Genomic DNA, 46,365 nt, shown 5'->3' with positions numbered 1-46,365 from the left:
TGCGCAGCCTGATCCGGCGAGCATGGATGACTCACCGCTGGGACGAACGCCCGAACCGCCGACCATGACCGCACCCCTTTCCGCGCCACCTCTTAAGCGGCCCAAGGCCGTCGCGAAGATCACCAACGATGCCGAGGAACTGCTGGCGTTCTACGACTTTCCGGCCGAGCACTGGGTTCACCTGCGGACCACGAATCCCATTGAGTCGACGTTCTCGACAGTCAAGTTGCGAACCAAGGTCACCCGCGGGGCCGACAGTCCGGCTGCAGCCCTGGCCATGGTGTTCAAGCTGGTTGGGTCCGCCCAGGCCCGTCGGCGTGCGATCACGGGAGCCCACCTGGTGCCATTGGTCCGTGCGGGAGCCCGGGTTCGAGAACGGCGTCCTGGTCGAGCGCCAGGAGCAGGCCGCATGAACCTCGACGACATCCGGCGCGAGCCGGACGAGCACGTCCGCTTGGCTGCCTACCTCGACGTTCTGCGGCAGGTCTCCGACGCGGACGAGACCGCGGTGGTCAGTCGCATCCTCACCAATCCGGACCAGCCGATGGCCGAATTCGCCGTGCTGTGGCGCCCGGACCGTGACCCGCCATCCCCTCCTGGCCCGACGCGTGCAGGAGTGGTCGCTCCACCGCGCCATCATGCTCCAGCTGCCCTGGCACCCGGACGACCTACTCGCGGCGTCCAGCTGGCTCCAGCTTAGAGACAGCGCAGATTGGCGGCTGGTCATGGTCGGCGGCGAGGTCGTGTACCCCAGCGGTGGGTGGTCCAGGCTCGGCGGATCAGGCTACGGACGGTGATGATTATGTCGGCGAGGTCGAAGAAGGCTTCGATGACGCTGATCCGCCGTTCGTAGCAGCGCGCCAGCCGCTGGAAGGCGTTCTGCCAGGCATGGGTGCGCTCGACATGCCACCGCTGAGTGGCCTGGACCGGTGCCTTGGTTCCCTTGTGGGCGATGCGGCTACGCAGGCCCCGCTCCCCGAGCACGGCGCGCGATTTGGTCGAGTCGTAGCCCGCGTCGAGGTGCACGGTGATCTCGTCGGGAAGTGGCCCAAGTCCAGCCAGAACGTCGAGAGTTGGTGCAAGAAGTGGTGAGTCGTGGCAGTTGGCGCCGCTCAGTACGCGGCCAAGCGGGATGCCGTATCCGTCGGTGATGCCTGAGCGTTTCATGCCCTGCTTGCCCCGGTCGACGGGCGAGCGTCCGGCTGCTTCACCCCCGCCGGGGGCCTTGGTGATAGCGCCGTCCACGGCGATCTGGTCAAGGACGAGGCCGACGATGCGGTCGTAGGCGTCGAGGGTGATCTGCTTCAGCTGGGTGAACAGCCCGAGCTGTATCCACTCGTCGCGGCGGTTGCGGATCGTGCTGGCCGAGCAGGTGGCGTCCGCGATCGCTTCGTACGAGCAGCCGAACCGAAGGACTTGCAGCAACTTGTCGAAGACGATCCGGTCACCAATCCGGCGCCGGTGGCAGCCCAGCGGGTGGGCGGGATCGAACTTGGGCCGCTGCGGCAGCAGGGCGGCGAATTGGTCCCAGAGCGGTTCGGTCAGCCATGATGGCAGTACAGGCACAGGTCTCCCCAGTGATCACAGAGCGTCGCAACTCCATGATCACCCGACCTGTGCCTGTACCGTCTGCCAACTACGCCCTGTCCGGTCGATCTTGTCGGATCGGCGCGCGGCGTCGGGCGCCCGGCAAGGTCGGCCGGATAGGGCCTACGCGTCAGGAGCCGTGTTCGGCAAGGTGATCGTCAGCCATGAGGTGTGACGCTCACGGGGCGAAGGTCGCGGACAGGATCCGGGTGACCAGGGCGAGGTCGTTGCCGCCGCCGGTGGTGGGGTTGAAGGAGTACACCAGGCGGCGGCGCAGGTCGCGGGTGGTGAACATGCCGTTGGTGTAGCCGAAGGTGGTGCCGGTCTTGCCCCACACCGTCATGCCGTTGGGCATGGTCACGTGCATCAGGCTGGCGGCGTAGTAGGCGTTGCCCTGTCCCGGGTCGTCGTCGGTGCCGCCGAGGTAGGGGACGTAGGGGACGTCGAACAGTTCCGCCTGCTCGGTCGGGGGCAGCAGCCGTCCCTGGAAGAGTGCGGTCAGGAAGCGGTCGAGGTCGGCGGTGGTGGAGATCATGCCGCCGGCGCCGGGATTCTGTTCGGTGATGTCGACCAGTTGCGATCCGCCGTCCGGCCGAGGTACGGCGATGTAGCCGTGGGAGTGGGGGCCGGGGATCGTGGTGTCGGTCTGCGGGGCGGTGGTGTCGCGCAGGTGCAGCGGTTGCAGGATCCGGGTGGTGATCTCCTGCTGGTAGGTGTGTCCGGTGAGGTTCTCGACGAGCATGGCGGCGACGTAGTAGCCGGTGGCCCCGTAGACCTGCATGCGACCGGGCTCGGAGAAGGGGCGTTCGTGTCGGACGGCCTTGGCGACGAGCTCGGAGAGCGGGTGGTTGTCGAAGCGGTGCTCGACGATGCCGTCCGGGGTGGTGGGCAGGTCGTCCGGGGTCAGTTCGGGAAGGCTGCTGGTGAAGTTGAGCAGGGTGCGGACGGGGATCGGCGGATAGCTGTCGGGCAGGACGTCCGGCAGGTACCGCTGGACGGGCTGGTCGAGGTCGACGCGGTCCTCGGCGGCCAGTTGCAGCATCACGGTGGCGATAAAGGTCTTGGTGACGCTGCCGAGACGGAACCGGCCGTCCACCGGCACGGGCGCGCCGGTCATGATGTCGGCGGTGCCGTACGTTCCGGTCCAGTGGCCGTCCGGCCCGCTCACGCGTGCCAGCACGCCCGTGACGCGGTCGGGCGCGCTCGACAGGGCATGCTGCAACGCCTGCGGATCCAGATCCGGCAACCGGTCGCCGGTGGTGTCGGCCGCGGCGGCAGGCCGCGCGGCGGGCGCCGCGACCGCCGGGACGGCCGTGCCCAGCGCCACCGCGCCGAGCACCACGCAGGCGAGCGCCGCCATCGGCACCCGCCTGCGTCGGCCCGCTGTCGTCGCGGTCCCGGCGTTGGGGGAAGGAGGCTTGAAAGTCATGCCCACGACCGTGCCGCACAGCCGTGGTGCGACGAATCAGGGATCGCCCCCGACAGCACCCTGATGGATCCCTGATGCCGTCTCAGCTTCCGCGGGCGGCTGGAGTTTAGATCAGCCCGCCGCCTATCTGCGCGGGCTCTTAAGACCGCCGCCGGGTCGAACACCGCGGCCATCGGTACCCTCGCCGGTGGCGGCCGTAACAAGCGAATCCGCAACACCGCCACAGCCAGCCTCAAGCGGCAGAGAAAACGCTGAACTCAACTCACCCACAACTCTTGACTATTGCTCGCACGACCTCGATGGTGCTCTCCGGGCCGCCCGTGAAGAGCGCAACAGCGACGGGGCGAGTCTCGTCGGTGGCGAGCAGCTCCGTGATCGCCCCGGCGATCAAGAAAAGCCCGACAGCGGTCCGCGGAAGCGCATCGAACCAGCAGAAGATCTTCTGAGTCATCGCCAATCCGTTCCCTTCTCGGTCGTGGCGGCGATCGCGAGTACCTCGCGCTCCCGGTAGTCGTCGTAGAGGGTCCGGACGGAGCCGTCGACCAGATAGAGGAGGAGGACCTCGTTGACCGTGACCATCTCGCTGGCCACCAGCGCGAGCCGCGCCTTGAGCCGCCCGGCGTCCTCCTCGGCCAGCAATAGTCGGTGCATCGCGTCGACGTTCACCGGGAGGGCAGAAGAGCGCTGCCCGCGCGGCGCCGTGCTCCGCGAGCAGAGCCTGCATCTCGGCGACCGTCCGGGCCGCCGAGACCTTCGTCGTGCAGTTGACCGGGGCGGCCATCATGCAGCCCCCTTCTCCTTCTTCTTGGTCCCGGTCTGCGCGGCGCTGGCCTGCTGCTCGACGTGGCGCGCCGCGATATACAGGCCCTCGCGGTTCAGGTGCCGCGAGTAGCTCGAGTCGAGATAGAGCACCGGCACGTCGCCCGCGGCCTTCAGTAGCGCCGGGTGCAGCAGGTGCTTGATCGGGCCCGAGCCGCCGCCGTAGACGTAGACGACCTCGGTCGTCGCACCGGCCTGCGAGAGGACGTCACCAAAGGAGGAGACGATCTCGTCGACCAGGTAGCTGGCCTCGTCCTCGACGAAGCCCGACGCGCGCTGGTGGCGGTTCTTCTGCAGCACGGACGGCACCGCGTGGAGGAAGTCCGCCAGCTGCTTGCGAGAGGAGAACTGCAGCGAGGCGTCCGACTCGCTCATGCGCTCCATGGCGTTCATGAGCGCGGTGCCGTAGCCCTCGTCGAGCGTGGCGGCCGCCTCGGGGTTGAACCGCCCGTCGGTGAAGACCGGGAAGTTCACGGTGCCTTCGCCGACGTCGACGCCGATGGTGTGCTGGACCGCCACAAGATCAGAGGCGGCGACGCCCTCCACGATGGACGCGTCGCGGGCGCGCAGGTCGTCCAGGAGTGCCTGGGCGAGCGGCTCACCCTTGTCGGTGATGGCGAACTGCGCTGATGCACCCTCGGCCATGACCTGGACGTCGACGAACTCCAGGCGCACCGACACGGGGGTGCTGAAGTTCTTGACCGTCACCAGGTGCACCACGGGGTCCGTGCCGCCCAGCAGGCCGACGAACTCGGCCGCATAGGCGTGGCGGCGAGCGACGAACTCGGAGATCGGCAGCGCCAGGCCGCCGCGTACCTGGACGCGCAGCTCGCGATCGGGCAGCACGTCGTACTCGCGGACGTAGTCGCGCAGCGCCTTGGCGGCGAAGACGCCCAGAACGAGCACCTTGGACAGCTCCTGATCGGCCTTGGAGTGCTTGCCGATGACCTCGAACTCGGTGAACTTCGAGCCACGCACGGACAGCGCCGCACGGCCGAAGATCCGGCGGTCGGACGCGGCCACCAGGGGAGTGGTGAGCGAGCAGTCGATCTGGTTGTAGAAGTCGCCGGCGAGCACCGAGGGCGCGTCGCCGTCGGGAAGCGGCACCTTCGGCGAGGTGCGAGACGTCGAGACGACCGCGCTGGGCAGATCGATCTCGTCGAAGATGCCCATCTTCGTGTTCTGGATGACGCCCTTGACGTATCCGTTGCCGACGTCGATACCGCCGGTGAGAGTGATGATGTCGTTGATGCTCGTGCTCATGAATTCGACCCCTCGGTGTCGTTCGCGGTCTGTGTTCCTGTGCTGTCTGCCTGGAAAGTGAGAATCACCGCGTCACTCAGCGCCGAGTGCTCGCCATGATTTCGTCGATGGATGCCTGCTTCGGCGGCCGCGGCGCTGCGCTCGCTTCGGGCTCTTCGGCTTTCTCGGCCGGCGCGGAAGCAGATTCCGGCTTGGCAGTCGAGCGATGCGCTTCCGGCTCCGATGCCGTGTATTCGATGTCGGAGTCGGCGTTGTCGGTAACTACAGCTCGCGGCTGCACCGACTTGGCGGTCGGACGGCGATTGACTACAGACTCCTCGTCCTCGCTCTGCTCGGTGATCTCCAGCGGTGGCCGGCCGCGACGCGGCAGCTGATCGACGGGCTTGTAGAAGACGTCGATGTACCCGTCGCGCTGGATGGACTCCCGGATGAGCAGACGCAGCGAATGCGAGATGTCTTTCTGCGCGTCGAGCCACTCGATCACCGAGGTGTCGACGGAGGGCACCGTCCAGCGAAGCTTACGGGGCTCACCGTACTGCTTCGGCATTGCGCTCACCTCGCCATGCGACTCGCTCCCGAACGTCATCTGGTCGTATGTCGGATGCCTTTCGCTCTGCCATGTGGACTCACCTTCCTTCGCTGGTTCCTCTCGCGTGTGAATCGTCGCGAGTCCACTTTAAGGTCCCTATTGAGTCCCATGCAAGTCTCATTCGATACGCGATAGGCGCGCTACTTGTGTCTCTGTTGGTCATCCTCGGGACACGTGGGAGACGCCGTCGCGCCCTCGCGCAGGGCGGCAACACGTGGACTGCCAGTGTCATGCGCCGCGGTGCTTCAAGGGCGACGCAACAAGGGCTCGCGCGAGACGCGTGCCAGAGATCCGCTGTAGCAGGATTGGACCAGAGGAGCCACATCGAAGTCTTGGTGGTGTCCCATCAGCGTCCCGACCGCGCCGGGCAGAAGGCATCATCGAGCATCCTGTACAGATGGGCCCTCCTGGGGCTCCGCGAGCGACATCAGCACGACACCATTGGGGAGCGTGCGGGACACAGTGAGGACGCGCGCAGAACTCCGAGAAGTCCACAGAGAGCAGTCGGCGTCTTATGCGCGTCCAAGTCGCGTCTCCTTCGCGTCCCGATGAGTCACCTCTCCGACACGGAGGCGACGCTGCTCTGCCTCTGTTTCCCGAGAGCGAGAAGCTTGTCGGCATCCCTTGCCAGAGCCCGTCGGCGGGCACGTCGATAAAGCCGCGGACCGCCGGCGGAGCAATAGTCGGAAACAATGTCTGCACGAGATCAGAACAACCGTCGATGAGCCATCGGCGCGGTGCTGTTGCGACGTCGGTGCAGAAGCGTCATCGGGCCGTCGTGGTCGCACAGGAGAGAGCAGAGGGAGAGAGTCCAGAAGGGCCCCCGCACACAGCGAGCGTGCACAGCACGACTGCTTGGCAGCAAAGCCCCGAAGGACAGAAGGAAGAGCAGATGGCTTTGCTGCGTAAGCAGTCCCTGGAGAGCGACGGCAACGACCCGATGACGCTGGAGCTGAGCTGCTCGCCCTGCTTGATGAAACAGATGATCGCCGCGGCGAAGGCTCTCCCCTTCTGATGCGTCCACGGGGGAGCCCCCCAGGCTCGCTGCGTGTGCGCGAGACAGAGCGCAGCCCGGGGGTCGGAACGACGTCGAAACAGTGCAGAGCGCACGCCTCGGACGCGATTCGATAGGCGCTGTCACGCTGGTGCAGCACCGGAGCAGCAGCCGAAGCGAGGTCATCCACGTCGGTGCAGCCAGCACGGCGTGATGGGCGAGGCCGGCTGGCCGCCTGCAGCGAGCGTTGGAGCGGAGAATTATCCACAGCCGGAGCGACGGTATCGCGGAGATCGGATCCGCTTCGCGGCGAAGGCTGCGACGTCGGCGACAGCAGTGCAATGGACCGGTGCTGCGCTCCGTCGGGAGCAGACCCGCACCCCCACCTCGCTCGTGCCTCACGAGGACGAACCAGCGTGGGGGTGCGGCCGTATCACGGACGTCAAAGCAGAGATACACCCAAAAGGTGCGATGACCAGGAGAAACAGCCAGACCTGTACCCCCGCTGCGCGGGAAAGGGGGAGGGGTACGGGTCCAAGGGGTACGGGCTGTTTCCCCTGATACACGAGCGCATCGGTCCTCCGCTAAAGCTCCGGACGCGATGCACCGAGGGAAGAAGCAAAGGGCATAAGGGAACCTGATAACACGTGTCCTGCGGACCCTCGCTCCGCTCGGCCTCTCCGCTGCGCTCCGAGAACGTGTTAGTCGGCATGGCCGACGGGTTCCACCGCTCGCAAGCTCGCTGGTCCGTCGGTCGCTGGCGCTCCCTCCGGCTATGCCCAGCGCTGCGCTTGAGAGAGGAATCCCCACCGCTGCCCCTCTGCAGTTGCCCGCAGGCGTGGCCGCAGCAGAGGGTGCAGCAGTGATGGATCGCCGGGCGCTGCGTGCCTGGCTCAGGCGAGAAGTGACGACCCGTGCGACGGCTTGCTGCGCGATCCATCCAGGGGCAGATCACGGTGGCCAAGATCTTCCGGGTCGTCAGCCAGCGGAGCTGGCACGGGCGCTCTGTCGAACATCGAGATCACACGGACCCCATGGGTGTCCGCACTCGATGCTCGCCACCCGCACCCGAGACCACGAAGAGGCATCGTCATGACGCAGCCCCAGCCTGAACTCTCGCCCTACGACCGGAGCCCGGTGCGAGCCGAAGTTGTGGCAACCGAACAACGAAGCCGTCGCCGAGGTGATGCGCTCCGGCGAAGCCGAGGACATCGGCAACGTCGACTTCACCAACGACGAGGACGGCACAGTCGTCACCGTGCATGTCTCCCGCAGCAACGACGGGCTGTACACCGTCCCATGCCGATGTGCAGCGACGATGAGATCCGAGTCGAGTTCCACGGCGAGAAGGGTCCGGTCATGATCGAGCCCGGTACCGGCCGGCCCGCATGAGCCGGCTGCATGCAGGTCGCTACACCTGCCCCGACATCATGGCCATAGCTTTCGACTCCAGCTGTGGAGACCGCCGAGTCACAAGGAGAGGAGACTCGAATGATTGCTGAAATGATTCCAGACTCGTTCTCGCATGTTGTCCTCGTCACCGGTTCCCGCAGCTGGAACGACGAGCGGAGCATGCGTGATGCGTTCAACGACGCCTGGCGCAGCTGGGGAGCCGAGCGCGTCACCCGGCCGGTTCTCCTCTCGGGGCACTGCCGCGAGGGTGCCGACGTCATGGCCGAGCGGCTGTGGCAGGCCGCCGACTTCGAGGTCATCGCCTTCCCCGCCGACTGGTCGACTCACGGCAGAGCGGCCGACTTCCAGCGCAACCATGAGATGGTCGACGCGGCCCAGGTGTTCCGCGACGCCGGGGCTCAGGTGCTGTGCGCGCGGCCTTCCTCGACCTCTGTCAGAAGCCCGGATGCACGCAGCGGGGCCGGGTGCAGCTCATGCCGAATACACCGGGGCACTTCTCGCACGGCGCCGTCCACTGCAGATCTCGCGCGCGAGCTGCGGGGATCGAGACAGTCAGCGTGATCCATCCGTCGCTGCCGCCGTCCTGAGACGCACGAAGAGCCCTGCAACATGCGGCAGGGCTCTTCAGGGACGGATGGGAGAAGTTGGCCAGGGGGCGAACAGAGGCTCAGTGCCGCTTGCTTCGGTCGATGGAGTGCGCCTCGTCAAAGGCCTTCTGGACCGTCTTCGGGATGCGTCCCCGCTCCGCGAGCTCGAGGCCCTCCTCCCTAGCCCACTCACGGATCTTCTCGCGCTCCTCAGCAGTCGTCTCGGGTACGACTCGCTTCTTGGCGGGCTTCCTTTCGGCTTTCCGGCCGACCTTCAGGTACGACTTCAGTGCATCCTCAAGGTCTTTCTGCTCCTTAGCTGTGAGATCGATTTCGTACCAGGTGTCACCCAGGCCGAACGTGACGGTAGTCGCGTCGGGCTTTCCACTGAGATCTGACTCGACAATGCTTCGAATAGCCATACCAGCGAGGGTAGCCGATACGCAAGGGCCTTGAAAAGGCCTTGGAAAGGCTGCCATGGCCAGTCGTGACAAGTGTGTCGCGTAGAACCTGAATGCGACTGGAGATGCTGCTAAATGAGCAGAACGCGAAAGTCGTGCTGCTAAAATCGCACTATTGGCTAGGGGTGTCTCGTACCCCGTTCTCCACCGACCAGCGACCTAGATCGAGAGGCCTCCACCATGTCCACGCTCCATACCGTCGACGGCCATTCGCTCACCGACGAAGACATCGACCTCTTCGCGTTGCTGTGCCGACGCCGGGGGTGGTCGGATCAGTACCTGATGGAGATCGAGTCCACCGAGCACAACGAGCTCCTGGACCTGGCCGAGATGGTCGAGGCCCTCGAGGACGCCCGGGCTGCGGGCAAAAGGATCACCATCGCTCCCGATTTCGATATGGACGGCATCTCCTCCGGGGTCCTCGGCTACGCCGGTCTGTCCGAGCTCGGCTTCAACGTCGAGCTGCACCTGCCCGACTACCGCCGCGGCCACGAGCTCACCCCCGAGGACATCGCCGAGATCCACGCGAAGTGGCCCGACACCCGAGTCCTGCTCACCTGCGACGGGGGAGTGAACTCCCACCGCGGCATCGCCGCCGCACGCGCCCTGGGCTGGACGACGCTGGTGACTGATCACCACGAAGAGCTGGCTCCGGGCTCGACCGCGGACATCACCGTCGACCCGTGCCGGATCGACGAGACCTACGCGCACACCGGGATCTGCGGTGCCCACGTGCTCTACCAGGTGATCGAGGCCTACGCCCGCGTGCGCCGGCCCGAGAAGCTCTGGGAGATCCGCCTGCTGCGCCTGTTCGCCGGCCTGGGCACCGTCTCCGACGTCATGCCCGTGCTGCACGAGAACCGTCAGCTGGTGCGTGATGCGATCTCGATTGCGCGTCTGCTGCGCGTCGCCGCGCCGAAGACGATCCCCAATCCCTGGGGTGGGTTCGACGCTGACCCGGATGCCATCGACGTCCAGCAGTCGATCCTGATGCAGCTGCTGCGTACCGAGCCGCATCACCCGGTCTTCCTCCGGGCCTTCGAGGGCTTCGCGATCGTGCTCAAGGCCTTCGCGCAGATCGGCAAGATCCGAGACGTCGACGACCTCGACGAGGGCTTCTTCGGCTTCTACCTCGCCCCGGCGATGAACAGCCCGCGCCGCACGGAGGCCTCGCTTGAGCCGTGCTTCGCGGTGTTCACGGCCGCCGGTGCTGACGTCAAGCTCAAGGCCGCCCACCAGGTGATCGAGAGCAACGAGCTGCGCAAGCAGCTGGTCATCGAGCACATGGAAGAACTCACCACCGGGGACCAGCCGTTGGCCCCGTGGGTGTACTTCTCGGACGCCTACCCGGGCATGTACGGGCTGCTGGCCAACCGGATGATGGAGCTCAACGGCCACCCGGTCGTCGTCGTCAACCGGCCCGCCGGCCCAGACGATTTCGTCAGTGGCTCCGGTCGCGCGCCGGGGTGGTTCGACATCATCACCAGCCTGGAGCCGCACGACGGTCTCAGCGCCATCGGGCACCAGCAGGCCTGCGGCGTCCGCGTCGCGAAGGCCGAGAAGCTCGGCGACCTCGTCGCCGTGCTGCAGGAGGCCACCCAGGTCGCCCTGCTCGCCGTCAGCACCGACGGACCGAACGGTGATCTCGTGCTCGGCCCGGACGCCGACTGCGACGCCGGCCTGGAGGACCTGCAGCCGTTGTTCGAGCTGGTGCGCCGGACCGAGGGGCTCAAGCCCTTCGGGCACGGTTTCACCGCTCCGGTCGTCGAGATCGCGATCGAGCCCCTGGGGCTGCGCGTGGACCGGATCGGATCCGAATCGCAGCACCTGCGTCTGGTCACCCGGTCCGGCCTGTCCTGCCTGTGGTGGAACGTCGCCGAGGAGAAGTTCGACGTGCTCCGGGGCTTCGTGCAGCGCGCCAGCCGCACCGAGCTCGGGACGCTGCGCTTCACGGCGACGCTGCAGCTGAACACCTTCCGCGGCGACACCCGCGTCCAGGCCGTCATCAACGAGCAGATCACCACGGCTGCTTGAGCCCCGTAGAGGAGGAGACCTTGACGACTTCACCGATCACCTCGCGTCTGCTCGGCATCGGGTGGTGCGTCCTCGTGCCGTTCGCCGCCGTCGCGGTCTACCTCGGCCTCGGCACCTTCGCAGTCCGCCTCATCGGAGAGCCGATCGTTGCGACCGCCGTCCTGGGCACGCTCGTTGTCGTCCTGGTCGGTTCGGTGAGGATCCAGCGGCCCCGGTGGCTCGCGCATGCGCCGGGGCCGCGGCCGAGGCCGGAGATCCCACGCTTCGGATTGACGGTCCTCGGCTGCGCGGTCCTGGCCTTCCTCGCCGGCCAGTCGCTGGCCTTGTGGATCTACGTCACGGCCGGATCCGCCGGCTTCGACGCGTCGAACCAGACGCGGCACGCGGCCGGGGCTGTGGCGACCCTGTTGCTCACCCTGGTCGCGGCTCCCGTGGGGGAGGAGGCCCTGTACCGAGGGCTGATCTACCCGTTGCTGCGTAAGCGGGTGAGCATCCTCGTCTCAACGCTGGTCACCGCCGTGGTGTTCGGCCTGGTGCACGGCAACGCCGTGCAGTTCGCCTCGACCCTGCCGCTGGCGGTGCTCCTGGCCCTGGTCTACGAACGCACGCGCGTGCTGTGGCCCTGCGTGCTCCTGCACCAGGGCTTCAACCTCGCCGCGGCTCTCGTTCCGGCGCAGGCGCTCGGCGCTCTGGCGACCCCCGTCTCCGCGGTGTTCCTGTGCCTGGCCTTTGCCGGTTGTGCCTTGGGGCTCTACCGGCGGGTCGCCGGCGGGACTGCGCCTGGCGCAGTCCAGGGCGCGGGAGGCGAGTCCGCGATGCAGTGATCGAGGTACTCAGCCTCTTCTGAAAAGCGATGGTGCCCTCCGCACGATGGACCTGGCGGCCTTTCAGCCGCCGGCCCCTCGTGCGGAGGGCATGCTCGTGGTGACCAGGGTGATCCGGTCACCGCGGGGGTGTGACTGAAAGTATCTATTCAGTCATACTCATCAGGAGAGGAGAGGATCTCATCATGGCTATCGTCAGCACCTGCACGTGCGACTCACGAGGAAAGCTCGTCCGTCCCGACGCGCTCGACATCAGCCGTGCGAAGATCCGTCTGGACCTCGACACTGGTGAGAAGCCCACCTTCGATCGCGGTCACACGCATGTCTTCGTCGTCTCCGAGATGGGCGTCACGGCCGAGCAGGCCTGTGAGCGCGTGAACTCGAGGCTGCGCCGGTTCTTCGATCGCGCTGAGGCCGTTCGCGGCTTCCGTAAGATCACGATGAAGAAGAGCCAGAGCAAGAACCGGCTCAACCTCAACACCACGACTTCCTACGAGATCCTCTACGTCGTCGAAGCAGACGAGCGATCCCGTAGCCGCAGTTCCGAGTCCCTCAATGCGGGATACCAGCGAGGCTGAAGGCTGGTCACCCCTGGATGATTCGCGCCATCCACGCCTCGCACTCATCAGCACATGCAAAGAGGCCGGAGAGCTCCCTTCCCACGGGGATGCTCTCCGGCCTCTCTGTTTCCACGTTCCAGTGCAACATCGATCACCTGGCGTCAACGATAGCAGCTGTCGTGTATCACTCGCAATGAGCAGTGAATGTCAGTCAAATGCCCTCCTGTTTCCAGTGGAGTCTCATAGGTGAACGACTCGGACAGAGTTCTGACTCGCGCTCGGAGGACGCGTCAGGAGCCTTCTGCGAGCCTCAGGACGCAGAGGATGTTTCACGCGGCTTTCGGTCCCGCTGAGGCTCGGCCGCGCTGCCTGGGAGCCGCGCGGCGGCTTCGTGTGGAAGTCCGCCTCGACTTGGTCGCCAGGGGGCTGGGTGCATCGAGCTGCCAGATGTACCACGAGACGTGGTACACCCCTGGAAATCGCGTCTGAACTGGGCAAATACCTGTACCGCGAGGCTCTTTCCCGCATCGGGTGTACCACGTGGGATTGCCGACGTGGTACGGCGTTTCGCCTGGTCAACCAGTGTTTCCCGCCCATGTGCCACGAGTACCAGGTCTTTTTGGCCGTTTACATAGGGGCGCGTTCGGGAGCGATCCAGGCGGCTCCAGCCCCAGCTCGCCAGTCTGCACTCTTATCCCCCTGCGCGTGTATCTAGTCTCTATTTCCTGGTACAAGTGGTACGGGGGTATGTAAACCCCGCCTGACCTGGGCGAACACCTGTACCACGTAGAAAATGCCACGTGGTACAGCCTGGTCTTGAGCTCCCGAAATTCCTGCTCTGACCTGGGGAAACAGGTGTACCGCGTCAAGTGGTACACGCTACGGATACGCGTAGAGGGTATGTGACTTCTCGGGATCCTCCTGGGGAGCGTCCAGTCGATTCTGCCGGTGGCAGCTGGCTCGACCGGTCAGAAGAACTCCTCCGAACCTCGACCGCAGGCCGGGCGGCTCACGCCGCCCGCGGGTGCATGGTCGAGCACGAGAAGCCAGTGACTCCGTGGGGCGTGTGCCCGACGGAGTCACTGGCTCTCACGTCCCGCCCAGGCTCGCGACGTGTGTGGCATGGCCGTGGCGGTCGCGCGCTCTCTCCAGTCCCTGTCGGTGGCCCTTTTGGTCTTCCATTGATTCCATCCACTGCACCAGTAGACTCTCTTGTGGACTGATGGCTCAATCGTTGCAAAAGAACACTTGGATGACGTAGGGTCGAGATCGCGTTCCATTCGATTACGAGTCCAATCGGCTTCCCACTCATCGCCGGCAGGAACTCGATCATGATCGAGAAAGCAGCAACATGACGCCTCCTGATGCCCTCATGTCCGTACCTGCCGCCGGTTCCAACGCCGGACCACGCACCAACCCCGTCGCCGACGTCCTGGCCAGCGTCATGGGGTATTTCTCGAACCGCGACGACATGGCTCCGCAGAACGAGATCGTCACCTACGTCACCGCCGCCTACCTCGACCAGATCGACCCGACCGATCCTCCGACGCCTCGCGTGCTGGAGAAGGAACTGCTGGCGATCGTGGGCGGCGTCATCAAGGCCGAGAATTTCAAAGCGGCTGCGGCCGCCGAGAAGTACCCCTTGCCGAGATATCTGACGTACTGGCAGGTCGCGCAGATCCTTCTGCGTCTGCACCACGTCATCCGGATCGCGCCCAACGCCAAGGACACCGACCGCGAGTACGACCTGCTGGCGATGTACCAGGCCGCGGGCCGCGCGCGTGGGACGTACACCACCAGCGAGGACGACATCCGCACCACGGCGCGCATGTACAACACCCAGCTGACCCTCAAGGAGTTCGCCGAGGTCCTGGCCGTTTTGCGCGAGGACAGCCCGCGCCGGCACCAGACCACGAACCGCGACTTCATCGCCGCGCGTAACGGCATCGTCTTCTACGGTACCGAGCCGCTGGACGTCACGATCTTCGGCAAGGACTTCCACTTCGAGCCCAAGCAGGTCCACCCCTTCAACCCCGCCATCGTGCTGCTGACCAAGAACGACGTCGACTACGTGGACGACGCCTCGCAGCAGGTCATCACGCACCCTGAGGATGGAGATTGGGAAGTCGTCGCCTGGATCGAAGAGCTCTTCGACCAGGCCGGTGACGAGGGCCTCGCCGACCTGATCTGGGAGATCATCGGCGCGATCATCCGGCCGCACGTGCGCTGGGGCAAGACCGCCTGGTTCTACTCCGAGCAGGGCAACAACGGTAAGGGCACGCTCTGCGCGCTCATGCGCAACCTCGTCGGCAGCGGCGCGCACACCTCGATTCCGCTCTCGGACTTCGGCAAGGATTTCGCGCTCGAACCGCTGGTGCGCGCCAACGCGATCATCGTCGACGAGAACGATGTCGGCATCTTCATCGACAAGGCGGCCAATCTGAAGGCGATCGTGACCAACGACGTCATCCAGATCAACCGCAAGTACCGGATGCCGATCGCCTACCAGTTCTTCGGCTTCATGGTCCAGTGCCTGAACGAGTTCCCGCGCGTGAAGGACAAGTCCGAGTCGTTCTACCGCCGGCAGCTCTTCGTGCCCTTCACCAAGAGCTTCACCGGAGCCGAGAAGAAGTACATCAAGGACGACTACCTCCAGCGCCGCGAGGTCCTGGAGTACGTCTTCTGGTACGCGATCAACCGCGCTGGCGCGTCATCTCCAGGTGACTACTTCCAGCTCTCAGAGCCGGTGGCCACCAAGGAAGTCCTGGCCGAGTACAAGGAGGCCAACGACCCCGTGCGCGCCTTCTGGGAAGAGTTCCGCGGGCGGCTGGTCTGGGACCTGGCACCGTTCACGTTCCTCTATGACCTGTACAAGGCCTGGTTCGCCGATGTCTCGCCGTCGGGCTCCCCGGTGAGCAACAAGCAGTTCATCACTGACCTCGTGGCGATCGTCCGGCCGGATGCCCTGTGGCACTGCCCGGACAAAAACCGCAAGATCCGGCCCGGCCAGATGATGAGCAACCCCGAGGTGCTCATCGCCGAGTACGAGCTGAAGAAGTGGACGCACCCGAGCTACACCGGCAGCGACCCGAAGAAGAAATCCCAGCCGACGCTGCAGGTCAGCTACCGCGGACTGCTCCGGCAGACGGGTGCATCCGCCCCGACCGACGAGACCACTGACGAACAGGACTGATGCACCCATGGTTATAACTGCTGGCGCACTCGGCGAACTCATCATGACCACACAGCGAACACCCGTCACGGCCTCGAAGGCGCGCTTCACCTTCTACGACATCGAGTCGTTGCCGGACGTCTTCACCCTGTGCGCCTACACCCCGCGGCCCGACAGAGCCGTCGACGACCTGGAGATCTTCTTCCTCGCCGACGACCAGCAGCTCTCCGACGCCGTGGACCCGCAGGCACTCTATGAAGCCATGGTGCGCTCCAACCCGGGCCTGCCCGCGGTGAGCGTCCAGCTGTGGAACCTGCGCGGCGAGCGGGGCAACCACCGCCTCGCCGAGTTGATGGGCCTCTCGAACGCGGACCAGGTCAACGACCGCAGCGAGGTCTCGTCCTATCCGGCGAGCCTGCGCCCGGTCTGCGACACGGATCCCGAGTACGACTCGCTGAAGCACCCGTTCCTGGCCGGGTACAACTCGCTGAACTACGACATGACCATGCTCGCGCTGTACCTGATGGAGACCTTCCCGGCTCCGCACTCCGGTCGTCTTGTCCAGCCGACCACCGCGCGCGAGATGCGCGAGCACAACGACAAGCTGTTCAACGAGCACATCGACTACATGCCCGGCTACCTCGGCTGGAACGGCCCGGCCGCCAAGATCCGCCGCGCCATGATGCACTCGGGCCGGCACCTGGACGTCGCCCGCCTCAACGAGCTGCAGACCAAGGTGAGCCTCAAGCGCCTGCTCGGGATGCTCGGCCGCCAGATCAAGGAGTCCGAAAAGCTCAGCCACGACACCTCGATCGCAGCGATCGAGGATCTCTACGAGCTGCTGGCCTACAACGTCTCCGACTGCCTGGGCCTGGCCCAGCTCTTCCAGCACCCGGCCTACGCCAGCAACTTCGACCTCAAGGCCGGCCTGCTGGCGCAATACTCCGAGACCGTCTACGCCAAGAACGGCTCGGTGCGCCGGGACCGCCTGACCATCGACTCGTCCTCGGCGAAGTTCGTCGGCCGCATCCTCGCGCCGTACACCTCTCTGAACGACATCGAGGCCGTGTCCTTCCTCTATCCGGCCAAGGAGGTGGCCGAGGAGCAGGGCATCCCCCAGGTCAACGTGCTCGACGAGTGCGTGCGCTTCTTCGAGGACAACGTGGCCCCCGACCCTGCCAAGGACCCAGCCGCGACGCCGGCACAGGCGAAGGCGCACCACCAGTTCATACAGGTCGTCAACTACTACCGCTCGATCGAGGGACAGAACTTCAACGACTCCGAGGAGTACCGCGACCTGTACGACCTCCCGGCCAGGAACCTGCGCGAGCTGCCGAAGACACCGAACAACGTGCCCTACTTCCACCGTGACGCGTCCCCGTCATCGTGCTTCGCCACGTTCAGCACAGGCGGCATCCACGGAGCCGAGGCAGACATGACAGTCTTCGACGTCGACTCCTTCGAGCACCGAGAACAGGCAGCCATGATCGGCCTCGCCAAGCTCTTCTACCCGGACGCGAAGGACTTCGTCGCCGAGGCCAAGCGCCAGCACAACCTGCTCGCGCTGCCCGACGGCACGACCGTCGACAAGCGGCTCGTGCTGCTGGGCTCGGACCCGAAAAAGGTGAAGTACCGCAAGCCGAAGAAGGACGACCAGGACCAGGCCGAGCAGCTCGCGCGTGCGCAGACCCAAGTGCCGGATCCGGCCCAGCTGCTGGGCACTCAGCGCCCGGACACCGAGGCGATGCACGTGCGCCTGGCCGACGGGACCGTGCTCGACGGCAAGATAGTCCTGGCCATCACCTCGGCGGTCAAGGTCGTCTATCGCGATGAGCCGGCGAAGAAGGCCCCCACGCTGTTCACCGCGAAGGCCGACCAGTCCACCAAACTGCACCCGAAGTTCGCACGGACCTCGGCAGGGCTCGTCATCCACGAGGACTTCACGAGCTACTACCCAAACCTGCTGCGCAACATGAGGGCGTTCTACAACCCTGAGCTGGGCGAGGACCGCTACACGACGATCTTCTTCGAGAAGGAGCGCCTGGGCTTCGAGATGAAGAAGCCGGAAATCTCCGCCGAGGAGAAGGCCCGGCTCACGACCCTGCGCAACGGCACGAAGCTGATCCTCAACTCGGCCTCTGGAGCTGCTGACGCCGCGCACCGGACCCCGATCAGGATGAACAACCGCACCATCTCGATGCGGATCATCGGCCAGCTGTTCAGCTGGCGGATCGGGCAGGCCCAGACGCTGGCCGGCGCGCGGATCATCTCGACGAACACCGACGGCCTCTATTCCGTCGTCGGCGGCGAGAACGGCTTCGATGAGACCACCAACAACCGGGTGCTCGCCGAGCAGCAGGCCACCATCGGCATCGACATCGAACCGGAACTGATGTTCCTCATCAGCAAGGACTCGAACAACCGGCTCGAGCTGGAGTCGCCCACTGAGGACCGGAGCGTCGCCGACAGCCCGATCATCACCGCCTCCGGCGGGACGCTGGCCTGCCACGCGGGTCCTACCCCGACGAAGTCACTGGCCCACCCGGCCGTGATCGACTTCGCCCTGGCCCGCTACCTGCAGACCGTCGCCAGCAGAGGAGAGGAGGCTCTCGCCGAGCCGTTCGATCCCGTGCTGGGCCGGAAGATGATCGAGGAGGCGATCGACCCGGCCGATCCCGTGCGGACGCTGCTGCTGTTCCAGAACGTCCTCGCCGCCTCGCGTGGATCAATTACCTACCCGTTCGCCGCCGACCCGGTCGGCGACGCGCCCGACCATGAGGACAACGAGGACATCGATGCGCAGCTGGTGAACCCGCGGGCCCTGCAGATGGTCAACCGGGTCTTCATCGTCCACGACGGCACTGATGGTGCCGTGAGCCTGCACAATGCCGGCGCATGGAAGGTGAACCCGGTGAGCCAGAGCAAGCGGCGTGAGTCCGGCAGCGCCGGGGTGCGACGTGACCCGATCGCGCTGGAGATCCTGCGCCACCACGGGTGGGCGAAGAACCGCAGCGAGGCCAGCACCTCCGACGGCCTCACGCTGCTGCCCGATGACCAGGACGTCGTGATCCGCCGGATCAACGGCATCGACCCGCACTGGTCGGTGATCGTCGTCAACGATGACCTCCGCGCGCTGCCGGCCGCCCGAGTCGCGCAGCTCATCGGCGCGCTCGATCTCGACATCTACACCCGGATGCTCGACGAGACGTTCACCAAGAACTGGAAGAACGCCGCCTGATCAGCTCCCCACACCACCATCGGACCGCAGGGTGCGGGGCTGTGCCGACACGACGCTGCTCGGTGCCCGAGCCGAATTTATGACGAAGGCGAGTCTGGCTCGCCATGACAAGAGAGTCGAGAGACGTCATGTTCCACACCACACTTCCCGTCCGCACCGTTGAGGGGGCCGACGAGTTGTGAGTGCCGCGACCGAACCAGTCCAGCCCGGTCAGCGCTGGCGGCGCAAAAGCGACGGGGTCCTGACCGAGGTCATTTACGTAGATTCACCCTTCCAATTCCGGCGCTCGGTCCATCATCGAGCGCAGCGCCGGACGATCACCGAGTTCTGCTCGTTCCTGAAGAAGTACGAGATCGTGCCCGATGACGTGCCGACCGGCACATCCGCCCAGGGCGACGACGCCCAGGCCCAGCAGGAGAAGAACACGACCCGCAGGGCATCCTGGCCCGCCGGGGGGCAGATCTGGGAGGACCTCGGCACCCGGCAGAGCAAGCGCCGCGTCGTCATCGAGTCCGTTGTTGACGGGGAGGCCCAGGTCCCGGATCACTACGGCACGAAGCGCTCCGCCCTCAGCGTCTCCCGGATGCACACCCACTCCACAGGCCTCCGGCTCGTCTCGCCCGGCGAGCTGAAGTACGGCGTGCGAGCGACTGCTCCGGACGAGAGGACTGAGAGCCGATGACGTCCCCGCGTGAGCGGGACATTGAGGGCTACCTCCTTGCCCAGTGCCGAGCACACGGCTTTCTGTGTCTGAAGTTCGTCTCGCCGGCCCGCGGGGGAGTGCCCGACCGGATCGTCGTCGCCCCCCGTAGCACCGTGTTCGTCGAGGTCAAGCGCCCCGGCGGCCAGTTGCGGAAGCTGCAACAGCTCACGCACGCCAAGTTGCGCCGACATGGGGCCGAGGTCCACGTCATCGACGACAAGCCGGGCGTCGACGCGTTCATCGCCCGCCTCCTCGAGTCCCCATCCGGCCAGCAGCTGACAGCATCGTGATCCAGCGGTGGCCGGCCGGTTCCGACCGGCTCGATGCGAGACCTGGTTGATGGTCCGCCTGCGCCAGTTTGCGCGTTCTCAAGATCGACGAGATGCACGCCACCGTCGGGCTGCTCATCGGCCGACACTACGCCTTGGCCGCACCCGCACCCGCCCGGTCCAGATCCGCCCGACCAGCACCGGCTACCTGTACATCGCCACCGAGGAGATCTGACCGTGATCCGTGAAGAGCGCATACCACTCGCCACCCTGACTGAGGACCAGCTTGAATCCCTGTACGTCCACATCGACTCCCTCACCAACAACCCGGTGCTGAACACGTGCCTGGTGCCCGGGTGTCTGCGCCAATTCGATGCCATGGCGACGATGGCCGGCCCGTCTATGCGCCCCGAGTGGTCGGGGAAGGCTGGTGCACGCTCGACGCGGGCAGCATCTTCCCCGCGGGCGGCCACATCTGCCCCGACAAGGACCTCGTCGCCAGCCACTGGCCGCGCCGTCTCGAACTGCCCTCCGGCCGCTGGTCCGTGGCCTGCCCGTGCGGCTGGTTCCCCGTCCCGCAGCGCTGGCACCGTCTTCTCGCCGCCCTGTGGGAGCAGCACATTCTCACCGAAGCCGGTGCGCTGCCGGCCGCCCCGCCCGTTATCGACCCCGAACACGGACTCCCCCTGGCCGAACACACCGAGGAGTCTCTCGCAGAGCTCTACAACCGGCTCTGGGATGTCGGCGTACTCGCGTATGTGCAGAGTCCGGTACGGATGAACGGGCAGAGTTCGGCATCCAGCATCGTGGGGCTGGGAAGGTTTCGGGATACTGCAGGGTGCGACAATCTGGCCGTGTCTGAGGAGTTGTCGCGCTGGTATCGCAGCCGCCTGGTCGTGGGTCCGTTCAGGCCGTTCGACGTCTGTGAGCTTGAAGAGCTCGAACGGGAGATCGGGCTGCCTCTGCCGTCTTCGTGCCGTTCGTTCCTAGAGGCTGGGGGTGGGGAGGGCCTCGCCTACTCGGTTTGCTTGCCGGCCTGTGAACCGGAGCGGGTTCAGAGCTTCGACGACCTCTACCAGCTCGGCCGCGACGACGACGACGAATCCTGCGCGCGGTCGGACCCTCGCTGATGGCGCCGCTCCCTGCCTGCCGCACGCCGACGACCCCCTGAACACCCGGGAGAGCTGATGAACACCACCGCCGTGTTCCTCACCCGCCTCATCACCCGCGAGGAAGAGCAGTACCGCACCGAGATCCAGCGCGTCGCCGACCTGGCCGCGCTCCTGGCCGCCGCACCCCCGGACGCCGCGCGCGCCCCCACCGGCGACCTGACCCGCCTCTCCCAGTACGTCACCGACAGCCTCTCCCGCGCCGCCAAACTCGCCGCCCTGCGGGAAGCTCACCAGCTCCTGGAGGCCGACACCACTACCCCTGCTCAGTAGCCACCCGAGGTGAGAAGCGCACAGTGCACTCAAGCGGGCCTATCGGTCATGCGTTCGTGCCGTGCGAGTTCACGACAGGTCACCGTCGCGCAGCCCGCACGCTGGCGCTGAACCAGCTCGAAGGAAAGAGATGCCCCAGCTCAGAACAGCCCCATACGGCGCCACACCGCTCGCCGGCCCGACCCTGCCGACACTCGTCCCCTACCTCCCGCCCACGATCCGGGAAATGGAACGCTGCCTGTGCGGCCAATCCGGTCTCACCTGCGAGGAGTCGATGTGCAGGCCCTGCCGCGAGGACGCCGTCGCCGTCCACGGCCAGCGCCTCGCACGGCTCCTCAACACGATCTGCTACGAGCACCGCGGCGTCACCCTGACCTGGACCGAGGTCAGCAGTCACGCATCCGCCTTCACCCCCCGGGTCAGCTTCCTGATGCCTGATGTGGACGACCCCCAGGGCCCGCCGCACCTGTTCCGCGGCTTTGCCTACTGGGAAGACGACCAGCTCATCGCCGCCTGCGCCAGAGGAGCCAGTGACGATGAGATCTTGTCCCTCGCCCTGGCCATGGCTCACTACGCCCTCGCCACGCTAGCCATCCACGAAGTTGACGAGTGGTACACCTATCGCTCGGTCCAGGTGTACCCCCCGCACCGGCGCGACCAGTACCTGCCGCACGAAGAAGATCGCGGGCCCGACGGGAACGGGGCGGTCGTTCTGTGGCTCACCTATACCGGTCCGGCCCACGTCGAGGCTGGTCAGGTCCCGGATGCCCCGCTGATTTCGGCGCACGTCCCCGTGCACAGGGAAGACGTGGCGATTATGCCCGGCCAAGCCCTGCGCATGGGAGCCACAGCAATCCAGGTCACCCCGTCGGCGAGCGCGGTCACCACAAGCAACCAATGGACGGCTCCCCGCGACGGTGAGGATGTCCTCGCGGCAGCGCTACGCGACATCCACCACACCATGGTGCTGTCAGAACTCTGCGTGGTAGCACGAAACCTCACCCTGGCGGGGAGACCGGCCTTCGCCGCGAGGCCTGGTTCAGCAGAGGGCGACCGCCTAACCTGGTACGCCCATCTCACGTACGACGGGTGAGCGGCACGCCGTATGGTCCTGCTCTCCCGGCCGGATCGGGAACGGTGGTGTGACGCCGGCGCCACAGGCGGAGCTCGTCGATCCCGAACGCCCACATAATCCGGCATCCCACTTGTGGTTGACCGCCTCGCCGCTCGTCTCGCAGGGCTCGGCGGTGACCCTCAGGGCTCCATGGGTGCCGTCCGAGTCCTGGTGCACCGCCCGTATCCGGGCTGACGGGCGACCCGGTCCAAGGCGGTCTCCGGCGCCAGTAGCGGAAGCTCGACCGGCTGACTCCGAGGATGCTGCACGGCCGCATCACGCCGCAGCGGCTCTGAGGTCGGCGACGCACTGGCAGCGGCTCCCCGGCGAGATACTTCGCAGCCTTCCGCAGGATCTCGCGTTTCTCCTCCTGCTCGCGAACCTTCTTCCGCAGAGCCGCGTTCGCCGCTTCCAGCGGGCCGACGGCCGGGCCGGCTCGTGTGATCAGCGGCTGTAGCTGAAGCCCGGCCGCCACCTACCCCCGTAGCCAGCGTTTTCGCGCTGGACTCCAGGCGGGCTGCTGGCGGTCTGCCATCGGCCACCGCCGAGGTGCTGCCCGAGGTCGTGAGCATCCAGGGCGGGCGCTGCCTCCCGAGCCGCCGTCGAAGCTGCTCCACGACGCGAACAAGCCAACCACTATTGGAAGAACAGTCAGGACAAGCAGCATGAATACATCCACCGCTCCGTCCCCGATCTCGCTGCTGCCGCACCAGCAGCAGATCCACGACTTCCTGGTCGACCGGCCTTTCGCCGGCGCATGGGTTCCTGTGGGCGGCATGAAGACGCTCAGCACCCTCGCCGTGCTGCAGTCGGTGCGCCCGATGGGTCACATCCTTGTCGTCGCCCCGGTCGCGATCGCGCGCTCGACATGGCTCGATGAGATCGAGAAGTGGGGCTTCCCGATCCGTACGAAGTCGCTCATCGTCAACGAGAGCGACAAGCCGCTCTCCAAGGCAAAGCGCCTGGAGCGCTTCCAGACGGTCTTCTCCGACCCGCCCACGATGTACTTCATCAACCAGGAGCTGCTCACCCAGCCCTCTCATTCGACGCAGAAGCTGGTGGCTCTGGGTCCGGCATTCAACGCGCACCACATCTCGCCGGAGGCCGACAAGCTGCTCACCTTCATGCTGACCGCAGGCCCGATGACGGTCGACGAGCTGATCGACGGCTTTCGGACGGCCGCCGTAGCTCAGCCAGGGGCCGCGTCCCGGCCACCGGCCAAGACCAAGGTCCGGGAAGCACTGCGTGAACTCCGCGGCGCGGAGCTCGTCGTCCGCCAGCAGTTCGTCTGCGGCGCGTGCGACAGTTCGGGTTGCTCCGAGTGCCGCTTCGGCCTGGTCGACCAGATGCCCGTCCAGCCGATCACCGGTCCGGACGGCAAACGCCGGAACGCCATCATCTGGCCGTTCCAGACGGTGATCATTGACGAGTCCCAGGGCTTCAAGTCGCACTCGTCCGAGCGGTTCAAAGCCCTCGCCCTGGTACGCCCGGCGATCACGCGGCTCATCGAGCTGACCGGCACGCCCGCACCCAACGGTCTCCACGACCTGTGGAGCCAGATTTACCTGCTCGACCAAGGCCAAGCGCTCGGCCGGGATATCACCCAGTTCCGCAACCGGTGGTTCGTCCCGAAGATGGTTCCCGGCACGACGACGCCGGCGAAGTGGATCCCCACCGCGAACGCCGAGGCCGAGATCCATCAGGCCATCTCGCACCTGGTGATGAGCGCCCAGAACACCACACTGATCTTGCCATCGCTCACCATCCAGGACGTCAACGTCACGCTCCCGCCTGACCTGCTTCAGGCTTACAAGGAATTCAAGCGTGACCTGGTCCTGGACATCGTGCGGACCTACACCGACGACGACGGAAAGGTGACACAGAGCGTCGAGTCGATCATCGCCGAGAACCAGGCGGTGCTCACCAGCAAGCTCATGCAGTTCGCTTCGGGCACGCTCTACACCGCGGATCCTGACGACCCGGCCACGAAGGGCCGGTACGAGGTCATCCACGACAAGAAGCTCGAGATGGCCGAGTACCTCGTGCGCAACAACGGCGGCGAGCCCGTGCTCATCGCCTATCACTTCAAGTCGGACAAGGAGCAGCTGCTTACGAGGCTCCGGAAGGCCGGCATCGACGCGCAGGCCTTCGACGGCTCGCGCGACATGGTCCGCCGGTGGAACGCCAAGCAGATCCCGGTGATGCTGCTCCACCCTGCCGCTGCGGGGCACGGTCTGAACCTGCAGCACGGCGGCTCGACGATGATCTGGTACACGCTGCCGTTCTCGCTCGAGCACTACATGCAGACGAACGGTCGGCTGCACCGCCCCGGCCAGCAGCGGCCAGTGATCATCCACCGGCTCATCGCCAAGGGAACGCAGGACGAGCGGATGCCCTCGGCGCTCGCAGGCAAGCAGCAGGTCCAGGACGACCTCATCAAGGCCGTTTCCGGGGACTTCAACGCCGAGCAAGCACTCCTCGCTGCCCTGGAGGAAGAGATCCGCGAGGACCTCAACGACCTCTGGGCTTCCGAGCGGGTCTGACCCACACCCATCCGACGACGGCCCCGCTCCCGGCGGCCCCCACCCCGCATCCGAAGGGACCGACATGCCCCAGCCCCCGAGTACCACCAGCACCCGTGACCAGGAGCACACCATGGACGTTGTCCGCGTCGTCGTTCGGCTGCGTGGCGAGCAGGAGCCGGAGGACCCGACCTACGTAACCTTCGAGCTCGATCTCCTCGGAGCACCGCTACCGCAGGACAGCGATGTGATCTGCCTCGGCAGCTACCACTTCCAGGTGCGAAGCAGGCGCTACCACGTATCGACCGCCCAACACGAGCCCCCGAAGGTGGTGCTTCACGTAGGGATCACGAGCCGCCGCCCGGCGGACCTCGTCACTGCTGCGGCACTCACACGAGACCTCAAGGCATATCCCTCAGTCGCTTCGATCCACTGAACAGCTCCGCCCACGGCCCCGCGCCCGGACACCCGTCCCGGCCCGGGGCCGTCCCCGTACCCCGCTGCGCTTTACCGGCTAACCCGTACCCATCCGACGACCGCTCACCGAACACGCATGATCGAGAAGAGGACTCCCCCATGAAGAAGATCACCGCCCTCCGGTGGAACAAGCACTTCGCGTCACGTTGCGATGGGTGACAGCATGCCCCTCGGCTTCGCCCCCTACAGGCGCTGGCCTCGCGGGTCTGGGTCGGCATAGCGGACCCGGGTGCGGGATCGACACCGGAACAGGCCGGGTGTTCGTGCATCGGCCTGTTCCCCGTTGATGCGTCGGCGTCTCGTCATGGGCATCCCCGGGTTCCGGTGGTGTGCTAAGGAGACGCTTTGCTGCCACCGGCCGGACGCGAGAACGACGCTGATCGCCGAAGCCGCGAACAAGACACCGATGAGACCCGTCAATGCACCAGCCGGGACATGAATCGGCCTCCAACCAGACCCCTGACGGCCTCTCACGAGCGCGCCCTGACGACGGGTCTGGCCATGGACACGAAGGAACAGTGCGCCTCCATCCTCTGCGTCAAGGGCAGCGCCTCCCACTACGTCATGGGGGGCAATCGGGGCGGGACGGCCCTGTCCCGGTTCCCCGAGCAGGACCCGATCTTCAAGGACCAGAAGTGATGAAGCACAACAAGACCACAGAGATCGTCGACGCCACGATCCAGCTGTTCGCCGAACTCGACGAGATGGTGGGCCTGATCTCACGTGTGCTCGCGAAGCTTCCCGCTGAGACGGTGCCCCAGCGGCTCAAGCCGTTCCTCGGCACACCACGCGTCGCCTTCGCGCGACCGTCCACGAAGGGCGACGGCGAGATCTTGCTCCAGCTCCAGCGCAGAATGCTGTCCCACGTGCAAGCCTAGGTCCCCGGTACGTGGCTGATGGTGCACCAATCTGAACTGACGGCCGCCGTACGCGAGACCTACTGGGGCGACAGAGAGCACAGTTTCCGCCGCCAGCTCACCCGACTTGAGAAGTCAATCGTCTGGGCAGACCAGTTCGGCCGCCACGGTGCCACTGACAGGGATGCCCGCGTCTTCACCGTCACCGACAGCGCGACAGGCCAAGCAGTGGTGATCGACCTCAGCGACCACGATGGGTAGTTCGAAGTGCCGCTCTGAAGCGCAAGCGTTGGGCCGGCGCAGCCGGCTCGGGAGCCAAAGAAACACCCGCCTGCGGGTGGGGCCGTGCGGGAACGACCAGCCCAAGCTCCACCGGCAATTTCGTTGCTGGCCCCAGCCAGCTGCCGTACCCAACAAGCTCAAGGAGCAGCGCTCTCATGACCGATTACGACTGGGACAACCCCATCACCTGCGAGTTCGTCGGCGCGCAGCCACCCGAACACCCGAACGGGGAAAATACTGTGTCCAGTACCGCGCTTCCCGAGGAGCTCATAAGCACCGTCACCGACGCCTACGTGATAGCCCTCGGGCAGGGGGATCTTAACGCAGCGCTCGGACTCATGACGCAACTGGCCAACGGGTATGGTCTGGTAGCTGTCCGCGGCCTTGCCGCCGAGCTCGCCATGGACCTTCACACCCACTGCCCGTCACGCTTCCGTACTGCCTTCGGCGGCGCGAACCTCTCCGCTCTCGCCCCCGCGGCGGACGACGACGCGCTCACCACCCTTGATGTCGCCTCTAAGACCAACCGCCTCATGGGGCGCGGGCTGGTCACAGCTGCCGACTTGGAGGACACCGAAGTCCACATGCGCGTCACGGAAACGGTCCGCCATGCCGTTCAGGCGGCGCTCAATGCCGCTGCTGAGCAAAGCAGTTCGGCTGCAGCCGCTCAGCTGGGCGTGCTGACCACGCCCCGCGAGCTGTCTGCGGCCGTGGCCCTGCTCACCAACGGGCTTCTCGCCGTACTGCCGTAGGCGCATGCCTTGAGCCCTCGTGTCTGCCGCAAGGGCCGTAGCTGCCCGATCCCGTTCGACTGCAAGTCCGGCGCCGGACACGGAAATCCTCGCGCCATGAGCTTCACCGCCAAGCACGGTGCCCCGTGCGGCTCGCCAGTCCGCGCTCGCCGTATCGATCCCGGTGACGCAGTCGTGTACGTCGACCACGAGTTGCTCCACGACGAGTGCGCGGCAGACACGACGCTGCCTGCGCCACCGGCGCGCGCGTTCTGCCAGAACTGCTTCACCGAGGTTTCGGTCAGCGGAGCACACACCCGCTGACCGAGACGGACATCCATGAACGGAAGGACAGATCATGACCGATCCCGAGAAGTACCGGCCTCCGGTCGAGGATCGCTGGACAGACGGTCTGCGTGCCGATCCCGTCAGGATCAACATCCGTGCTGAGTGGCTGTACAGCTGTCCCAGCTTCCTCGGGCCGTTGCCCGAGGGTCGTACGTGCTGACCATTCTCGTGCGGCGGGCACGTCACCGCCTCTGACGTGCCCAGCCCGTACGAACACGCGCAAGATGTCGTGAGCCATCTGTACCGTGCCATCGAGGCCTTCGGCGACGACAAGGACCTGGTGGTCGAGGTGCGGCTTGCTGACGCGGAACGGCCGGGTCCGCGTACGCGCACCGTCCCGTCCGAGTACCGCGTCCTGCCGACGGGCTACGAGAAGTCGGATGCCGACGGCAAAGGGTACTTCGCGCTCCGCGTCGTCTGGCGCGGCCAGGATCCCGAGACCGGCGCTGACCGCTGGGCTGTATTCGACCGCCACGACTACTGCCTCGCATCCGATGGGAACTGGGAGCACGAGCCCCTGCCGTCGTCACGCGACGAGAACTGGCTCGCCCGCTGCCGGTTCCCCCTGGAGGCAGCCCTGCGCCTGGCCGAGGAGGCCGTCGACAACGTGAAGCTGGCTGGCCGGACTTTTACGCAGTGGGAGGAGCACTTCGCATCCCTCGCTGACGAGTGCCCCCCTGGAGTGCGCCCCCCTGCGGCTTCACGTCCCGCTGGCGCTGGTCTCGGGGTGGGGTCGGCAGGGCCGCCCCGGGAGAGGTGAAAGGCAGAACCGGGCCCTTTCGCCGGTCTGCCTCACCCTTCCCGACGCAGAGACGCAGTACGAGCCGGACGCGCTCGACAGTTGATGTGACGCACACATCGCGCGGTACGAGGAACGGCGAGAGCGCATGCACGGGTCCTGAGCGGGCTGGGCGTCTCGATGTGACGGTCGGCGCGGCCGACCCGGGTACAAGCTGAACCGCAGACGGGCAGCAGGTCCTGCCCGGCCGTCACCATGCCGATGTGCGCCTGCTGCCGGCGTGAGGCTGGCTGATCCGGCGACATCGCACCGTCGCCACCCCGCGGATCCGGGTTCAGAGCATGAGCCCGGATCCGCGGATCCCGCCGTCGTAGCTCAGTTGGAAGAGCGGCTGCCTGAAGAGCAGCAGGTCCGAGGTTCGATTCCTCGCGTCGGCACCGGCCCCCGAGAGCCCCCTCCCCCCAGCTCTCGGGGGCTTCCTGTTCACCCCGATGTCCAGACGGCCCACATGGAGCCAGGGACCTGACAAGGAGGGCACCCCGCGTGAGCACGACATCCGCACCACCGCACATTCAGTCTCTGTCCGTGATGAAGGAAAGGGCCGAGCGTGTCGCCGCTGAGGCGAAGCACCTGGCCGACGCCCTGTGCGTGGAGTACACGCGGCAGTTGCTGCAGAACGCGTTCCCCCGGCACGCGCGCGCTGTGTTCACCCGCGACTTCGACGAGGAAGAACCCACGCTCACCAGGCTCCTGTCCGCCGACGACGAGGTCGCCACCCTGGACCTCTCGAACCAGGGTGAGGACTACCACACACTGACGAATGAGCTGAAGACGGTCGTCAACGAGGCGGAGCAGCAGATCACACGGATCGGTTCCGACATCGACATGTTCGAACATCTCGACCCCGGAGAAGTGGAACGCGACGACGGGATCGATTTCATTCTCGATCTCACCGCAGGGGCAACGGCATGAGTACCAAGCTGTACAACGGGCTGTGCCTCGTTGATCCCCGCACGTTCTGTCCGACGTTGTCGGCGAGATCGAGGTCGGCATCCAGGTCCGTCTACGAAGACGGGACCGGAGGATCGAAGCCGAGGAGGCCGCAGCCGATCAGTTCGTCCACGACGACAGAAGATCTACGCGAAAAAGCCACCGACGTCGACGACGAGGAGATCTGACCGTGCGCGAGATCACGACCGGCCACGACGTCGGTGATCGAATCAGTTTCCGCGGCCACGGCACCCATACCGTTCTTTACCCCTGGCCCGACGAGACAGTCGTCAGCGCGGGCGAAGGCGTGGTCTTCCGCCGCGGTTCCAAGCCGGGCGAGCCGACCTCTTACACCACTCTCTTCATGGAGGTCTACCCGCCCGGTGCCGCGTTCATCCGCGGCGAGGGCACCACTCCGCAGGAGTGCGAGGAAAGCGCCTGGGCCAGGTACCAGCACGCCCTGAACTGCTCCGACGGCAGAGGATCCCACGACTGGGAGGCCCGCGGCTACCGCAACGGCGCTGGCTTCTGCTCCCGTTGTGGCACCTTCGGCTCGCAGGTCTTCACCGGCGAACAGCTCGGCCAGTTCTGCCGGATCTGTGGCACAGGCACCACGTACCACTGGGACACCGACAAAACGGCCGGCACCACGACGTTGCTCTGCGAGGAGCACTACAAGACCCACAAGCCGACCTGCCATTCCTCCCACAACCGCCCCCTGGCGCAGTTGCTGGCCGAACTCCTCGACGAAGATTCCTGATGAAGTTGTCGGCTGGAGTGTGGTGATCCAGACCGCACCCTATTACTACGTGATGAAGCACTCGTTCACTGGAGAGACCCCCAGGTACACCGAGGACGACGTGGAATGCGGTAACCGCATCACGTAGACCCCCGCCGCTCGTTCCGGGGGCGGCGCAGCCGCCTCGGGTGGGTCGCCGACAGGTGTGATGCAGAAGCCCCAGGAGACACCAATGTCTGCCGGGGCTTCTGCGTTGTGCGCCTCAAACAAGGCCTGCTGCTGAGACTCCGAGCACACCTCGCTGCGACCAGAGACCGACGGAAACGGACGGTCCAGCCGCCCGTCGAGACAAGCCGGTGCCGGACGCCGTACCTCGGCCCGAACCACGCGCAGCGGGCCGGGCCCACCAGGACCAGCGACCTCCTTCCATCTGAGCAAAGGAACCCCATGTTCAACCTCAAGCGGACCACAGCCTCCGTCCTCGCCGCATCCGTTGCTCTCGGCGGAACCATCGTGCTCACCGGAACAGCCCAGGCTGCGACGACCACACACTGCAAGACCAGCACCAAGAGCATCGCTCTGCCGGGCAAGCCCGACGTGAAGGTCAGCCTGAACATCTGCATCAAGTACCAGGGGTCCAGCGGCAGATACCGCCACTACAAGGCCTGGCTCAACAAGGCATCCTGGGACGGCACCTCGTGGTTCACGGGCGGCAAGCGGTTCAACAGCTTCTCGGTCCTCATGTACGCACAGAGCGGATCGACCACGAAGAAGAACTGCAGCTACGGCATCTGTGAACAGCGCGAGATCAGCCCGCAGATCAACGGCTCCGAGAAGGGTTCGAAGACCTACCCCACCGGGGCCAGCGGCTACGGCGAAGTCTACGTAACGACCAAGAAGAAGAACTGGACCGCGGACGCCACCGCCTACTACGACATCGCCAATGACGGCAAGAACGGCAAGAGCTGGAACCTGGCCGGCACCGCCGCCGTGTCCTGACCACGCGTCCAGCGCCCCCCGATCGGACCCACCCAACCAGCGAGAAGTCTGCGGCACAGCCCCACGTCCCCGATCGCCTCTTCAACACGCCCCGGGGACCGCTGTCCCCGGGGCGCGGATTGCCCATCGCGCCGCCCCAGTCCCGCGGGCTGTACGCCCGACTGTGGGGTACCAACCTGGCCATGGCAATCACGATTGCACCAGTGATGGCTGCCTGGGCCCTTGACCACGGCGGCGGGCTCACGGCATCCGCTGTCGCCTTCGGCATTGACCTCGTAGGCGCCGCCCTGTTGGCCCCTGCACTCCAGTATCCCTGGGGTCAAAACATCGCCACCAATCCGAGAATCACGACCGCCGCGGTGATCCCGGCAAGGGTGATCCGAGTACACGATGCGGTCGACCGCCGCCACTGAGGAGATCAATTCGATGAACACCGAGGTACAGGAACCTGTCAGGGCGACCTGCGCGATGAGGCTTCACCTGCCGCAGTCGGACACCTACGTTCTCGTTACGGCGTTCCTTCATTACTCACAGCAGGATCCATACGCCGTGCGTGTGACTTTCCGATTGAGTACAGGGGATGCTCCAGTCGTCTGGTACATAGGGCGAGACCTGCTCCGTGACGGCCTCGCCCAGCCGACGGGCGAGGGCGACGTACAGATCGGCCCTGATCCGGATTCGGCTGCCATCTTCATCCGTCTTCAGGTCGACGACGACAGTTCGATCCTGACAGCTCAGCGTCGAGCGGTCGAGAGCTTCCTCCAACGAACGGCCGGGGCTGTTCCGTACGGATGTGAGTCCAAGGCGCCGGGATTCGTCGCACAACGAGAGGCCGCGTTGGCACGTCTTTTGGCTGGCAACTGAAAGAGCGGCGTCGACCAGAGTGAAGGTGCGGTGCAGTGGCGCGGCATTCGAGAGGCGTGAACCGCGCTTCGTCGGAGCCAGATTGGGACGTACGCGAGTCTCGAGGCGGCACATCGCCGTCTGTCTGTCAGTTTCCTGTCACACAGGAGCGGGCTGACCTCGCAGATATGACATCTCATCAGTCCACGTTCTCGGCCGGTCGCAACTTGTGCTAGCTGGAGTCCAGTTGAGTCATCACCATATCGATACTGGCCTTCTCTTCTCTCGCTCATTGCGAGTTGTTGCTTCCAATGGCAATCGACCACGGTTCATCTGCCGTTCGGGGGTTGAGCAACATCCCTGTCAGATCGTGCGCTAAGCCTTCGCGGCCCTGTTCGGCGCTTTGACCTGGGCTGATCGTTCGGCGGAGCCTGCGCGGGTCGATGTTGTCGATCTTCGGAGGTCCGGTGGTAGTCGGAACCTAGGGAAAGACCACCCATATGAGACCTTTGGCTCCCAATCCAGAGAACAGGCATATTCACATCAATTAGTGAACTAAGCCCCAGTTATGCATAATGCACCTCCCGGAGGACAGCTCTCCGGTGACCACCGAGCTGCGCCATAATGGCGCTGACCTGGAAAAATCGGAGAACTCATGCGTCGCTTCGCAGGAATCGCAGCAGTCCTCCTTGCCGCCTGTGCGGGAACGGCCGCCCTGACAAGCCCGGCCGCAGCCGACAGCAACGCCCCCTATGCCCGGGGCGCCGCCATCGTCAACGCTGACGGAACCCTGCGGTCAGGCAAGCATGTCGCCCACACCTGGAGGATCGACACCGGCAGGTACTGCGTCAGGTTCGACAACACGATCGAGCGCGAGGGTGCCATCGCTGTGACACAGACGCACGACTGGCGGAGGCTCAACCTGTACCTGCCCGGGGCGTCTGGCTGCGACGGCCCCCACGACTTCAAGATCGGCTCCGACGATCCTCGCACCGGGGACTGGAAGGACGGAGTCTTCACCCTCGCCGTGCTGTAGCCACGCCCCCGCACCAACACCGGCGGGTGTCCCAGACGCCCGCCGGTGAACCGCCTGCCTCGGCAGGCTGAGCACGGTAGATGGGCCCCAATGTCCTATCAAGCGGCCTGCGGCCCGTATACCACTTCCATTGATCCCCGAGGCCGGAGAGCTGTACGACGGTGGGCCCCGCTTCTCCCTTGCCACAGATAACAGGGCCACTTCACGTAGCGGCCGGAGAACGTCGCCGCAGGTGACGAATCAAGCTACCGCTTTCCCGCGCGTCAGGTGACGCTGGCGGGGAGGCTCCGGACGGCAGCCGCTCGTAGCGACCGGCGCGCTGAGCGCGGCGGACCGCTGCGGCACGTTCACCCTCCTCGTAGGCCAGGACGTCGACCAGCACGCTGCGCGGCATCCAGAACCGACGCCCACGTCCACCCTTGGCGCATGCCTCCGCCAGCCGGCAGGTGTAGAAGGTGCGGGTCTCGTCGTCGGCGGGCAGTTCCAGGCACAGGACGCTGGCCCACTCACTCAGCCGCAGCCCGGTGCCGTAGAGCTTGTCGACGAACGCGCAGTCACGCTGGCTGTTGCGCCCGCGCCACCCGTCGATCTCCCGACCGCGCAGGTCCAGTCCGCGCAGCCCGACGTCGACCCAGCGGGCGTAACCGGCCGGGTCCAGCCACTTCACGTCCTTGCCGCGTACGAGATGCGGGCCCGCCTCGAACGACTCCGTCACCATGCCCAGGTCAGGGCCGGGAACCTGCCGTCGGGCCACCGGATCGCTCACTCCGAACCGGTTCCCGGCCCAGCGGTAGAACGCGCTGATCGCGATCAGGTCGTCCAGCACCGTCCCGCCAGCCACACGCCGGACGTTGGCCTCGTCGGTCATCCGCCAGAACTTGAACCCGGCGACGTCCTCTTCGTCGGCGTCGTGCCAGGCCCGGCCCGCCGCATCAAGGAACCCCAGCCAGACGGCTACCGCGAACGCGTACTTCCTCCGCGTGCCAGCGCTCGCGTTGCGCATCCGAGCCGAGGCAAAGAACCCGTTGACCTCCGGCACCGACCAACCATCAGCCCGCAGCAACACCGGCTGTCCCGTCTGCGTACCGTGCGCGTGCGCCCACTCCGCCAGCGTCGGCAGGCCCGCCAGCACCGGATCGGCCGCGTACCACGACACCTCCCACCGCGGGTCGCACCAATGCACCTGCCACCGCGCCAACGGACCGGCTTCCACCTCAAGTTCATCGATCATCAATGAGTGAACATACAGCCACTCACAGTCACTGAAATCCCAGCAACAGTTGCTTGTGGCTAGAGACCTCCTGGGCATGAAGCCGCCATGACGACACACCTTGCGAACCAGGGACGGGCACATCCCACGGTTGCCTGTGCGGCTACACCGTGCAGCGCGACGCGCCATTCGAAGCACCCGAGTGCCCCGTCTGCGTGCTTCTGGACGGCTGAACGACGCAGAGCCGGCTCAGCCACCCGTGCTGCGACCGCGAAGAGATGATCATACGATTCGACGCCGATCCCGCCCCTTGCTTTCGCGCCGCAGCGCCCGTGCCCTCGTCAGCCAGTTCTGTACCGGCCTGGTCCTCGTCGGGCTCGCCACCGGTCGGATCCCGACGAGCGTTGGCGTGAGGACGCCCTCTGCGTGCTCGCCTGAGAAGAAGACCAGATCCGTACAAGGAGAGTCACCTTGCACACCGTCCTGCACGTCATTCCGGCCGCTTACCGCGACCGCATGACCATCGCCACTGCCGATGACACCGCCGGAACGTTGCACATCACCTTCGCCGACGTGCTCAACACCGCCGAACAGCGCGCCACCATCACCGCAACCGAGCCGGGCACGCGCGCCCACACCCGCGTCCAACAGAAGGTGGCCGAAGGCATCGCCAAGGAAGTGCACACGATGCGCGCGAAGGTGGCGAGTGCACTGCGGGCCGCCGGGTACGACGTGACGGACGCCGACGGGGAGCACGCACGGGTGATCGGCGATTGGGAGGGATCCACGGTCCGCCCCCTGGTGGCCGTGCCCGTGGCGCTCGGGGAGTCCGTCTCGGACGCGGGCAAGGCATGGGAGTCCGGCGTGGTTCGCGGATGGGACCACGCCAACTTTGTAGATGCGTACGGCAAGAGGCACGACCAGCGACGCCCGGAAGTCCCCAGTTTCCAACAGGGGTGCACCAAGGCGTTCGAGCAGGGATGGCGTGAGGGGCTCAAGCGGTACACCCGGGGGCTTTGGCAGGGCGGCAGTAGAAAAGAGAGCTGACCTGATCGCTGCATGACGAGTCATCAGCCGTAGTGGACTTACTTCAATGCCGGCCGGCTCATGAAGGAAAGGCTGATCCCGGGTGAGCGTCGTCTCGTGGGCCACTACTTCCGACCATACCCGCGGCATGTCGTCCCATCAATCCCAGAACCCGCGCTCAGAGCACTGCGCTGGCTGGCCCGGTTGATCGAGGCGGGGGAGGCCCTCCGCTTCATCGCCCTCCGGTAGATCGTGCACGCGAACGAAACTTCGGTATGGCCAACCCCTTGGTTCACGGAGTCGCCGTAGCAGCAGCGCAGGCCGAACAGCTGATTGGCATGCCCGAGGCCCGAATCAACCTCCCCTAGCAACGATTGCGATCGCTACCGCACCCAAGAGCTGGTGATCATTGCGGCATCGCCCCAGGCACTCGAGGATATGCGGCGCGGCCGCACCGGGGAGGTTCCGGTGCACCTGCGCGACGCGCACCGCCCGGGAGCCGAGGCCCTCGGCCACGGCCAGGGCTACCCGTATCCGCACGCCTTCGAACGCGAAGTCGTCACCCAGCAGTACCTACCTGACCAAGCGTCTGGCATGCCGTACTACGCGCCGACTGCCACTGGCTTCGAGCAGACCATCAACCTACGGCTGAGCCTCGGCCGCCGGCTTCACGCACCTGAGCACGACAGAATTCGACACCGAAAGGGCAGCAGCATGAACAGCTCACGCCTCATGCAAATGGCGGCAAAGTTCCCGGCCGAGCACCAGGTGGCGGCACGGCACCACGACCCGATCGGCCAAGAGATCAGCCGGGTGGCGCAGGACATCGAGGAGCTGTTGCAGGAGTACGGGCACAGCGGGGCCTTGCAGGACAGCGTGCTGCACGCGATCGGCCGGGGCCTGGAGCGCCTGCGACTGCACGGCACGATCCAGGCCCTGAGCAGGGACCTGGCGGAGCGCGTCGCCGAGATCGACCGCCTGTCGGACAGCCTGGCCGGTGACCACGGGGCGGGCGCCCTGGACCGGATCGGCAGTGAAGTGCGACGCCAGACGGAAGAGGTCGCGGACATCGTCCGCAACGTGGCCGCGTAGATGGCTTCGGCCGATCTCGGTGCCGTGGAGTGCCGAGGCCGGCCGTGGCTGTGCGCAATCCGTGAACGGTCGGTTCAACACCCGTCGGCCTCGGGCCGGCCGGGACACAGCAGCAATTCGACGCGCGCTTTATCCAACTGCAACGGCGCCGAGTGGCACCCCAAGGAGGACATCGTGGTGGACAAGAGCGACAGGACGCACACGTTCAACGGTGCCGAAATTACGTCCGGACTGCGGGTCTTCAACTACTACGACCGGAAGTGGGGACAGGTGCCCCGGCGCAGTTCGAGCGGACGGGAGGCCTGTCTTCCGGTGGCGAGCTGTTCGACGGCTGGTACGACGTCCGGCACGACGACGGCTCGACCGCGCTGCTGAATGGCCACCGGATGTCGACGTTCGACCCGAACGCTGGCCCGCAGACTCCTTGCGGTCAGCTCAAGTTCTGAAAGGAGAAGGGGACTTGTTCACCATCTGCATTCTGGAGCCGTGCTGTGAGAAGACGGAGCCGGGGTACACGCCCCGGCCGAAGCCGGTCCACATTCGCACGCCCGGTTGGTCCGATTCCTGCAACCACCCGATGCGGGAGCGCCGCAAGGCGACGATCACCACCTACGAAAAGCGCGAGCCCGCCTGGGAGGAGTACTACGGCAAGGCCGGCAGTGGCTGGTGGACCACTGACGGCTGGTTCTTCGAAGGCGAGATTCCACCGGAGGGCGAGCGGTTCCGCATCATGCCGATCGTCGGTTCGCTGAATACGCACTTCGAGCACGGCCGGCCGGTCGAGATTCCGTTCCCGACCATCGAGCTGGCTCGTGAGTACGCCGAGGACTACCACGAGTACCCGCACGGCGAGCGCGACAAACAGATCCTCTACAACATCGTCGGCGACCAGGACACGGTGGTGCGGTGGTCGTCGTACACAGTCCCGGTGGGTACGGAGCTGTCGCCGGGTGACTGGGCGTGATCCGGTCGGCCCGCTCTGGTTCTTCACGCTCCAGCTCTATGAACCGCTGGCCGGAGGCCGGCCGGCCTCCTGGTCCAACACCGCTGAAGCAGGGTCGTAACCAGATCGGACGAGTTCTTTACTCGGACTTCGCGCGCCTCTACTCGTGCTTCATCGGCGAGCCGAGCCACGAGCGTTTCCTGGGCTGCACGGAATACCTCAAGGCCGCCAAAATGAGGGATGGCGACACCATCGCGAAAAAGGACGCCGAGCCAAAGGCGTGGACCTTCCACAGCACCGCTGACGCGTACGGCGCCTGCCAGGTTCGCGAGGAGATCCGCGACGGAGACGTGCTGGTCATTGAGCGCGAGCAGGTGATCGGCATCGCGCACACCTGGCCCTTCGCCCTGACCGAGAAGCGCGGCGACCTGCACACGCTCAAGACCCCCCTGGACCCGCGTACGTGGGAGGACGGCAAGCACGCGCCCGGGGTGGCAGTGGCCGAGCGAGAGGCCGCGCGCATGGGCGTCCCGTTGACCCGCGTGGACGCCACAGCAACCGAGCCGGCCAACGAGACCGAGGGAGATCGAGGGTGACCATGCCGAAGGGCTTCGCGGTGGACTTCGACCTGCGCCCCATGAATGTGCACGTGCAGGACTTGCAACGCCTGGTGCCGGAATTCCCCAGCCTGATCCTGACGCCCGACTTCGTGGCCCGCACGGTGGAGTCGACGCTGCTGCGCATCCCGTTGCCAGCCGCCGTGGTGAGCTACGACAACGCCGTGCAGCGGCACGTACTTCGGGGCGGGAGTGAGGCCCTGGCGGCTCTTCACGAGTTTATGCGCCAGGGCTCTGAAGCCCGCCTGAACGGCTGCGAGTTCATCCTCCCTGACGGCTGGGCCGGAGCCACGTTCATGGAGCTGCCCGGCCGGGCGAGGCTTCGTGTCCGGGAGACTCCCCTGCGCCTCTACCACGTGGCCGCCAGCGCCCCCGACGCCCTCGTGGCCAGTCTGCTCCGCCGCATGAACGGTTGCGCGGGAGGTGAGACCGCATGATCGGCGGAGTGGTCGGCTACACCTACCAGGCCGAGAACCTGTGCCCGACCTGCACGATCAAGGCGATGCGGGCGCACGGCATCAAGGTGCAGCGCGGCAAGGCGCACGAGGAGGCGATCCGGCGAGCGGCCGAGAAGCTGGGCATCGACTACGACGACCAGCACTCCTACGACTCCGACAACTTCCCCAAGCCGGTCACCGAGCAGCAATGCGAGACCGAGCTGACCGAAGTGCCCAACGACAAGCCCGGAACGCGTCACGCCATCTCGGACGAGCGGTGCACCGGTGACAAGTGCGGGAAGTGGCTGATCCTCGGTGAGAAGTCGCCGTCCGAGGCTGGTCTGACCCGGTGGGTGCACGACTCCCACGAGCTGCCGCGGGCCCTGGCCAAGCTGGTGGCCGCGATACTCCGGGAGTGGGGCCTGTCGCACCCGGAGTTCATCACCGAGGACAACATCAAGCAGGCCGCTGCCCAGCACCCGCACGACTGGGTCAGCCACCGCTTCGTCGACTACCCCAAGACCTACGACACCGTGCTGATCCGCACCCCGGGCTACGACACCGAGGAGTGCGTGCACTGCGGCCGGCCGTGGGAGGACCACACCCTGGTCTGCGACGTGTGCAAGGAGCCGGTGCCGGCGACCGACAAGCACACCCACGAGATCCAGGTGAAGGGCCAGCTCAAGTTCCGAGAGGTCAAGGAGAACGCATGAAGGAATACACGATGGATGGCGTCTGGGACGACGGCAGCGGCCTCGAAGTCGAATACGTTGGCGTTGATCTGTCCGAGGCGGCGATCGAGGGCGTGGTCGCTGGCAACCGCGACAACAATGCCTTCACACACACGGTCGAGGCCGAGTCCGAGGCCGACGCGTTCCAGACCCTGGGGGAAGAGCTGGACGCGGAGAGCGTCTGGGATTGCCGGCGCGGCAAGCCCCGGCGGGTGTTCTCGCAGCCCGAGAGCGAGGAGGACGCGTGATCCTGCTGGTCGGCTGGTGGGACCGCGACGCAAATCTCATCATCGAGTCGTCCCGGGAGTTGCCCGACGACACGCCCCGCAAGGAACTCGAAGCCGAGGCCAACCGGAAGATGAACGGCGACCAGAACGGATGGGCCGCTTCCTTCCTCGTGGACAGCCACAAAGCCGCCTGCCAGGAGGCGTACGAAACTCACGTCCGGGAGCCCGGAATCGACAGTCCCAAGCTGATCGACGAGGCCGAGGGCTTCACCGTCGAAACCTGACAGACGGGCCCGGCCGGTGAGGTCTACCGGGGCGTGTACTCCCCTGCGCATTCGCGGGTTCAATTCTCGCGCAGGGCACCCAAGTAGATCCGGTTTGAACACATTCAGTGGAGAGGAGGCACAGCATGGCTGATATCGAGACCGACCAGGTTCGGCCCGAGAGCGGAACCTACCGGCTGACCTGCGGCTGTCGGATCTACGTGCATTTCCCGACCGGACCGCACGTGCATCAGTCCCCGCGAACCACGCAGTGCGACGAGCTGCGCAGCCTGTGGGCCGAGTACGAGAAGACCTACCGGGGCGGACACAGTTGGACGTCCCTGAACCTCTTCCTGGCCTGCCAGCGGCACGTGGGGGCGTGGCAGCGCGTGATCGACACCGTCACGAGCCTGCGTGACCAGTACCCGAGGGCCGTCGACCACGACAACGAGAAGGAGGCTGTCCATGAGCTGGCCTGAGTTGAGCCTGCGCATCATCCGGCAGGGAAAGCCGACCGGGCAGTACACCGACTCGCGGTACCGCGTGGAGGATCTGGAGGAAGCGGACGCAGCAGAAATCCGCGCAGGTAGGGCGGCGATGCTGGAAATTCGTCTGGTCCGGAAGGACACCAGGAAGTCTCTGCCGAAGGTCATCGAGACCGTGTTCAACCGGGTCGGGCCTCCGGGCGCCGTCGGCGGCTACAGCCACCCTGAGCAGATCACCGACTTCCATCTCCGGTTGGCGGCCACGGACATGTGGGCTGCCGAGTTCGCAGAGCTGGTCGGCACCTCCGTCCGCTTTCGTGGCCGCCCGTACCGGGTGCTCGGCCTTGAGGCCGACGAAGACGGCTACTCCGAGCGGGGCCCCCTGACCGGTTACGCGATCTGCCAACGGGAGGACCACGCCCCGAGCGGTCACCCGTGCAATCCGAAGCGGCTCCCGCTGCACAAGCTGAAGCGGGCACCTCATCAGACCGGTCAGTCGGTCAGTAAGGAGAATCAGTGATGACGTACGAGATGGGCGTCAAGGAGAACCGCAAGGCGCACGAGTACAAGAACATCGCGACGGGTGAATCCGAGGTCGCCAAGAAGCACGGGCTCTACAACATCCAGGAGACGTTCCTCACCTCCGAGGGCCGGGTTCTGTTTCTCGCCCACAACGAGCACGCGGTCCATCCGTACGCGGTCGGCATCTACAAGAGCGACCACGGCGTCTACCGGACCGACCCGGACGACGCCCGCCGGTTGTACGCCTGGCGGATTGCCGAGTCGTTCGGCCTGGTGGTCGGCAAGGAGGGCTTGAAGGCCGTCGTGCCGGCCAGCCGCGAGTACGCCACCGACTTGGTCAAGAAGATCAAGCAGGACTGCGCCGAGTGGCACAGCGGCGACGTCGATGCGGAGGTGGCCGGTGACCGTCTGGCGGAGCACGCCTCTTCGCTCGGCAAGCACCTTCAGCGGATAGGTGTCCTGTCCACTCGCGTCTTCGAGAGCTGGGAGGCGGTGGGCTGATGCGCGCCACGTTGCGAACCCTGATGCTCAACCTCCAGAGCGCGGCCTGCCAGTCCACCCCGGGTGCTCCGATCAAGGACTACGGGCCCCAGGGCAAGGGGCCGATGGGCGAGCACCTGCGGCCGACCAGCAGGCCGAGGCCGAGGCCCGACGCCCCGACTTCGAGCGGCTGTCCGTCGAGCTGCGCGAGCGCGACCCCGGCACCTACGAGGCGTGGCTGGCCGACTTCGAGTTCTGGCGAGCGGGCGACTTGAGCGTCCGCATGCCGAGGGTGGACGCCTACGAGAAGCGCGACGAGGACGACCTGCGGATCTTCCGCGACCACCGCCTCGTCAACACCCGGGAGACCGCGCCCTGGTTCGACGACGAGGAGCAGAAGGCGTTCGTGTGGAAGTGCCGACGCCGCGGCTTCACCGGGCACGACGGTGATCTCATCGGCGCGCGCCGCTGCGAGGCCGACGCATGACCCGCAGTGTCTACGTCGGCCCGGAGTGGCCGGACGGCGGGCCCGAGCCCGAAGCACAGAGTCACTTCTACTGCGCCAACGACGAATGCCCCAGCGCATTCGGCAACGGCCACGGTCCCGTTCCCAACACCCGGAAGTACCGCGTACCTGGCGGATACATCTGCGAACTCTGCGCGGAAGCACACGACAGCGCAACAGGGGGGCTTTACCTGATCGACCTCATCGACGAGATCCGGCGCACCCACCAGCTCGAATTCACCTGGCAGCACGCCGGGTCCGAGCGTAAGGACGACGACCCCACCGTCTGGCAGAGGTTCGAGGTCCAGGCGTACACCGGCGGCGGGGCCCGGGGCTCGAAGCTGAACCTCTTCGTCACCGACGACCTCGCAGCCGGCATTCTGCGCCCGGACGACCACCCGGACTACCCGCTGACCGGTGAGCCGCTGCTGGTGTGGAAGCTGTGGACCACGCTCTTCGACGACGCCGACCAGCAGATCAGGAAGGCGCCCGAGGACCGCGACGGGTACTGGCGGTACGCCGAGCACCTGTTCACCCGCGACGGCCTGGTTAAGCTCCTCGCCCTGTACCGGCAGCTCGTCAAGGTCGACGTCGAGGCCGACATCCCGATCCGAGCGCGCTACGTCCACGAGTCCGGTCACCGGCTGGCCAACACCGGGCGCGGATACAACAACAACCCGCACGGCACGTTCCTGTTCCGGTGCGTGGACTGCAAGCGCGTCGCCCGGCTCGCCGACTTCCGCGAGTACGAGTGCTGGATTCCGATGCTCATCGACCTGGAGCACCGCGAGGACTTCCAGCAGCTCGCGTTCCGATTCGCCACCGTCGAGCGCCAGAACCGGTACGGCAGCCCCGACTTCGCGATCTGGCACAAGGGAGCCCCCACGGTCGCCCTGTACGAGGCCAACGGCTTCGACCGGGGCACCCTCGACGTCGCCGAGGGCATCGAGTTCGACGACCTCCTGGCCGCCGTGATCGACAAGTGGGGCCCGCTGGAGTCGGTGCAGTTCGAGGCGCGTCTCTACCCGAGCGGGGAGTAGCCGTGTTCGAGCTGCCCATCGTGTTCGTCCGCTGCATCCGGTACGACAAGGTCGGCTACGACGTACGCGACCGGAAGAACCCGGAGGTCTCCTACGGCTTCGTGTGGGACCACCGAGGCGCCTCGAAGTGGGTCGCCACCTACCCGGACGCCCGGCGCGGACATGAGCGCCATATCCCGGGCCTCGCGAACCGCACCATGGCGGGCCTTTTCCTCTACCGCTACAACAAGCCGGTTCCAACCGGCAGACCGGAGACGGCCGACGGCGGCAGGGGTGCCGCCGACGGGCGGAAGCAAAGCCCCGAATCCCTGAAGAAGAACGAGGAGCAGTAACGATGGTCCGATCCGTCAAGGTCCGCTGGCGCGAGATGCCCTACCGCAGACCGGCCGAGGAGCCGCCGTGGCGCGAGAGCGTCTGCATCCTGGAGGAACACGCCGACGAGCCCAACACCTCCATGGACAACTTCATCGACCTGAAGAAGACGATTGCCAGCGCGAGCGGCGTTCTCCAGGACGCGAACCGCATCGAGATCGACTCGGTGACCAACCTCTGCAACTGCCAGCCCCATCCCTCGAACTGCGTCTACAAGGCGAAGTTCACGGGGCGCAGGTTCGTCATGGAGACGGGCAACCGGATCGGCTACGTCTCGATCTTCGAGAACATCCCGAACCCGGCCGACGGCTACCCCGACCGGCGGATCACCGTGGAGAACGTCCGCAAGGACTACTCCGCCGGCGTCCTGGCTGTGCTGGTGGAGCAGGAAGGACATCGATGAGATGACCAACCCGTACACCTACGGCACACAGCAGTGGCGCGAGGCAATCGAGGCCGCTGAAAGCGCCGACTGGGACAAGATCGACGCGTCGGAGCAGGGCGGGGAGCTGGCCCGCGTGGTCGCCGAGCTGTACCGGAACGACAACGTCGACCAGGACGAGGGCCTCTTGCACGCGGCCATCACGATCGCCGGCCGCGAATCCGACATCTTCAACCAGGAGTTCTTGGAGAAGGTTGTTGCCTCGTACACCGGTAACGCAGAGAACAACCCGGAGAAGGTTGCGATGGACCACATTCAGGAGAACTGGCCCGGCTTCCCGACCGAGGCGGTTGACCTGGTGAGCTTCGCCGACGAGTACGTTTTCGGCGAGAACGAGTTGTTCGCCGAGGACGGAGCAGGCACGCTCCGCTGCTTCGACAAGAACAAGTGGTAGCCGAGCCGAAGGTGTGCAGCGACGTGGCGATCCACTGGCAGGACATGGTGGTGCTCAATGGGCGCCGCGGGATCGTCGGGACTGGACCCGCTCCCCACCTGCAACCCGAACAAGCGCCTCATTCTGTTCGCGGATGGGGGTTGTGAACCAGAACTGACCGTGGTACTCAGCAAGAACACGTGCGGCTCGCCAACCGGCAGTCGCTTCTTTTATGCCCGAGCACAAGGGGGGAGGCAGCATGACGCGCAGGAAGACACATTCGAGCCCCTGCCGGGATACGGGTTCGTTTTCGTTCGCCAGGAGGGACTGCGGCTGGTCTTCCGGGACGGTCACGGCGAGTTCTCCCGCCGCGTCACCACCACGCTTCCGCGACCACCGAGGGCGCTGATGTTGGGGGAGCGGCGGACCATCGTCGAGGTGGTTCCCGACCACCCCCGCTCGCGGACGAGTCGATCTACATCCTGACGCACCAGATATACGTGCCCGGCGGCTGGCAGGACGTCAAGGCCGCCCAGTGCCGCGCCCGCGGACACCTGGCCGGGATCTACAGCCCGGGCGCAGCCGACATCTAGGACGAACAGCTCTGCAAGCGCGCGGCAGAGCTGTTCGAGGAAGCCGATCCGGTCGTCAAGGCGCACCCCTTCACCAAGCTCGACGCGTTGCTCCACAAGGTACGCGTGCAGGAGGGCATGGGCGAGGTCGGCGGCTGGGACGACCTCGGAACGGACTTCGAGAGCGCCGTGCCTTTCGCGGAGTCCGGGGTCCTGTAACTGCCGGCCGCCCCCTCGTTTGGTCAGCACCGAATCCCGGCGTGTGCGGGTTCACTGAAGGTCCAGCCCTCATAAATGTGATGAGGGCTGGACCTTTTGTCTGCCGACATAAGGAAGAGAATTCCAAATGGAAAATGAACTGCGTGCCCCGCGCGCTCGACAGACCTGGCGCGATGGTGAGAGGTTCACCTGCCCCGGCACGTACGAGTTGCGAGTCGCGGCGTACTTCGACCGCGGCGTCACCAAGGAGGACGGCCCGGTCCTCACCTTCACTGCGCTGGGCGGCGGGGACGGCACCGAGGGCATCGTCATCAACTGCACCGAGTGCGGAGAACCGGCACCCCGCATTCTCTACGCGGGCGTCATGCCCGTGCTCTAGGCCGCCGAGTCCAAGCTGAAGGAGCTGCTCAAGTGAACACCGTGCGCCACGACGTCTGGATCGAACGCCCCGAATCTGCAGAGAAGCTGACCGACTACATGGGCCTCCACCTGGTGGCCTATCCCATGGTCGCTCGGCGAAGAAGTCCGGTGGCCAGTTGATCGGTTTGGACCCCGAGAAGCAGACCGTGTCTCTACGCCGGTACGACACCGGTGACATCACCGAATTCCTGCTCCTCACCACGGTCTTTCGCCATGCGACCGTGATCGAGTCGCCCTACAAGGACCTTACCGTCGGGCAGCGAAGGCTCTTCGAGTGGTACTGGGACGCCGACGGTCGCCCCATCACCGAGCCGGTCACCCTCGTCGGCACGGTCGAGAAGGTCCAGGACGGCGGAGTCACCTTCTGGGTGAACGACAACCACATGAGCGGTCGTGGCTGGCTGGCCTACCTCAAGAACGAAGACGCTGCGAAGCACGCGGTACGCACAGTGGATCTCAAGCCCGAATCCAAGAACTGACTACATACCACCCAAATGGGTGGCGGGTCGGAATTGTGAAGTGCTTGTTGAGCGGATCCCGCAACCACACCTGAATGAACGAGAGAGAGACCAATGACCGCCACCGTCACCGAACCGCCCTGCGACCGCACCAAACCGACTGCCGTATCCATCGAGTACCGCACCATCGTTGCTGACTGGGAATCCGTCGGCGGAGTCTCCGTCGCCCTGCGCCCCGTCGTGATTACCGTGCCCGCGGCCACGACGGAGGAGGCCATCGAGGCTGCGTCGGAGCGACTCCAGGAGCACTTCGGTTCGACCGTCCCGGAACTCGGCCACGACGACATCGAGCGTGACTGGTGGTTCGGCCTCAACGAGGCCGACGCCTTCCTGCGCGTGTGCGCCGTCATTGTCGGTGTCCCGATTCTCGACAACGACGACGAGATGGTCAACGAGATCCACTGACCCCGTCCAGGCCGAGTCTGTCGTGCCCCTGCCGGGGCGTGCGCGGTCTTCGCCGAATTATCCCTTACCCGTGCTTCACACCGACCCGCTGGGGGACTGAAATGCGCTGCACCCACACCGACCTGCCCGGCGACATCCTTTCCGAGTGCGGGACCGCGGAATTCGACCTCACTGTCTCCGCCATGCTCACCGGCGACCTCTCCGGCGACGAACAGGACAACATCGTTGACCCGGGCGGCCTGGCGCACGAGGGCATCGACCTCGTCTGCAAGAAGTACGGCAACCCGTTGGAGGGGCCCGAGTTCGCTAACCTCGATCGTTCATGAGTCGTCGTCGGTTCGCTGACGGGGACTCTGTGCTTGCGAGGTGCCGAACTTCGTGGGCTGGGGCAGGTTGGCGGCCCGG

59 protein-coding genes, 1 tRNA gene and 1 pseudogene are annotated in these 46,365 nt (G+C 65.9%); 52 read left to right on the top strand and 9 right to left on the bottom strand.

Features of this window, described 5'->3' with window-relative positions:
• Positions 1-364: pseudogene (locus ACIQCZ_RS39070) on the top strand (transposase); the annotation flags it as partial.
• Between the two features lie 359 nt (positions 365-723).
• Here ACIQCZ_RS39070 and ACIQCZ_RS39065 read toward each other — a convergent pair.
• From ACIQCZ_RS39065 to ACIQCZ_RS39040, 6 genes are all read right to left on the bottom strand, one after another.
• Complete coding sequence (locus ACIQCZ_RS39065; RefSeq protein ID WP_402290451.1) at positions 724-1,566, bottom strand: IS5 family transposase; 843 nt, start codon at positions 1,564-1,566, stop codon at positions 724-726.
• Positions 1,567-1,765: 199 nt separating this feature from the next.
• A complete protein-coding gene (locus tag ACIQCZ_RS39060; RefSeq protein WP_402290448.1) occupies positions 1,766-3,016 on the bottom strand; it encodes a serine hydrolase domain-containing protein in 1,251 nt (416 codons plus the stop codon).
• A 262-nt stretch (positions 3,017-3,278) separates the two neighbouring features.
• A complete protein-coding gene (locus tag ACIQCZ_RS39055) occupies positions 3,279-3,467 on the bottom strand; it encodes a hypothetical protein (RefSeq protein ID WP_402290446.1) in 189 nt (62 codons plus the stop codon).
• Entirely contained in the window at positions 3,464-3,667 is a 204-nt protein-coding gene (locus ACIQCZ_RS39050) for a hypothetical protein (RefSeq protein ID WP_402290444.1), read from the bottom strand. The genes ACIQCZ_RS39055 and ACIQCZ_RS39050 overlap by 4 nt, the downstream gene beginning before the upstream one ends.
• Before the next feature lie 129 nt (positions 3,668-3,796).
• Entirely contained in the window at positions 3,797-5,098 is a 1,302-nt protein-coding gene (locus tag ACIQCZ_RS39045; RefSeq protein ID WP_402290441.1) for a hypothetical protein, read from the bottom strand.
• 76 nt (positions 5,099-5,174) lie between these two features.
• The gene (locus ACIQCZ_RS39040; RefSeq protein ID WP_402290439.1) at positions 5,175-5,645 is read right to left on the bottom strand and encodes a hypothetical protein; all 471 of its coding nucleotides are present in this window, start codon (positions 5,643-5,645) and stop codon (positions 5,175-5,177) included.
• A gap of 934 nt (positions 5,646-6,579) precedes the next feature.
• Between ACIQCZ_RS39040 and ACIQCZ_RS39035 the strand changes: the two genes are divergently transcribed.
• Both ACIQCZ_RS39035 and ACIQCZ_RS39030 read left to right on the top strand, forming a co-directional pair.
• Complete coding sequence (locus ACIQCZ_RS39035) at positions 6,580-6,702, top strand: hypothetical protein (RefSeq protein WP_402290436.1); 123 nt, start codon at positions 6,580-6,582, stop codon at positions 6,700-6,702.
• Between the two features lie 1,434 nt (positions 6,703-8,136).
• Entirely contained in the window at positions 8,137-8,655 is a 519-nt protein-coding gene (locus tag ACIQCZ_RS39030; protein WP_402290434.1) for an SLOG family protein, read from the top strand.
• Positions 8,656-8,761: 106 nt separating this feature from the next.
• On the opposite strand, the gene ACIQCZ_RS39025 is transcribed toward ACIQCZ_RS39030, so the two are convergent.
• Entirely contained in the window at positions 8,762-9,103 is a 342-nt protein-coding gene (locus ACIQCZ_RS39025) for an Lsr2 family protein (RefSeq protein WP_402290431.1), read from the bottom strand.
• A 219-nt stretch (positions 9,104-9,322) separates the two neighbouring features.
• Between ACIQCZ_RS39025 and ACIQCZ_RS39020 the strand changes: the two genes are divergently transcribed.
• From ACIQCZ_RS39020 to ACIQCZ_RS38890, 27 genes are all read left to right on the top strand, one after another.
• Entirely contained in the window at positions 9,323-11,176 is a 1,854-nt protein-coding gene (locus ACIQCZ_RS39020) for a DHH family phosphoesterase (RefSeq protein WP_402290428.1), read from the top strand.
• A gap of 20 nt (positions 11,177-11,196) precedes the next feature.
• A complete protein-coding gene (locus tag ACIQCZ_RS39015) occupies positions 11,197-12,000 on the top strand; it encodes a lysostaphin resistance A-like protein (protein WP_402290427.1) in 804 nt (267 codons plus the stop codon).
• Between the two features lie 185 nt (positions 12,001-12,185).
• Positions 12,186-12,578, top strand: coding sequence for a hypothetical protein (locus ACIQCZ_RS39010; RefSeq protein WP_402290424.1), 393 nt, complete (start codon positions 12,186-12,188; stop codon positions 12,576-12,578).
• A gap of 1,354 nt (positions 12,579-13,932) precedes the next feature.
• Positions 13,933-15,753, top strand: coding sequence for a phage/plasmid primase, P4 family (locus tag ACIQCZ_RS39005; protein ID WP_402290422.1), 1,821 nt, complete (start codon positions 13,933-13,935; stop codon positions 15,751-15,753).
• Between the two features lie 7 nt (positions 15,754-15,760).
• Positions 15,761-18,970, top strand: a complete 3,210-nt coding sequence (locus tag ACIQCZ_RS39000) for a hypothetical protein (protein WP_402290419.1) — start codon at positions 15,761-15,763, stop codon at positions 18,968-18,970.
• Between the two features lie 178 nt (positions 18,971-19,148).
• Positions 19,149-19,652, top strand: coding sequence for a hypothetical protein (locus ACIQCZ_RS38995; RefSeq protein ID WP_402290417.1), 504 nt, complete (start codon positions 19,149-19,151; stop codon positions 19,650-19,652).
• Complete coding sequence (locus ACIQCZ_RS38990; RefSeq protein WP_402290416.1) at positions 19,649-19,963, top strand: VRR-NUC domain-containing protein; 315 nt, start codon at positions 19,649-19,651, stop codon at positions 19,961-19,963. Before ACIQCZ_RS38995 ends, ACIQCZ_RS38990 begins: the two co-directional genes overlap by 4 nt.
• 392 nt (positions 19,964-20,355) lie before the next feature.
• Entirely contained in the window at positions 20,356-21,072 is a 717-nt protein-coding gene (locus tag ACIQCZ_RS38985) for a hypothetical protein (RefSeq protein ID WP_402290413.1), read from the top strand.
• A 57-nt stretch (positions 21,073-21,129) separates the two neighbouring features.
• Positions 21,130-21,384: a hypothetical protein gene (locus ACIQCZ_RS38980; protein WP_402290411.1), complete on the top strand. Its 255-nt coding sequence runs from the start codon at positions 21,130-21,132 to the stop codon at positions 21,382-21,384.
• 226 nt (positions 21,385-21,610) lie between these two features.
• Positions 21,611-22,477, top strand: coding sequence for a hypothetical protein (locus tag ACIQCZ_RS38975; protein WP_402290409.1), 867 nt, complete (start codon positions 21,611-21,613; stop codon positions 22,475-22,477).
• A 686-nt stretch (positions 22,478-23,163) separates the two neighbouring features.
• Positions 23,164-25,041: an SNF2-related protein gene (locus tag ACIQCZ_RS38970; protein WP_402290407.1), complete on the top strand. Its 1,878-nt coding sequence runs from the start codon at positions 23,164-23,166 to the stop codon at positions 25,039-25,041.
• A gap of 112 nt (positions 25,042-25,153) precedes the next feature.
• Positions 25,154-25,456: a hypothetical protein gene (locus ACIQCZ_RS38965; protein ID WP_402290405.1), complete on the top strand. Its 303-nt coding sequence runs from the start codon at positions 25,154-25,156 to the stop codon at positions 25,454-25,456.
• A gap of 542 nt (positions 25,457-25,998) precedes the next feature.
• The gene (locus ACIQCZ_RS38960) at positions 25,999-26,136 is read left to right on the top strand and encodes a hypothetical protein (protein ID WP_402290403.1); all 138 of its coding nucleotides are present in this window, start codon (positions 25,999-26,001) and stop codon (positions 26,134-26,136) included.
• The gene (locus tag ACIQCZ_RS38955) at positions 26,136-26,375 is read left to right on the top strand and encodes a hypothetical protein (RefSeq protein WP_402290400.1); all 240 of its coding nucleotides are present in this window, start codon (positions 26,136-26,138) and stop codon (positions 26,373-26,375) included. The genes ACIQCZ_RS38960 and ACIQCZ_RS38955 overlap by 1 nt, the downstream gene beginning before the upstream one ends.
• Before the next feature lie 18 nt (positions 26,376-26,393).
• Entirely contained in the window at positions 26,394-26,615 is a 222-nt protein-coding gene (locus ACIQCZ_RS38950; protein WP_402290398.1) for a hypothetical protein, read from the top strand.
• Positions 26,616-26,791: 176 nt separating this feature from the next.
• Complete coding sequence (locus ACIQCZ_RS38945) at positions 26,792-27,388, top strand: hypothetical protein (RefSeq protein ID WP_402290395.1); 597 nt, start codon at positions 26,792-26,794, stop codon at positions 27,386-27,388.
• Positions 27,389-27,484: 96 nt separating this feature from the next.
• Positions 27,485-27,691, top strand: coding sequence for a hypothetical protein (locus ACIQCZ_RS38940; protein WP_402290393.1), 207 nt, complete (start codon positions 27,485-27,487; stop codon positions 27,689-27,691).
• Between the two features lie 34 nt (positions 27,692-27,725).
• On the top strand, positions 27,726-27,875 hold the full coding sequence (locus ACIQCZ_RS38935; RefSeq protein WP_402290391.1) for a hypothetical protein: 150 nt from the start codon (positions 27,726-27,728) through the stop codon (positions 27,873-27,875).
• A 69-nt stretch (positions 27,876-27,944) separates the two neighbouring features.
• On the top strand, positions 27,945-28,475 hold the full coding sequence (locus tag ACIQCZ_RS38930; RefSeq protein ID WP_402290389.1) for a hypothetical protein: 531 nt from the start codon (positions 27,945-27,947) through the stop codon (positions 28,473-28,475).
• Between the two features lie 343 nt (positions 28,476-28,818).
• A tRNA-Phe gene (locus ACIQCZ_RS38925) sits at positions 28,819-28,891 on the top strand.
• A 106-nt stretch (positions 28,892-28,997) separates the two neighbouring features.
• Entirely contained in the window at positions 28,998-29,426 is a 429-nt protein-coding gene (locus ACIQCZ_RS38920; RefSeq protein ID WP_402290387.1) for a hypothetical protein, read from the top strand.
• Positions 29,423-29,632, top strand: a complete 210-nt coding sequence (locus tag ACIQCZ_RS38915) for a hypothetical protein (RefSeq protein WP_402290385.1) — start codon at positions 29,423-29,425, stop codon at positions 29,630-29,632. The genes ACIQCZ_RS38920 and ACIQCZ_RS38915 overlap by 4 nt, the downstream gene beginning before the upstream one ends.
• A 2-nt stretch (positions 29,633-29,634) precedes the next feature.
• Positions 29,635-30,204, top strand: coding sequence for a hypothetical protein (locus ACIQCZ_RS38910; protein WP_402290382.1), 570 nt, complete (start codon positions 29,635-29,637; stop codon positions 30,202-30,204).
• Between the two features lie 426 nt (positions 30,205-30,630).
• Positions 30,631-31,182, top strand: coding sequence for a hypothetical protein (locus ACIQCZ_RS38905; protein ID WP_402290380.1), 552 nt, complete (start codon positions 30,631-30,633; stop codon positions 31,180-31,182).
• 182 nt (positions 31,183-31,364) lie between these two features.
• Complete coding sequence (locus tag ACIQCZ_RS38900; protein ID WP_402290378.1) at positions 31,365-31,595, top strand: hypothetical protein; 231 nt, start codon at positions 31,365-31,367, stop codon at positions 31,593-31,595.
• A 13-nt stretch (positions 31,596-31,608) separates the two neighbouring features.
• Complete coding sequence (locus ACIQCZ_RS38895) at positions 31,609-32,046, top strand: SsgA family sporulation/cell division regulator (RefSeq protein ID WP_402290375.1); 438 nt, start codon at positions 31,609-31,611, stop codon at positions 32,044-32,046.
• Positions 32,047-32,680: 634 nt separating this feature from the next.
• Positions 32,681-33,061: a hypothetical protein gene (locus tag ACIQCZ_RS38890; protein WP_402290373.1), complete on the top strand. Its 381-nt coding sequence runs from the start codon at positions 32,681-32,683 to the stop codon at positions 33,059-33,061.
• Positions 33,062-33,263: 202 nt separating this feature from the next.
• Here ACIQCZ_RS38890 and ACIQCZ_RS38885 read toward each other — a convergent pair whose 3' ends face one another.
• The gene (locus ACIQCZ_RS38885; RefSeq protein WP_402290370.1) at positions 33,264-34,370 is read right to left on the bottom strand and encodes a site-specific integrase; all 1,107 of its coding nucleotides are present in this window, start codon (positions 34,368-34,370) and stop codon (positions 33,264-33,266) included.
• A 372-nt stretch (positions 34,371-34,742) separates the two neighbouring features.
• Here ACIQCZ_RS38885 and ACIQCZ_RS38880 point away from each other — a divergent pair, with 372 nt between their 5' ends.
• The 17 genes from ACIQCZ_RS38880 to ACIQCZ_RS38800 all read left to right on the top strand — a co-directional run bounded on the left by ACIQCZ_RS38880 (position 34,743) and on the right by ACIQCZ_RS38800 (position 43,847).
• Entirely contained in the window at positions 34,743-35,318 is a 576-nt protein-coding gene (locus ACIQCZ_RS38880) for a hypothetical protein (protein ID WP_402290367.1), read from the top strand.
• Positions 35,319-35,699: 381 nt separating this feature from the next.
• Positions 35,700-36,389, top strand: coding sequence for a hypothetical protein (locus ACIQCZ_RS38875; protein ID WP_402290365.1), 690 nt, complete (start codon positions 35,700-35,702; stop codon positions 36,387-36,389).
• 174 nt (positions 36,390-36,563) lie between these two features.
• Complete coding sequence (locus ACIQCZ_RS38870; RefSeq protein ID WP_402290363.1) at positions 36,564-36,764, top strand: hypothetical protein; 201 nt, start codon at positions 36,564-36,566, stop codon at positions 36,762-36,764.
• 85 nt (positions 36,765-36,849) lie between these two features.
• Positions 36,850-37,353, top strand: coding sequence for a hypothetical protein (locus ACIQCZ_RS38865; RefSeq protein WP_402290361.1), 504 nt, complete (start codon positions 36,850-36,852; stop codon positions 37,351-37,353).
• Between the two features lie 38 nt (positions 37,354-37,391).
• A complete protein-coding gene (locus tag ACIQCZ_RS38860) occupies positions 37,392-37,928 on the top strand; it encodes a hypothetical protein (RefSeq protein ID WP_402290358.1) in 537 nt (178 codons plus the stop codon).
• Positions 37,925-38,386, top strand: coding sequence for a hypothetical protein (locus tag ACIQCZ_RS38855; RefSeq protein ID WP_402290356.1), 462 nt, complete (start codon positions 37,925-37,927; stop codon positions 38,384-38,386). The genes ACIQCZ_RS38860 and ACIQCZ_RS38855 overlap by 4 nt, the downstream gene beginning before the upstream one ends.
• Positions 38,383-39,099 (top strand): hypothetical protein, encoded by a 717-nt coding sequence (locus ACIQCZ_RS38850; RefSeq protein WP_402290353.1) that lies wholly within the window; start codon positions 38,383-38,385, stop codon positions 39,097-39,099. Before ACIQCZ_RS38855 ends, ACIQCZ_RS38850 begins: the two co-directional genes overlap by 4 nt.
• Positions 39,096-39,365 (top strand): hypothetical protein, encoded by a 270-nt coding sequence (locus ACIQCZ_RS38845; protein ID WP_402290351.1) that lies wholly within the window; start codon positions 39,096-39,098, stop codon positions 39,363-39,365. The genes ACIQCZ_RS38850 and ACIQCZ_RS38845 overlap by 4 nt, the downstream gene beginning before the upstream one ends.
• Positions 39,362-39,628: a hypothetical protein gene (locus ACIQCZ_RS38840; RefSeq protein WP_402290350.1), complete on the top strand. Its 267-nt coding sequence runs from the start codon at positions 39,362-39,364 to the stop codon at positions 39,626-39,628. The genes ACIQCZ_RS38845 and ACIQCZ_RS38840 overlap by 4 nt, the downstream gene beginning before the upstream one ends.
• 125 nt (positions 39,629-39,753) lie before the next feature.
• Entirely contained in the window at positions 39,754-40,086 is a 333-nt protein-coding gene (locus tag ACIQCZ_RS38835) for a hypothetical protein (protein WP_402290347.1), read from the top strand.
• On the top strand, positions 40,073-40,612 hold the full coding sequence (locus ACIQCZ_RS38830; protein ID WP_402290345.1) for a hypothetical protein: 540 nt from the start codon (positions 40,073-40,075) through the stop codon (positions 40,610-40,612). Before ACIQCZ_RS38835 ends, ACIQCZ_RS38830 begins: the two co-directional genes overlap by 14 nt.
• Positions 40,612-41,115 (top strand): hypothetical protein, encoded by a 504-nt coding sequence (locus tag ACIQCZ_RS38825; protein WP_402290342.1) that lies wholly within the window; start codon positions 40,612-40,614, stop codon positions 41,113-41,115. Before ACIQCZ_RS38830 ends, ACIQCZ_RS38825 begins: the two co-directional genes overlap by 1 nt.
• Before the next feature lie 262 nt (positions 41,116-41,377).
• A complete protein-coding gene (locus ACIQCZ_RS38820; RefSeq protein WP_402290339.1) occupies positions 41,378-41,581 on the top strand; it encodes a hypothetical protein in 204 nt (67 codons plus the stop codon).
• Positions 41,578-42,639, top strand: coding sequence for a hypothetical protein (locus ACIQCZ_RS38815; protein ID WP_402290336.1), 1,062 nt, complete (start codon positions 41,578-41,580; stop codon positions 42,637-42,639). Before ACIQCZ_RS38820 ends, ACIQCZ_RS38815 begins: the two co-directional genes overlap by 4 nt.
• Positions 42,640-42,641: 2 nt before the next feature.
• Entirely contained in the window at positions 42,642-42,971 is a 330-nt protein-coding gene (locus ACIQCZ_RS38810; protein WP_402290334.1) for a hypothetical protein, read from the top strand.
• A gap of 2 nt (positions 42,972-42,973) precedes the next feature.
• Complete coding sequence (locus ACIQCZ_RS38805) at positions 42,974-43,414, top strand: hypothetical protein (RefSeq protein WP_402290332.1); 441 nt, start codon at positions 42,974-42,976, stop codon at positions 43,412-43,414.
• 1 nt (position 43,415) lies between these two features.
• Positions 43,416-43,847, top strand: a complete 432-nt coding sequence (locus ACIQCZ_RS38800; protein WP_402290329.1) for a hypothetical protein — start codon at positions 43,416-43,418, stop codon at positions 43,845-43,847.
• Positions 43,848-44,176: 329 nt separating this feature from the next.
• Here the strand turns inward: ACIQCZ_RS38800 and ACIQCZ_RS38795 are convergent, their stop codons facing one another.
• On the bottom strand, positions 44,177-44,515 hold the full coding sequence (locus tag ACIQCZ_RS38795) for a hypothetical protein (RefSeq protein WP_402290327.1): 339 nt from the start codon (positions 44,513-44,515) through the stop codon (positions 44,177-44,179).
• 229 nt (positions 44,516-44,744) lie between these two features.
• On the opposite strand from ACIQCZ_RS38795, the gene ACIQCZ_RS38790 reads away from it, so the two are divergent.
• From ACIQCZ_RS38790 to ACIQCZ_RS38770, 5 genes are all read left to right on the top strand, one after another.
• On the top strand, positions 44,745-44,996 hold the full coding sequence (locus ACIQCZ_RS38790) for a hypothetical protein (protein ID WP_402290326.1): 252 nt from the start codon (positions 44,745-44,747) through the stop codon (positions 44,994-44,996).
• 32 nt (positions 44,997-45,028) lie between these two features.
• A complete protein-coding gene (locus tag ACIQCZ_RS38785; protein ID WP_402290323.1) occupies positions 45,029-45,157 on the top strand; it encodes a hypothetical protein in 129 nt (42 codons plus the stop codon).
• A 26-nt stretch (positions 45,158-45,183) separates the two neighbouring features.
• A complete protein-coding gene (locus ACIQCZ_RS38780; protein WP_402290320.1) occupies positions 45,184-45,516 on the top strand; it encodes a hypothetical protein in 333 nt (110 codons plus the stop codon).
• Positions 45,517-45,609: 93 nt separating this feature from the next.
• Positions 45,610-45,960 carry a hypothetical protein gene (locus ACIQCZ_RS38775; RefSeq protein ID WP_402290318.1) on the top strand — a complete coding sequence of 117 codons (351 nt, stop codon included), beginning with the start codon at positions 45,610-45,612 and terminating at the stop codon, positions 45,958-45,960.
• 101 nt (positions 45,961-46,061) lie between these two features.
• Entirely contained in the window at positions 46,062-46,286 is a 225-nt protein-coding gene (locus ACIQCZ_RS38770) for a hypothetical protein (protein WP_402290315.1), read from the top strand.
• Positions 46,287-46,365: the final 79 nt, after the last annotated feature.

Source organism: Streptomyces sp. NPDC093149 (assembly GCF_044754145.1).
Taxonomy (GTDB): domain Bacteria; phylum Actinomycetota; class Actinomycetes; order Streptomycetales; family Streptomycetaceae; genus Streptomyces.
This window is presented reverse-complemented; position numbering and strand designations above follow the sequence as displayed.

What these genes read in the sequence shown, in the direction of transcription:
- ACIQCZ_RS39005 (WP_402290422.1), top strand. Translation starts at nt 13,933, where the DNA reads ATGTCCGTACCTGCCGCCGGTTCCAACGCCGGACCACGCACCAACCCC.
- ACIQCZ_RS38850 (WP_402290353.1), top strand. Translation starts at nt 38,383, where the DNA reads ATGATCGGCGGAGTGGTCGGCTACACCTACCAGGCCGAGAACCTGTGC.
- ACIQCZ_RS38975 (WP_402290409.1), top strand. Translation starts at nt 21,611, where the DNA reads ATGGAACGCTGCCTGTGCGGCCAATCCGGTCTCACCTGCGAGGAGTCG.
- ACIQCZ_RS38940 (WP_402290393.1), top strand. Translation starts at nt 27,485, where the DNA reads ATGAGCTTCACCGCCAAGCACGGTGCCCCGTGCGGCTCGCCAGTCCGC.
- ACIQCZ_RS38800 (WP_402290329.1), top strand. Translation starts at nt 43,416, where the DNA reads ATGACCAACCCGTACACCTACGGCACACAGCAGTGGCGCGAGGCAATC.
- ACIQCZ_RS38990 (WP_402290416.1), top strand. Translation starts at nt 19,649, where the DNA reads ATGACGTCCCCGCGTGAGCGGGACATTGAGGGCTACCTCCTTGCCCAG.
- ACIQCZ_RS39050 (WP_402290444.1), bottom strand. Translation starts at nt 3,667, where the DNA reads ATGCACCGACTATTGCTGGCCGAGGAGGACGCCGGGCGGCTCAAGGCG.
- ACIQCZ_RS38825 (WP_402290342.1), top strand. Translation starts at nt 40,612, where the DNA reads ATGACGTACGAGATGGGCGTCAAGGAGAACCGCAAGGCGCACGAGTAC.
- ACIQCZ_RS38945 (WP_402290395.1), top strand. Translation starts at nt 26,792, where the DNA reads ATGACCGATTACGACTGGGACAACCCCATCACCTGCGAGTTCGTCGGC.
- ACIQCZ_RS39010 (WP_402290424.1), top strand. Translation starts at nt 12,186, where the DNA reads ATGGCTATCGTCAGCACCTGCACGTGCGACTCACGAGGAAAGCTCGTC.
- ACIQCZ_RS38980 (WP_402290411.1), top strand. Translation starts at nt 21,130, where the DNA reads ATGAACACCACCGCCGTGTTCCTCACCCGCCTCATCACCCGCGAGGAA.
- ACIQCZ_RS38790 (WP_402290326.1), top strand. Translation starts at nt 44,745, where the DNA reads ATGGAAAATGAACTGCGTGCCCCGCGCGCTCGACAGACCTGGCGCGAT.
- ACIQCZ_RS38955 (WP_402290400.1), top strand. Translation starts at nt 26,136, where the DNA reads ATGAAGCACAACAAGACCACAGAGATCGTCGACGCCACGATCCAGCTG.
- ACIQCZ_RS38895 (WP_402290375.1), top strand. Translation starts at nt 31,609, where the DNA reads ATGAACACCGAGGTACAGGAACCTGTCAGGGCGACCTGCGCGATGAGG.
- ACIQCZ_RS38775 (WP_402290318.1), top strand. Translation starts at nt 45,610, where the DNA reads ATGACCGCCACCGTCACCGAACCGCCCTGCGACCGCACCAAACCGACT.
- ACIQCZ_RS39040 (WP_402290439.1), bottom strand. Translation starts at nt 5,645, where the DNA reads ATGCCGAAGCAGTACGGTGAGCCCCGTAAGCTTCGCTGGACGGTGCCC.
- ACIQCZ_RS38770 (WP_402290315.1), top strand. Translation starts at nt 46,062, where the DNA reads ATGCGCTGCACCCACACCGACCTGCCCGGCGACATCCTTTCCGAGTGC.
- ACIQCZ_RS38835 (WP_402290347.1), top strand. Translation starts at nt 39,754, where the DNA reads ATGGCTGATATCGAGACCGACCAGGTTCGGCCCGAGAGCGGAACCTAC.
- ACIQCZ_RS38820 (WP_402290339.1), top strand. Translation starts at nt 41,378, where the DNA reads ATGCCGAGGGTGGACGCCTACGAGAAGCGCGACGAGGACGACCTGCGG.
- ACIQCZ_RS38860 (WP_402290358.1), top strand. Translation starts at nt 37,392, where the DNA reads ATGAACCGCTGGCCGGAGGCCGGCCGGCCTCCTGGTCCAACACCGCTG.
- ACIQCZ_RS39020 (WP_402290428.1), top strand. Translation starts at nt 9,323, where the DNA reads ATGTCCACGCTCCATACCGTCGACGGCCATTCGCTCACCGACGAAGAC.
- ACIQCZ_RS38965 (WP_402290405.1), top strand. Translation starts at nt 25,154, where the DNA reads ATGGACGTTGTCCGCGTCGTCGTTCGGCTGCGTGGCGAGCAGGAGCCG.
- ACIQCZ_RS39035 (WP_402290436.1), top strand. Translation starts at nt 6,580, where the DNA reads ATGGCTTTGCTGCGTAAGCAGTCCCTGGAGAGCGACGGCAACGACCCG.
- ACIQCZ_RS38950 (WP_402290398.1), top strand. Translation starts at nt 26,394, where the DNA reads ATGGTGCACCAATCTGAACTGACGGCCGCCGTACGCGAGACCTACTGG.
- ACIQCZ_RS38885 (WP_402290370.1), bottom strand. Translation starts at nt 34,370, where the DNA reads ATGCCCAGGAGGTCTCTAGCCACAAGCAACTGTTGCTGGGATTTCAGT.
- ACIQCZ_RS39060 (WP_402290448.1), bottom strand. Translation starts at nt 3,016, where the DNA reads ATGACTTTCAAGCCTCCTTCCCCCAACGCCGGGACCGCGACGACAGCG.
- ACIQCZ_RS39055 (WP_402290446.1), bottom strand. Translation starts at nt 3,467, where the DNA reads ATGACTCAGAAGATCTTCTGCTGGTTCGATGCGCTTCCGCGGACCGCT.
- ACIQCZ_RS38915 (WP_402290385.1), top strand. Translation starts at nt 29,423, where the DNA reads ATGAGTACCAAGCTGTACAACGGGCTGTGCCTCGTTGATCCCCGCACG.
- ACIQCZ_RS38815 (WP_402290336.1), top strand. Translation starts at nt 41,578, where the DNA reads ATGACCCGCAGTGTCTACGTCGGCCCGGAGTGGCCGGACGGCGGGCCC.
- ACIQCZ_RS38900 (WP_402290378.1), top strand. Translation starts at nt 31,365, where the DNA reads ATGGCAATCACGATTGCACCAGTGATGGCTGCCTGGGCCCTTGACCAC.
- ACIQCZ_RS38935 (WP_402290391.1), top strand. Translation starts at nt 27,726, where the DNA reads ATGACCGATCCCGAGAAGTACCGGCCTCCGGTCGAGGATCGCTGGACA.
- ACIQCZ_RS39000 (WP_402290419.1), top strand. Translation starts at nt 15,761, where the DNA reads ATGGTTATAACTGCTGGCGCACTCGGCGAACTCATCATGACCACACAG.
- ACIQCZ_RS38830 (WP_402290345.1), top strand. Translation starts at nt 40,073, where the DNA reads ATGAGCTGGCCTGAGTTGAGCCTGCGCATCATCCGGCAGGGAAAGCCG.
- ACIQCZ_RS38805 (WP_402290332.1), top strand. Translation starts at nt 42,974, where the DNA reads ATGGTCCGATCCGTCAAGGTCCGCTGGCGCGAGATGCCCTACCGCAGA.
- ACIQCZ_RS39045 (WP_402290441.1), bottom strand. Translation starts at nt 5,098, where the DNA reads ATGAGCACGAGCATCAACGACATCATCACTCTCACCGGCGGTATCGAC.
- ACIQCZ_RS38905 (WP_402290380.1), top strand. Translation starts at nt 30,631, where the DNA reads ATGTTCAACCTCAAGCGGACCACAGCCTCCGTCCTCGCCGCATCCGTT.
- ACIQCZ_RS38845 (WP_402290351.1), top strand. Translation starts at nt 39,096, where the DNA reads ATGAAGGAATACACGATGGATGGCGTCTGGGACGACGGCAGCGGCCTC.
- ACIQCZ_RS38960 (WP_402290403.1), top strand. Translation starts at nt 25,999, where the DNA reads ATGGACACGAAGGAACAGTGCGCCTCCATCCTCTGCGTCAAGGGCAGC.
- ACIQCZ_RS38890 (WP_402290373.1), top strand. Translation starts at nt 32,681, where the DNA reads ATGCGTCGCTTCGCAGGAATCGCAGCAGTCCTCCTTGCCGCCTGTGCG.
- ACIQCZ_RS39025 (WP_402290431.1), bottom strand. Translation starts at nt 9,103, where the DNA reads ATGGCTATTCGAAGCATTGTCGAGTCAGATCTCAGTGGAAAGCCCGAC.
- ACIQCZ_RS38970 (WP_402290407.1), top strand. Translation starts at nt 23,164, where the DNA reads ATGAATACATCCACCGCTCCGTCCCCGATCTCGCTGCTGCCGCACCAG.